Source organism: Xanthomonas rydalmerensis, assembly GCF_033170385.1.
GTDB lineage: Bacteria > Pseudomonadota > Gammaproteobacteria > Xanthomonadales > Xanthomonadaceae > Xanthomonas_A > Xanthomonas_A rydalmerensis.
Genome location: NZ_CP126170.1, coordinates 4,987,288 through 5,041,847 on the forward strand (window position 1 = coordinate 4,987,288; position 54,560 = coordinate 5,041,847).

Genomic DNA, 54,560 nt, shown 5'->3' on the forward strand with positions numbered 1-54,560 from the left:
CGCAGGTCGGCAGACAGGCGCGGAGCGACGGACACGGTATGGGTGCCCCGCAGCGCACGGGACGAACGCGCCGCCGGCCATTGCGCACGCGGCGGCAAGCGGCGGTCCTGCGCCTGCGCTGGGGCCGTCATCGCAAGTCCGCACCGGACTGCAGACAACACCCAACCGCAGCGGCGCGCGCCACCGTGACCGAGCACTCGGATGATCTCTGACGAATATCGCACTGGGTCCCCCGGCCAGCACCGCCTCAATCGAGGTGGGCGGACGTTAGCAGCAACTGCAAGCGGTTACATGATGCGTTGCAACATGTGCAATCCCCTGGCACATCGGGCGATCCGCCGACATGTCTGTCCCGGCAGTCCCAGGCCGGGTCATGAAATGTCCTGCCGCGACAGCCCCGCCCCCTGGATGCCTGCCGGGTCGCCTCCGCACTGCCGTACCGTCCGGCTTGCCGGAATCGCCCGCGCCCAGCAAGATGCGGGACGTTTTGGGGAACGAGCCCGTACCGTATGTCGTCCTGCCCGACCCGGGTCATCTCCTCGCGCGCGCTGTGCATCCTGCTGCTGGCGATGCTCGCCCTGGCCGTGGGCGGATGCAAGCGCACGCCCGCCGAACTGCCAGGCGCCAGCGCCGAGCCTGCCGCGGCGGTGCGCACGCTGGCGCACGCGCTGCAGCGCAACGACCTGCTCGGTTACGCCCAGGCCGCGGTGCCGCCGGCCCAGTACCAGCGCCTGCAGCAGGCCTGGAGCGAGGACCGCAGCCGCTGGCCGCTGACCGAACTGCCGCTGGCCGAACGCCTGCCCGAGGTGCTCGACACGCTCGCCGCGCCGGACGCCGAGCGCCAGCTGCAACGCGCCTTCGACGCGCAGTTCGGCGGCCAGGCGGCGAGCCTGAAGCAGGCGGCGCACTCGCTGGGCCTGTTCGGCGTGCAGTTTCTGCGCAACCAGGGCCACTACACGCCCGAGCAGCGCGGCCACTACGTGCAGTTGGTGCAGGCGCTGAGCGCGTGGGCAGCGCGCGCGCCGCTGTCCGAGCGCAAGCGCGCCCAGGCGGCGATCGCCCGGCTGTGCGCCGCCGCGCGCCGCACCGGCGTGCGCAGCGATGCCGACCTGCGCCAGCTGGGCATGGACGAGAGCCTGCGCCGGCTGGGGCCGTTCCTGGCCGACCTCAAGGCGGTGCTGGCCGACTACGGCCTGGATCTGGACGCCAGCGCCGGTGCGCTGCGCACCGGCCTGGTGAACCAGCAGGGCGACCAGGCCGTGGTGCGCATCCAGTACCCGCTGGACGGCGAACAGATCGACACCACCGCGGTGCTGGTGCGCCGCGACGGGCACTGGTACCTGCGCGACACCCTCAGCGAGGCGGATGCAGTGCTGGCGGCCAGCGCCGGCACCGCCGACACGGCCACGGCACCCGCCGCCGACCCCGCCCCGCCGGCTAAGCGATAATGGCCCCGATGCCAGAACAAAACCCCCTTCCGTTCCCCGACGACGCCGCGGCTGCACGCGCGGCCGACGCGGCACGTGCGCCCGCCGACGCCTCCCCGGCCGACCCCGGCGCGTCCCCCGCTTCGACTGCCGCTGCCCTGCCGGTGGCGGCGACCGCCCCACGCCAGGCCAAGGGGCCGCTGTGGGCGCGCCTGCTCGGCCGCCTGGCCGACCCCTGGCTGGGGCTGAAGATCGAACCGGCCGAGCCCGGCCAGTACAACGACGGCCGCCCGGTGGTGTACGTGCTGGAGGACTACGGCCTGTCCAACGCGCTGATCCTGGACAAGGCCTGCCGCGAATCCGGTCTGCCCTCGCCGCTGGTGCCGCTGCCCGGCGATCCGCTGGGGCGCAAGCGCGCCTACCTGGCGCTGTCCCGGCGCAGCAGCAACCACGCGCTGCTGCCGGAGCAGCGCGGCGCCAAGACCCACTCCGATTCGCTGGCCAAGCTGCTGCAGGCACACCGCCTGCGCCCGGACCTGGACATCCACCTGGTGCCGGTGTCGATCTTCGTCGGCCGCGCCCCGGACAAGCAGAGCGGCTGGTTCGCCGTGCTGTTCTCGGAAAACTGGGCGCTGGTGGGCAGCTTCCGGCGCCTGCTCGGCGTGCTGCTCAACGGCCGCAGCACCATCGTGCGCTTCGCCCCGCCGGTATCGATGCGGCAGACGGTGGAGGAAGGGCTGCCGCCCGAGCGCACCGTGCGCAAGCTGCAGCGCGTGTTGCGCACGCACTTCCGGCGCATCCGCGAGGCGGTGATCGGCCCGGACCTGTCGACCCGGCGCCTGCTGGTGGACCAGGTGCTGGCCGCCGAGCCGGTGCGCGAGGCGATCGCCTCGCAGGCCAAGCGCGACAACAGCAAGCCGGTGGACGCCTGGCGCAAGGCGCATGCCTATGCCTGGGAGATCGCCGCCGACTATTCCAGCCCGGTGGTGCGCTCGGCCAGCTTCCTGCTGACCCACGTGTGGAACCGCATCTACGCCGGCGTGCTGGTCCACCACCTGGACAAGCTCAAGGACGCCGCACCCGGGCACGAAGTGATCTACGTGCCCAGCCACCGCAGCCACATGGACTACCTGCTGCTGTCCTACCTGCTGTACGAACGCGGCATCGTGCCGCCGCACATCGTGGCCGGCATCAACCTCAACCTGCCGGTGGTCGGCACGCTGCTGCGCAAGGGCGGCGCGTTCTTCATCCGCCGCTCGATCAAGGGCAACGCGCTGTACTCGGCGGTGCTCAGCGAGTACGTGGCGCAGCTGGTGGCCGGCGGCTATTCGATCGAATACTTCGTCGAGGGCGGACGCTCGCGCACTGGCCGGCTGCTGCAGCCCAAGGGCGGCATGATCGCGATGACCCTGCGCGCGTTCCTGCGCCAGCCGCGCAAGCCGGTGCTGTTCCAGCCGATCTACGTCGGCTACGAGAAGCTGATGGAGGGCAACAGCTACCTCGACGAACTCAGCGGCCGGCCCAAGGAGAAGGAATCGATCTGGGCGCTGCTGTGGGGCATCCCCAAGGTGCTCAAGCAGAACTACGGCCAAGTGGTGGTGAACTTCGGCGAGCCGATCGCGCTGAGCCAGATGCTGGCGCAGCGCGCGCCGGAATGGGACGGCCACCCGCTGGGCGAGGACGAGAAGCCGGCCTGGTTGAACGGCACCGTCGATGCGCTGGCGCAGCAGATCCAGGTCCACATCAACGCCGCCGCCGACGTCAATCCGGTCAACCTGCTGGCGCTGGCGCTGCTGTCCACGCCCAAGCACGCCATGGGCGAGGCCGACCTGATCGCGCAGATCGAACTGTGCAAGAAGCTGCTGGCGGAACTGCCGTATTCGGACCGGGTCACGGTGACCCCGCACTCGCCCGAGCGCATCATCGCCCACGCCGAAGAGATCAACGTGCTCACCCGCACGCCGCATCCGCTCGGCGATGTGCTCAGCGTCAACGGCGACAACGCAGTGTTGCTGAGCTATTTCCGCAACAACGTGCTGCACCTGTTCACCGCCTCCTCGTGGGTGGCGTGCTGCTTCCAGAACAACCGCCGCATGAGCCGCGCCGGCCTGCTGCGGCTGGGCCGCACCGTGTACCCGTTCCTGCAGTCGGAACTGTTCCTGCCGTGGAGCGAGGACCAGTTCGCCGAGCGCATCGAACGCACCATCGAGGTGTTCGTGCGCGAAGGCCTGCTGCTGCAGCTCAACGAGGACGACGGCAGCGTGCTGGCGCGCAACACCGGCCAGACCGACGAGGTGTTCCGTCTGCGCGCCATCGGCCACTCGCTGCAACAGGCGTTCGAGCGCTATTACATCGCCATCTCGGTGCTGGTGAAGAACGGCCCGGGCAAGCTCGGCGCCGGCGAACTGGAGAGCCTGTGCCAGCAGGCCGCGCAACGCCTGAGCCTGCTGTACGCACCGGCCGCGCCGGAGTTCTTCGACAAGACCCTGTTCCGCGGCTTCATCCAGAAGCTGCGCGAACTGAAGCTGGTGTGGCCGGACGAGAACAGCAAGCTGGTGTTCGACGAGCGGCTGGACGCGTGGGCCAAGGATGCCAAGTTCATTCTTGGCCGCGAGCTGCGCCACACCATCGAGCGGGTCAGCCCGGAAGCGGCCAAGGTGGAGGAGCCGCCGGTGCCGCAGGACTGAGGCGGCGGTTGCCGCACGTCCAGTCGTGACGCGGTGGGATCCGGGCGCGTGGCGACGCGTCAAACACGAGGGCGCCCGTCTATCACTGCGGCGCGGCGCGTGGCGACGCGTCAAACACGAGGGCGCCCGTCTATCACTGCGGCGCGGCACAGTGACTTCCGACACGCGACCGCGGGCCGGTGCCGCCGCGAGCATGCTCCAGACTCCCTGCTGCGGATTCCGGCAATGCGCACAGCTCCCCTCTTCGTCCTGTTGCTGCTTGCCGTCTCCAGCGGACCCGCGTGGGCCGATCAGGGCGAACCCGATGGCAAGCACGACCATCGGCCGCAGGTGTCCTCACGCCAGTGCGGCCTGAGCACGCCGTTCAACGTGCTGGCCGACAGCGGCGGCATCTGGCTGACCCGCGACGGCGGCGAGGGGCCGCGCGAGGTCTTCTTCCACGCCGGCGAACTGAGCGTGGATCATCGGGTGCAGCAGATCGGCCAGGCCGATGCGCAACGGCTGCTGGAGATGGAGCGCGAGACCCGCGCGCTGATGCCGGAAGTGGCCGATCTCTCGCACGAAACGGTAGACCTCAGCTACGACGTGCTCGGCGTCATCGTCGACGTGCTGACCGGCAGCGCCGGCAACGCGCGCAAGATCGAGCGGTTACGCAAGCAGGCCAATGCGTACGTCGACGGAACGCTTGGCATGGGGCGTTGGGACCAGACCGCATTCGACAGCAATTTCGAACGCTATGTTCAGACCCAGGCCGAGAGTTTCTCCGGCAGCATCGCCCGCCACATGATGTGGCAGATCGTCACCGGTCGCGCCGAGGCCATCGACAAGCGCGCCGACGGCATGGACGCCACCGTCGACGCCCGCCTCGATGCGCGCAGCAAGCGCGTCGAAGCCAAGGCTGCGGCGCTGTGCACGCGGGTCGCGCACCTGGATCAGTTGCAGCAGGCGCTGGAGTACCGCTATCACGGCCAGCCGCTGCGCCTGCTCGTGGCGACTCAGGACGGCGTGACCGGGCCCGGCACCACCAGCGTCACCAGCATCGATGCGCCGCGCGGCAACGCGGTCGCGGTGCCGCCGGTCCCACAGAAGTGAGTCCGGCGCTGCAGCGCGTGTCGCGATCCGCGGTGGACTCCTGAAACGACGTGCCAAACACCCTGGTCCCTGCTACCGAGGCGCGGCTCAGGCCTCGAACAGATCCCCAGTGCGCGGCCCGGGATCGGCCGCATCGGGCGGGTACGTCAGTTGCCCCTGCGCACCGACGCGTGCGGCCGGGTTGGGGACCGCCGGCTCCTGGCGGCCGACATCGATCAGATGCACGACCGGGTGGCCATGGTGCAGCAGGTGGTCGCAGATGATCTGGCGGTGGCACTGGCGCCAGTAGGCCTCGGCGCACATGACCGCGCAGGCGCCGTCCCCGCCGAACGCCTGCAGTTCGGTCAGCGCCTCGGCGAATTCGCTCCCAGCGCGTAGTCGGCGTAGTTGTGGAAGCTGACGCTGCGCCAGTAGCCGTTGCGTTGCGGATCGACACCCGGCTGCTTGCCGCGGCGCCCACCCAGGGCGCGGAAATGCCGGTAGGCGATGCCCGCGGCAGCCAGCGCCGGCGCCAGCGCGCTGCCGTCGAACTGCGGGAACCGCCGCGAATACGGAAACGCACGCACGTCGGCCAGGCGGGTGACGCCGGCGCCCTGCAGGATCTGCAGGAAGGTCTCCAGGCTGCGCGTGGAATGGCCGACGCTGAAGAAGGTCGCCGCGCTCACGCCGGTTCGTCGGGGATCAGCAGATGCTCCAGGCGCAGGATGCAGTCCTTCAGTTGCAGCTTGCGCTTCTTCAGCCGCTTGGCCTCCAGCTCGTCGTCCAGATTGGCCGGGATGCGCTGCAGCTGTTCGTCGAGCGCACGGTGCTCGCGACGCAGGGCGTCGATGCGCAGGGAGATCTCGGCGGGCGTCAGGGTGTCCACGAGGTTCGAGCATACACAGGCCACCGGTCCGTCGTCACCGTGCAGCGCGCCGCTATCCCGGGCGCGGGCCAGCCTGCACAATGCGCACGGGCGCCGCGGCGGAGGCGGCACCCTCCCACCCTCGTGCCACCCGCGGCAGGATCGCCGCGCCGAAAGGAGTCAGCATGCGTTCGTTCCGTTCCCCGTTCGTTCTCGCCCTCGCCCTGGCGGCAGCCCTGCCGCAACTGGCCGCGGCGGCCGATCCCAAGTTCTCCGGCTTCCTGTGCTGCAACATGCGCAGCGACGGCAGCTGGATCAGCGACAGCAACTACGCCGAAGACGGCAAGCGGGTGATCCCGGCCGGCACCCCGGTGCAGGTGACCGGCTATGGCCGCTACCGCGTCAATGTGCTGATCGACGGCAAGAAGCAGTCCATCGGCAACGACTACAGCCGCGACCTGGGCAACGAGGCCTTCGCCCAGCGCTACGTGGTCGCGCAGGATCCCAAGCTGAAGCTGGCGGCCTACCCGCCGAAGATCCGCGAGGCGATCGCCGCCAACCGCGTGACCAAGGGCATGACCCGCGAGCAGGTGCTGATGGCGCTGGGCTATCCGATCAGCAGCGAGAACCCGAGCCTGGACGCGCCGCTGTGGCGCTACTGGCTCGACAGCTTCAACGAGTTCCAGGTGTCCTTCGACGGTGCCGGCAAGGTCGACAAGGTCACCGCCGATCCGAAGACCCAGAACCTGGTCTGGCAGCCGTAATCCCGGCGCGTCACTGCGCGCCATAGCGCCGCGCGCCCGATCCGGCGGAGGCGGCGCGAACCGCGCGCCATGGCCGCGGCCTGCCGCGACCATGGCGCACCGGGAATGCGGCGCGGCGCGCCGCCGCCCGCTGCAATCAGCGACTCAACACCTGCGGCGGATCGGTCCGCGTCGGGCCTTGTTGCGACGCCTGCAGCGCCTGTTCCTGCCCCTGCACCTGGCGCTGCGCCTGCCCCTGCTGCGCCCCCAGTTGCTGCAGCTGCTGGTAGGTCTCCTGCGCCGGCCGCGCGATCGCCTCGCTGGTCGGCATGTGCGCGCGATTGGCATAGGGATCCGGCGAGACATCGCCGCCGCTGCGGTACACGAACGCCAGTTCGCCGCCCTGGTGGGAGGCAGTGGGCCGGTTGAAGCCCACCGACAGCTGATCGCGCTCGCTGAAGCCGCTCTGCCTGGCCAGCAGGGTCAGGCTGGCGGTCATGCGCTCGCTGTTGTCGTCCCAGCCCTTGCCGATCGCCTGTTCGGCCTGGGCCACGCCGCTGCGGACCCGGTCATGCAGGGCGCGGTCGGCGGCGCCCGGAGCGCCGGCCGGCTCGCCGGCGCGCGGCGCGGGTGGTTGCGCCTGCGGCTCGGGCTGCTGTGCCGGCGCTGGCGCCGGTGCGGGACCGTCGCGGAATCCCGCCGGCAACAGGTCGCGCGGCACCTGCGCGGCATCGATGCCGACCGCCTTCAGGTCGGCATGCACCGCCGGCGGCGTGCGCTCGGGGTGCTGCGCCTGCGCCCGGTCCTCGGCGTTGGCGATCTGCGCCAGCGCGCGCTCGCCATAGTTCTGCGGATAACCGCGCGCGTCGTAGAACAGCCTGCCCATCGCCTCCACGTTGCGGGGGTTGTCGGCGTCGATCTTCAGATCCTTGCCGAAGCTCAGCCCGTCCCTGGCGGTGTAGGTGGCCTTGCTGCCCACGCCCTGCTTGTCGATGTAGCTCGCCATCTCGCTGCTGGCGTTGTACAGGTCCTTGAGCGTGGCCTTGGGGTTGTTGCGGGTGACGTAGTCGGCCAGGGTGTTGACCCCGGCGATCTCGTCCTTGGCCTCGCGGGTGCGCTGTTCCTGCCCGTAGGCCTGAAGCGTGGCGGTGTAGTCGTGCGGCGAGGGCGAGGCGGCGATGCCGTCGACCTTGGCGGCGAACGCGGCGTCGCTGCGGTCGATGGCGGCCTTGTTGATCGCATGGCCGATCTCGTGGCCCAGCACGATGCGGGCGGTGTTGGCCGAATCGTCGCGCGGTGCGTTCATCTTGGCCGTGGCCAGCACGTCCATCGGCAGCTCGATCTGCCCCGTGCGCGGGCTGTACGAGCCGGTGCCCGCCTCGGGGCTGGGCGCGAAGCCGGACAGCTGCTGTTGCCCGATCGCCTGTTCCACGCGCGAGCGCAGCTCCGGCGTGTTGTCCAGCATCTGCCGCAGCGCCTGGCCTTCCCTCGGATGCGCCTGCGCGAAGGTGTCGACCATGCCCTTCAGGCGTTCGTCGTCATGTGCCATCTCCGCTCTCCCTTATGCGTCGACCAGGATCTGCAGCATCTCCACGCACGCCTGCGCGTCGTGTTCGCCAGCGTCCTTGCCGAGGAAGGCGTACACGGCGACCGCGCCGCGTTCGAAATGCCAGCGGCCGGCGCTGCCCTGGCGCGGCGGCGCGATCCAGTGCGGCACGAAGCCCGCGGCGACCAGCGCCTGGCGATATCCGGCCAGCGACTGCGCGCACTGCGCCGGCGCCGCGCCCGGCGCGGGCGTGAAGCGCAGGTCCAGCCGCGACGGCGGGGCATCGTCGGCATCGGCGACCGATTCCAGGGTGTAGCCGCCATCGCCGGCGAGCGTGCCGGACGCGCTGAACGCATGACCGCCCTCGTCCTCGACCTGCACGCCGGTCTGCGCGGCGACCTGGGTGGCGACCAGATCCTGCTTGCCGCCGATCGCCAGGATCAGCCGTACTACGCCTTGTGTCAGTTGCTCTGGCGTCATCTCCGCCATGGCCCGCTCCTTGTCTGCAGGGGTGATCGAGGGGGAAGAGGAATGCGCGCCGGCACAGGCGGCCAGCAACGTGGTGGCCAGCATCAGGGCCGCGCGCAGCGCCGGGCGCGTGCCGGCTGCGTGCCGCGCGCTGCGGCGATTGCGATACAACATCCGCTCCATGAAACGCCTCTCCGTCAAACGCCTTCCGCGCATCGGGACGCGGTCGGGCATGAGCGTGCGATTGTAGCCAGGGCGTCGACGTCTGGCAGCCCAGGGCTGCGCCGCTGCGTCAATCCCAATCGGCGCGGCGCTGCCAGACGAAGCCGGGCAGGTCGATGCGCTTGCGCGGCGTGCCGTCCCAGTCCACGGTGAAGCCTGCCGCGCGCAACGCCGCGGCGACCTGCTGGCCGACCGCCAGGTCCGCGTCCTCGCGCCCGTCCAGATCGCCGAACGCCAGCATCAGCCCGTCGCCGTCGATCGCCCGCTCCATGTCCTGGCCGTGATAGAAGCAGTAGCCGTGGTAGCGCCGGTCCGGCGTGTCGGCCACCGCCTGGTTCACTTCGACGTGGCCGTCGGACATGGTGTAGCCGGCATTGGCCAGGGCGCAGATGCCGGCCTCGTGCAGCCGCTGGAACAACGCATCGAGCCGGTCGCAGTCGGTCTGCGCCGGCCAGGTCTGCTCGGCCTGCTGCTTGGCCTGCCACTGGCTGGCGACCGAGGCGCGCAGCATCGCCTCGTCGCAGTCCTCTTCGAGGATGTCCTCGATCATCTCCTGGATCTCGTCCTGGGAGTAGAACCCGGACCAGACCCATTTGCGGATCGCGTCGTACACGTAGGCGTCGGATTCGTTCATGGCAGAGCCTGCGGGCTTTCGGGACCATCCATGATTCCACACGTCAGCCGTCGCTGCAGCGCCTCGGGATGGGTCACAGAAGGTCTCTGCGTCGTGGCAGATCCCCGCATCGCCCGCGTGCTTTGCAGGCGCCGGCGGGAGCGGGAGCCGACGCACTGGCTGTCTGTTGACGCCGGCGCGTCCCTGCTGCGAGACGCCTGCCTAGCCTCGTCTTGCATGTACGCCTGACGCACGCGCAGCACTGCACCACGACGGAACAGCAGGCGGCCGAGCCGACGGAAACTGGCGGGGCCCATGAAACATCATCCGCGGCCATGGGCCACGCTCCTGCGAACGCACGCCGTGCACCATTCTCCCGGGAGAGCCGTGGCGAACGCGCTGCGGTCAGCAGCGCGCGCCATCTCGGCTTCCCTAGCAGGCTTGTTCGACCAGCAACGGTGCCACCTGACGCGGACTACGCCTGGAGGTCGAGGTACCGGCCGTGCCCAAGGGCTTGGCCTGGCGCCGCGCCGTCAGGTCCCCGTTGCTGCCGGACAGGACGAACACCTTCACCGCGTCGCTGAGCTGGATCGCCTGCTCCTCCATTGACTGGGCCGCCGCCGCCGCTTCTTCCACCAGGGCGGCGTTCTGCTGCGTGGCCTGATCCATGTGGGTGATGGTCTGGGTGACCTGCTCGATGCCGCTCGACTGCTCCTGCGAGGCGGCCGAGATCTCGGTCATGAAGTCGGTCACGCGCTGCACGCTGACGACGATCTCGTGCATGGTGCTGCCGGCGCTGTTGACCAGCAGGGAGCCGGCGTCCACCTTGCTCACCGAGTCGTCGATCAGCTGCTTGATCTCCTTGGCGGCCTCGGCCGAGCGTTGCGCCAGCACCCGCACTTCGCTGGCGACCACGGCAAAACCGCGGCCCTGCTCGCCGGCGCGCGCCGCCTCCACCGCGGCGTTGAGCGCCAGGATGTTGGTCTGGAAGGCGATGCCGTCGATCACGCTGATGATGTCGGCGATCCGCCGGGACGAGGTCTGGATGCCGTTCATCGTGTCGATGACCTGGGCCACCACCGCGCCGCCTTGCGAGGCCACCGCGGTCGCGCCGATGGCCAGCTGATTGGCCTGGCTGGCGCGTTCGGCATTTTGGCGCACGGTGGAGGTCAGTTCCTCCATCGAGGCGGCGGTTTCCTCCAGGCTGGCGGCCTGCTGCTCCGTGCGGCGCGACAGATCGGCGTTGCCGGCGGCGATCTCGCCGGCGGCGCCGGTGATCTGCCCGGACGCATGCTGGATGCGGCCGACGATCCCGGTCAGCTGGGCCACCGTGGCATCGGCATCCTCGCGCATCTGCGCGAACACGCCCTGGAACTGCCCCTCCATGCGCGTGGTCAGGTCGCCGCTCGCGATGTCCTGCAGCAGCTTGGACAGCGCCTGCAGGTTGCCGTCGGTAGTCGCCATCAACTGGTTCAACCCCTCGACCATGTCGCGGAAGTCGTACTGGAAGCGCGCGCTGTCGCCGCGCACGGCGAAGTCGCCGGCGGCCGCGGCGTCGACCAGTTGCCCGATCTCGGCATTCATCGCCGACAGATTGCGCTTGACCTGGTCCATGGTCTCGGTGAGCGCGGCCTGCTCGCCGGGCAGGCGATCCATGTCCTGCGACAGGTCGCCGATCGCATAGCGTCCCATGATCTCGAGCAAGCGCTGTTGGAGGCTCACGTGCATGTCGAGCAACGCATTGCTCTCCCGCACCATGCGCGCGTACTCGCCGGGAAACGCGTGCTCGTCCATGCGCTGGCTGACGTCGCCGCGCTCGTGGTGCCTGGCCATCTGCGACTGCGCCGCCATCACCGCCTGCAGCTGCGCCTGCATGCGGTCCATGCTGGTCAGTAGGCGGCCGGTCTCGTCCTTGGGCTGCGGCGGGATCCGATGGTCCAGCCGGCCCTGGGCGATGGATTCGGCGATTTCGGTCGCGCGCCCGAGCGGTCCGGCCAGGCTGCGGGTGATCAGCACGCTCAAGGTCGCGCCGAGCACCGCCGCCAGCAGGCCGAACCCGATCAGGGCACGATTGCTGAAGAGCAGGGCCGCCTGGATCTGCTCGGAGCTGAGCGCGTTCTGCCGGATCTGCAGATCGACCGCGTTCTGGATCACCTCCACGCGCCGCGCCAGCAACGGCGCGGCTTCACCGTACAGCAGTTGCCTGGCCGCCTCGATCTCGCCGGCACTGGCCAGCGCCAGTACCCGGCTGTTGACCGACCGCGCCGCCGCCTGCGCAGCATGGATCTCCTTACGCATGGCCAGACCTGCCGCCGTGCCTGGCAGGGCGTCGAGGGCCTGACGAAGGCGGTCGTTGTCGGCGCGGATCTCCTGAATCTTGGCGGCGATCGCCGGACGCTTGTCGGCCGGCGACAGCATCATGTCGCGCAGGTAGCGCTCCGCGCTCATATTGTTGCGCAGCATGGTGTACAGCAGTCCGGTCTTCTGATTGTTTTCGTGGACGATCTTGTCGACCGCCTGGCGCACGTTGTGGAACTGGTAGAGCGCCAAGGTAGAGGAAGCGCCAAGCAGCACGATCAGCAGGCCGAACGACAGCGCAAGGCGCTGACTCACCTTGAAGGAGTGAAAGAAATGCATCGGGGGGACTCGCGAGGGGGGTACCTTTATCGGTATCTGCATCGCGAACTTGACCCCGTGCGAGCGACCCAGGTCCCAAATCCGGAAAGTCGCAGGCACAGACGTCGCCGGCGCCGCGCCATCGCGCGGCACCGCCGATGCCCACGAAAGAAGATACGCCACCGTATTGCCCGCGGCGCGCGCGGCAGGCTCGAATGGCGTTGTTGGCGCGCACTGCAACGCGCGGTCATGCCTGCCGCGGTGGTAAGGTCTGCGCGGCGTCGGCCGCCGCCTGACGGACGTTGGCAGGCGCACCAGACAGGGTGCGGCGTATGTCGAGCGCACGGTCGCGGCGCGATCGCTCGGCGCGGGGGCCGCATGCAGCGGACTGGTCTGCGACCCGACACCATCGCAGTGCGTACGAAGGGGCCGCCGCGCCGCCTGGGTGCCGCATTACCGCATCGGCGCTGGAAGCGGCGTCGCCGCGCGCGCTTCTCATCCCGGCGACGGATGCGCGGTCGCGCCGGCCAAGCCGGCGCGACCGCGCATTGTCCTGCAGCTAACGACGGCCAACCGGCTTACTTGATCTCCACCGCACCCAGATCGCACACCGCGGTATTGCGCGGATTGCCGCGCTGGTCGATGGCGGTACAGCCGGCGCCGGCGTTCAGCGCGGGGCTGTTGGCCGCAGGCAGCTGGGTGAGCGTCGGTCCGCCATTGTTGGCGGGGGCGGACAGCAGTGGGTCGACCGCTTTCACGTTACCCGCGGCCAGGCAGGCGTTCGGCCAGACCGCGCCCTTGGCCGAGTACTCGATGAGGTTGTTGCCGGTATTGCTCTGGTTGTTGCAGAACACGCGCTCGGTCTTGGAGTACAGGATGCTGTTGCGGATGTCGAACTTGTCGCCGAACAGCGTTACCCACGGCGTGTTCTCGGCGAAGGTGACGTTGTTGAAGCGCACGCTGGGGCTGCCCTGGTCGCCGTTGGCCGGCTGCCAGCCGACATGCTGGATGGCCGCGCCCACGCCCTTGGCGGAGTTACCGTGGAAGGTGCTGTTGCTGACGTCGCAGGCGCCGTAGCAATCCAGGTACAGCGCGCCGGCGTTGCCCTGTTCGGCGGTGTTGGACAGGAAGCTGGTCTCGGCAATGTTGATGGTGCCCGGCGTGGTGATGGCGGTGCCGGCATGCGAGGTGTCGGTGAAGCCCATGCTGATGCGCGCACCGCCGCCCGGGCCACCGGTGGCGACGTTGTTGGCGAAGGTGGAGTACTTCACGTCGATGGTGTCCGGCGCATACGCCCACAGCGTGGCACCGCCGGACCCGTTGGCGGCGACGTTGTTGCGGACCACGGTGCCGCACATCGCCAGCGTGCCGCCGCTGCCGACGCCGCCCTTGAGATAGCCGGCCAGCGACGCACCGTCGGTGTCGATCGCCCCGCCGCCACCGAAGTTGCCGGCATCCGGGAATCCTTGCGGCGCATTGATCGCCTGGTTGTTGGCGAACTCCGAGCCGACGATGGTCAGCCGGCTGAGCTGGGTATACAGCGCGCCGCCGAGCCAGGAGGTGTTCTTGTAGAAGCCGCTGCGGACGATGGTCACCTCCGCGTCGCTGCCGGCGAAGATCGCGCCGCCGCCGATGCTGCTGCGGTTGGCCAGGAACTGGCTGTTGATGGCTTCCAGCTTGCCGCGGTAACCGACCTTGATCGCGCCGCCGCCCCAGGTGCCCGGGTCGTAGGCCTGGTTCGATGCCGGCTGCACCGAACTGCCGTTCTGCAGTTTCAGGTTGCGCACCGACAGCGCGCTGCCGGCGTTGACCAGCAGGATCCGGGTGGACTGGCGGCCATCCAGGGTGATCTTGCCCTGGCCATCGATCACGGTGGGCGTGGTCGCCGCGATGGTGATCGAGCGGTCGATCGCGATGCTGGTCGGCTTGGCGCCGCAGTTGAAGGTGATGTAGCCGCCTTGCGCAACGGCGGCGGCCAGCGCGCTGGCGGTGCAGCTGGCCTGCGTGCCGTTGCCGACCACCGTGGCCGCGGTCGGGAGCGCCCAAGCCTGCGGCACGCTGCATTGTGGCGCCGCGGGGACGGCGGCGATCGCCGTGGCGGCGGTCATCAGGGCGATAACGCCAGCAGCATGCGCGCTGGCTTTCAGGGAACGCGTCGTGGTCATGATCGTGCTCGATAGGGTTGCGGGGGAACAACGCGACACGCGACAGTCATTCGACTGTCATGCATGTCGCTGACACCTCGAGTGCAGGACGGCCGCCGGGCCGACCGGCGGCATAGGGTGCTTGAGCGCGTGTCGATCGACCAGAACGCAGGTAGCAGATCGCGCGATTGCGCACACACCACATGCGACAGCGCGCCGATGCGCGGCGCGTGGCACGGTTTGGGTGCGTTGCAGGGCACGTTCCGGCAGCGCATCCGGTTGCTGTACGTGCGCGCGAAGCGCCTGGCCCGCGCTACAGCGTGTCCAGGCGTCCGCGCAGGTGTTGCGCATGCGTGCGCAGGGCCTGCAGTTGCGCGGCCGGCAGCTTGCCGAGCTGGCGGTAGACCATGTCCAGGCGGCGATTGCGCCCCAGCGTGTTCTGGTGCCGCGCGAAGAAGTCCCAGTACAGCGCGTTGTATGGACATGCACGCGCGCCGGTCTTCTGCTTGCGGTCGTAGCGGCAGCCCTGGCAGTAGTCGCTCATGCGGTCGATGTAGGCGGCGCTGCTGACGTAGGGCTTGGTCGCGAGCAGGCCGCCGTCGGCGAACTGGCTCATGCCCACCGTGTTGGGCAGCTCGACCCATTCGAACGCATCGATGTAGACGCCCAGGTACCAGCGGTGCACCGCAGCCGGATCCAGGCCGGCGAGCAGTGCGAAGTTGCCGATGACCATCAGCCGCTGGATATGGTGGGCGTATGCATCCTGCAGGGACTGACCGATGGCGTGGTGCAGGCAGCGCATGTGCGTGTCGCCGGTCCAGAACCAGGCCGGCAGCGGCGTGTCGTGGCCGAGCGCGTTGCGTGCGGCGTAGTCGGGCATGTGCGCCCAGTAGATGCCGCGCACGTACTCGCGCCAGCCCAGGATCTGCCGAACGAAGCCCTCGACCGCCGCCAGTGGCGCGGTGCCGGCGGCGTAGGCCGCCAGCGCGCGCTGCACCACTTCCTGCGGCCGCAGCATCTTGGTGTTGAGGGCGAAGGAGAGCTGCGAATGGAACAGGCGCGGACTGCGCGTGCTCATCGCATCTTCGTAACGGCCGAAGTGCGGCAGGCCGTCGGCGATGAAGCGATCGAGGCAGGCCAGCGCCTCGGCGCGGTGCAACGGCCAGCGCAGCACGTTCGCCTGCGGCTGGCCGAAGCTATTCACGCCGGCGGCCTGGATGGTTGCCCACAGTGCGCTGTGATCGTGGACTGGGCGCGCATCCGGCGGCGGCGGCGGATCACCGGGCCAGGGCTGGCGATTATCGTGGTCGTAGTTCCACTGCCCGCCCTCGGGCGTGCCGTCGGCCACCAGCAGGATCCGGTGGCGCTTGCGCATGTGCCGGTAGAAGTGCTCCATCAGCCACTGCGGACGCCCACGGAAAAACTCCGCCAGTTCGCCGCGGCGAGTGTAGAAGTGCGCGCTGTCCACCGCTTCGGTGGCGAAGGCCTGCGTCGCGCCCCACTGCCGCAGTTGCTGGTCCAGGCGCCATTCGTCGGGGTCCTGGTACTGCAGGCGCTGCGCACCGTAGTGCGCCATCAGCGCAGCGAGATTGGCGGGGATGGACTGGCGATTGCTGGCGTCGTCGATCGCCACATAGCGCACGCGGTGGCCCGCCGCGCGCAGCTGGGCGGCGAATGCGCGCATGGCGGCGAAGATGGCGAGGATCTTCTGCGCATGGTGCAGGACGTAGTCGGTCTCCTGCCGCACTTCCATCAACACATAGACCACGCCGGGATCGCGCACGTCGAACCAGGGATGTTCGGGATCGAGTTGATCGCCCAGCACCAGGCGCAAGGTGTGGGCGGTGGGATGCATCGGACTCATGCAGCGTGGCCGGCGTGCGACCACGCACCGCGGCGGCGCGCCATGCTGCGGCTCATGGCGGCAGCGACGCAGGCACGCGCTTGCGCTCGCCACGGCAGCGGTCGGAACAGTACTTCACTTCGTCCCAGACCTTTTCCCACTTCTTGCGCCAGCGGAACGGCCGGCCGCAATGAAGGCAGGGCTTTTCCGGCAACTCGTGTTTCTTGCGCATGCCCATCCGCGTCTCGCTCAACGCGGCATCGCTTAAGGCTGCGCCGGCCACTCGCGGAACACGACACAGACCGTGGTGGGGTCCAGCATCGCGAATTCGCGCGCGCCCCAGGGCTTGAGCGCGACGGTGCGGGCGTTGGGATGCAGCCACTGCGGTGCGCGTGCGGACAACTCCGCATGGATCGCGTCGATGCGGTCGGTTTCGATGCCCAGTTCCGGCCGATCCTTCGCCGCCCATTCCGCGTTTTCCACCAGGTAGGCCTTGGCGCCGTCGCGCGCGATCACCGCCATCGTCTCGTCCTGATACAGCACATGGAAGCCCAGGCCATCGACGAAGAACGCCAGTCCGTCCTGCAGGCGCTCGTAAAAGATCTTGGGAATGAGGTTCTTGAACATGCGAGGACCCTGCTTGCTTGGCCAGCGGCGAGTGTAGCGGGCCGGTCCCGGTGCGGCATGACTGCGGAGGACGGACCGCGCCGGATGCGCGTCCTTCGCGGAAGACGGCACTGCCTCGGCGCCAGCGCGGCCGCTACGGTCCGCGGTGATGCAATGCACCGCGGACGGCCTGTCCTTCTGCGCGAACAACAGCGAGGGGCTGCGCTGCCCTGGCGCCGTCGTCGCCCGCCTGACCGGTACGTCCGGGACGGTCGCGGTGGCGGAATGGGAGTGACCCGCAACGCCGCCCGCGCGTGCCGCGCCAGCCACGCCGACTACACTACCGCCGATGACCTCGCCCCTGCCCCTGCCGCCGCTGCAACCGCTCGCCGATCCCGCACCGCCCAGCGCGCGCAATGCCGCGGCGCTGGGCAAGCGCCTGTGCCGGCAGGTCGGCCAGGCCATCGCCGATTTCGGCATGATCGGCGCCGGCGACAAGGTGATGGTGTGCCTGTCCGGCGGCAAGGACAGCTACACCCTGCTGGACATCCTGCTGCAGCTGCAGCGCAAGGCGCCGGTGCCGTTCGAGCTGGTGGCGGTGAACCTGGACCAGAAGCAGCCGGGCTTTCCCGCCGACGTGCTGCCGACCTATCTGCGCCAGCGCGGCGTGCCCTGGCACGTGATCGAACAGGACACCTACTCGGTGGTCACCCGGGTGGTACCGGAGGGCAAGACCCTGTGTTCGCTGTGCTCGCGGCTGCGCCGTGGCGCGCTGTACCGCTACGCCGCCGAGCACGGCATCACCAAGATCGCGCTGGGCCACCACCGCGACGACATCGTCGCCACCTTCTTCATGAATCTGTTCTTCCACGCCAAGCTGGCGGCGATGGCGCCGGTGCTGCGCAGCGACGACGGCCGCCATGTGGTGATCCGGCCGCTGGCCTACGTGCGCGAGGACGACATCGCCGCCTACGCGCAGGCGCAGGCCTTCCCGCTGATCCCCTGCACGCTGTGCGGCAGCCAGGAGACGCTGCAGCGGCGCCAGGTCGGGCAACTGCTGCAACAGTGGGACCGGGAGCATCCGGGGCGGGTGGAGCAGATCGCCCGCGCCCTGGGCAACGTGCATCCGGCGCAGTTGGCCGACCGCGCGCTGTTCGACTTCGCCGCGCTCGGCGGCGCAGCAAGCGCCCCGGCTGCCGCCTGGGCGGACGACGCGCCGGGCTGAGGCCCCTCGCTGAACCGCCCGATGCGGTGCCCGGGCGGGCGCGATGCGACAATGGCCGCCGCTCCCCGGCGCGTGCCGCCGGACCGTTCCGTTTCCTTCAGCTGGATGCTCGATGTTCTTTCGCAATCTGACCCTGTTCCGCTTCCCCACCACGCTCGATTTTTCCGAGGTCGAAAAGCTCCTGCCGGAGGCCCAGCTCAAATCGGTCGGCCCGCTGGAAATGAGTTCGCGCGGCTTCATCTCCCCATTCGGCCGCGACGAGCAGGAAGCGCTGTCGCACCGCATCGCCGAGTTCCTGTGGCTGACCGTCGGCGGCGAGGACAAGATCCTGCCCGGCTCGGTGGTCAACGACCTGCTCGCGCGCAAGGTCGCCGAGATCGAGGAGAAGGAAGGCCGGCGCCCCGGCGGCCGCGCGCGCAAGCGGCTGAAGGACGACCTGATCCACGAGCTGCTGCCGCGCGCCTTCGTCAAGTCCTCGCGCACCGACGCCATGCTCGACCTGCAGCACGGCTACGTCGCGGTGGACACCTCCAGCCGCAAGACCGGCGAGAACGTGATGTCGGAGATCCGCGGGCTGCTCGGCAGCTTCCCGGCGTTGCCGCTGAACGCCGAAGTGGCGCCGCGCTCGATCCTCACCGGCTGGATCGCCGGCGAGCCGTTGCCCGAAGGCCTGAGCCTGGGCGAAGAGTGCGAGATGAAGGACCCGATCGAAGGCGGCGCGGTGGTCAAGTGCCAGCACCAGGAACTGCGCTGCGACGAGATCGACAAGCACCTGGAGGCCGGCAAGCAGGTCACCAAGCTGGCGCTGGTGCTCGACGACCACGTGTCCTTCGTGCTCGGCGACGACCTGGTGATCCGCAAGCTGAAGTTCCTCGACGGTGCGCTGGACCAGCTCGAACACGCCGACCAGGACGGCGTGCGCGCCGAACTGGACGCGCGCTTCGCGCTGATGAGCGCGGAGGTGCGGCGCCTGTTCCTGCTGCTGGAAGAGGCGTTGAAGCTGAGCAAGGCCGACTGATGCCGCGGAGGCAGCCGCACGCCGCTGTCACCGTGCGCACCCGCGCCGGCGGTATGCTGTGCCCATGCCCGATCTGCTCCGTCGCCTGATCGCGCCGCCCTCGGCGGCCGTCGAACGCGACCTCGTCCGCTTCCGCCTGGACGAGCGCGAGGTCGAAGTGCTGCGCGTGCGCGACCCGCGCGCGCGGCGCATCAAGCTCAGCGTGGACGAACGCGGCGCGCGGCTGACCCTGCCGCTGCGGGCCAGCCTGGTCGCCGGCGAACGCTTCCTGCTGGAGAACCGGCAGTGGCTGGCGCAGCAGCTCTCGCGCTATGTCGCCGCCGAAACGCTGACGCCGCTGCGGCCGGGCGAGGCCGGCGAACTGCCGCTGCGCGGGCAATCGTTGCCGGTAGCCTGGCACGACGCCCGCTACGCGCGCATCGAGGTCGCCGACGGCGTGGCCCACCTGCATCTGCCGCCGCGCGGCGGCGACGCGACGCTGCGCCGCGCGCTGCGCGACTTCTACGAAGCCCAGGCCCGCGCCGACGTCGGCCGCTGGCTGCCGCAGTACCTGCCTTCGCTGCCGCGGGCCCCGCGCGCGGTGCGCTACAAGGTCATGTCCTCGCAATGGGGCTCGCTGGCGCCCGACGGCAGCATGGCGCTGGACCTGGCGCTGGTGCTGGGGCGGCCCTCGGCGTTCGAGTACGTGCTGGTGCACGAGCTCTGTCACCTGATCCAGGCCAATCACTCGCCGGCGTTCTGGCACGAAGTGGAAGCGCGCTTCCCCGACTGGCGCGCCGAGCGCACCTGGTTCCACCAGCACGGCCGCCAGCTCAAGGCGCATCTGCGCTGGCTGCTGCGTCCGGATCGCGACTGAGGCGCGCATCCACGAACGGTGACAAACGCGCCACAGGAGCGGCTTCAGCCGCGACGGGCGTTCTCGATGAAGCCCGTCGCGGCTGAAGCCGCTCCCACTGGCCAAGCTGCACACGATAGGCTTGGACGAAAGCACGTTCTTCGAAGGGCACCGAAGACGCTGCGGCGGTTGTGCGCCGGCCCGCGACTGAACGCCGAACAACGCGATGCGATCGGCGTGAGCGGCAAGGGTGTGTTGGAGAGCGAATCGGCCACGCATGCTGCGCTGCGGTACGACATGGCGCGCAAGCGGAGATGCGAACAAGGGGGGATGAGCGTGCGGGTGGGCGCCGATGCGGTCGCATCGCGATCTGTCACCCCAGCGCTGCGGAAGCAGAACTCCATGCAGCGCCCGGCAGGCCCCCTCTCCTCCCGCCTACCGCGAATCAGGCGCGTCCTCCGGCGCCAGCGAGGCGGTACGGTCCGTGCGGCACTACGCCGGCATGTCAGGACGCCGGGATCGAGCCGCGTACACAAGACGTATCGCGTCTACGCCTGTTGACGGCAGGCGTGGGCGCAACTTAAGCGAAAATTTTTCTACACACAAGCTTCACTTTGCGTGTGTAGGGAGCACACCTACACGACTGTCCGCAGGCCCCTGACAGCCACGCATTCGGCATGGCGGCGGAAGACACATCGGTCACCGCCGGCGCTGCGCGCATGCCGCCCGATCCGCCCGACAGCCGCTCTCGGTCAGGCGCTGCGCGCGTATTCGAAACCGACGGGCGCAGGCTGGATCGCCAGCACCGGCTCCTCCGCGTGCGGCACCTGCGTTGCCGCATCGGCCAGCCGGAACACCGCCACCGCCTCGCTCAGGCTGCCGGCCTGCCGCTCCAAGGCACGCGAGGCCGCGGTGGCCTGTTCCACCAGCGCCAGGTTCTGTTGGGTGCTGCGGTCCATCTGCGCCATCGCCTGGCCGACTTCGTCGATGCCGGCGGCCTGCTCCTGCGAGGCCGCCGCGATGCCCGCCATGAGCGCATTGACCTCGCTCACCGACGCGAGCACGCGGCCCATGGTGCTGCCGGCATCGTGCACCTGCGCCGACGCCACCGCGACCTGGTTCACCGATGCCTCGATCAGGCGCTTGATCTCCTTGGCCGCATCGGCCGAGCGCTGCGCCAGCGCGCGCACCTCGCTGGCGACCACGGCGAAGCCGCGGCCCTGCTCGCCGGCGCGTGCGGCTTCGACCGCGGCGTTGAGCGCCAGGATGTTGGTCTGGAAGGCGATGCCGTCGATCACCCCGATGATCTCGCCGATCTTGCGCGAGGCCGCTTCCACGCCCTGCATCGCACCGACCGCCGCGTCGATCGACGCACCGCCATGACCGGCGACCGTCGCCGCCGCGTCGGCCAGCTCGTTGGCGTGGTGCGCATGGGCGGCGTTCTGGCGGACGGTCTCGGTCAGGCGCGCCGCCGCACGAGCGGTGCGTTCCAGCGTGCCCGCCTGTTCGGCGCTGCGCTGCGACAGGTCCTGATGGCCGCCGGCGATGGCGCCGGCTTCGGCGTCGATCGCCGCGGCCGCGTGCTGGATGCCGGCCACGATCGCCGCCAGCTGGTCGGCGCTGGCATTGGCGTCGTCGCGCATGTCGGCGAACACGCCGCGGAAGTCGCCGCGCATGCGCACGCCGAGGTCGCCGCTGGCGATGGCGCGCAGCAACCCGGACAACTCGCCCAGGTTGCCGTCCACCGTCGCCATCAACTGATTGAGGCTCTCGAGCATGATGCGGAAATCGTGCTGGTGCGCGCCCACGTCGGCGCGTGCGCTGAAGTCGCCGGCCGCGGCGGCCTCGGCCAGGTGCCAGATGTCGCGGCTGAGCGTGCCGAGGTTGGCCTTGATCGCATCCATCGCCTCGGAGATCGCCGCCTGCTCGCCGGGCAGGCGCGGCATGTCCTCGCTGAGATCGCCGATGGCGTAGCGCCGCATCAGCGCCACCATCGACTGCGCGGTGCCCACGTGCAGGTCGACCAGCGCATTGGCGTCGCGCAGCAGCTGCCCGTAATCGCCGGGGAACGCCGCCGCGTCGCCGCGGCAGGCGATGGCGCCGTCGGCATGCTGTTGCGCCATCTGCCGCTGCTCGGCCAGCACCGCGCGCAGCTGCGTCTGCATGGTCTGCATGCTGCGCAGCAGGTCGGCGGCCTCGTCGTTGCCCTGTGCCGGCACCACCGCGTCGAGCTGGCCGGCGGCGATAGCCGCGGCGACGCGGGTGCCCTCGCGCAGCGGCCGCACCAGGCTCTGGGTGATGCACCAGCCCAGCCAGGCGCTGACCGCCAGCAACAGGCCGCCGCCGAGCAGCAGCAGCCAGCGCGCGTGGGCCATGGTGGTCACCGCCTGCGCATAGGAACCGTCGCTGAGCGTGCGCAGGTGCGCGGCATTGCGCTGGATCGCCTGCTGCCACTGCGCCAGCAGCGGCTGCAGGGTGTACAGGTGCAGGGTCTGCGCATCCAGGTTCTGGTTGTCGGCGGCCAGTGCCAGCACCTGCGACTGGAACGGCTGCACCTGCGCATAGGCCTTGTCGATCGCCGCGCGCAACTGCGCGCCGGTGCGGTCGGCCGGGTCCAGGCGCATCGCGAACAGCTTGCGCCGCGCCTGCGCGTAGTCCTGCTGCGCCGCGCCGATGGCGCGCACCACCGCCTGCTTCTCGTCGGGATTGGTCAGGATGACATCGTTGAGCAGGCCGATCTCCAGCCGCGCCTGCGCCGCGACCATCGCGTTGGACAGGCGGATCTTCTCCATCTTGTCCAGGGCGATGTCGTCGAGCTGATGCCGCGCCAGCGCCATCGACGCCAGGCTGGCCACGATCAGGGCGCCGCAGATCGACAGCAGGGCGGCGAAGGCGAAGGTCAGGCGCGGGCCGACCCGGTAGCGGCGAAGGAGGCGGATCATCGGAAGTGCGGCGTCAGGGCGAAGGGTGCCCGCTACGCTGTGCGCCGAAGTTTTCCGAAACGCGACGGCGCGGCGACAACATGTCGAACTGTGACGCCGGGAGGAGGACGACCGCGGCGTATTGCGCAGCGCTGGCTGTCACTGCGTCGCAGTATGCGTGCGCGCTGTCCGGCGGCATGGCCGCGCAGCGCGCGCTGCGCCCGCGCGTGCCGCCGCCGCGGCCGCCTCAGAGGAAGTCGTGCAGCAACGCGGCCACCGCCGCCGGCTGTTCCATGTGCAGATGATGGGTGCCGGGCAGCGTGTGCACACGGCCGTCGCGCAGGCACGCCGCGCGCTGCAGGCGCAGCGGCTCGGGCAGCATGTCCTGCGCCGGATCGGCGAACACCACCGCGGTCGGGCACTCGATGCCGGCCAGCAGCGCCTGCATCTGTGTCTCGGTCGAACGGATCGCCGTCGGCAAGGTCAGGCGGCGGTCGCTGCGCCACACGTAGCCGCCGTCCACCGCGCGCACGCCGCGTTCCACCAGCAGCCGCGCCGCCGGCTCGCTGAGTTGGTTGGCCAGCATCCGCGCGCGCACCGGCGCGGCGAGGTCCGGGAAGACGCGCAACGGTGCGGCGTTGACGCGGCGAGTGCTGGCGACGCTATTGCGCAGCCGTGCCACCGCGCCGTCCTCGCTCTCGGCCAGGCCGCCCAGCATCTCGATCGCCACCAGCTTCTCGATGCGCTGCGGCGCCGCGGCGGCCAGCAGGCTGGCGATGGCCGCGCCCATCGAATGGCCGATCAGCAAGAAGCGCTCCCAGCCCAGCGCATCGGCCGCGTCCAGCACCGGATGCAGGGCACTGGCCAGCAGGTACTCCGCGCCCTCGGGCAAGGCGCTGCTGTGGCCATGGCCGGGCAGGTCCAGCATCACCAGGTCCAACTGCGGCAGGTGCCGGCTCAGCGGCACGAAGCTGGCGGCGTTGTCGAGCCAGCCGTGCAAGGCCAGCGCCTTGGGTCCATCCGGATTGCCGCTGCGCAGCCCGGCCAGCGCGCCCACCCGCGACGGGCAGGCGAAGGGACGCAAACTCATGCGGCGCGGGCCGCCAGCTGCGCCAGTGCGCGCGCGTGCGCCGGGGCGTCGTTGAGACAGGGGATGTAGCGCACCTGCATGCCGCGTTCGGCGCAGGTCTCGACGAAGCCCATCGCCACTTCTTCCAGGGTTTCCAGGCAATCGGTGGCGAAGCCGGGACAGATCACGTCCACCTGCTTGACCCCCTGCGCGGCCAGGTCCCACAGCCGCGGTTCGGCATACGGGCGCAGCCAGCGCTCGGCGCCGAAGCGCGACTGGTAGCCGAGCTCCCATTCCCCGGCCTCCAGGCCCAGCGCGGTGGCGATCGCCTGCGCGCTGGCTTCGCAGCGCTGCGGGTAGGGATCACCGTTGTTGGCCACGCGCTGCGGCAGGCCATGGAACGAGAAGAACAGGCGCTCGCCGCGGCCGTGCTGCGCCCAGTGCGCGCGCACGCTGTCGGCGACCGCGGCGACCCAGGCCGGATCGGTCGGGTAGTCCTCGATCAGGTGCACCGGCAGCTGCGGATGGCGCGCCTGCCAGGCCTGCACCACGTCCTCGATCGAGGCGGTGGTGGTGGTCGAATACTGCGGGTACAGCGGCAGTACCACGATCCGGCGCACGCCGGCCTCGCGCAGCGCGTCCAGGGCCGGCGCCAGCGCCGGCGTGCCGTAGCGCATCGCCCAGGCCACGCGGTGCCCGGGCAGTTCGCGCTGCATGCCCTCGGCCAGGCGCCGGGTGTACACCGCCAGCGGCGAGCCGTCGGCCAGCCACACCTGCGCGTACTTCTCCGCCGACTTGGGCGAGCGCCGCGGCAGGATCACCCAGTGCAGCAGCGGCCACCAGAACAGCCGCGGGATCGCGACCACGCGCTTGTCGCCGAGGAACTCGGCCAGATAACGGGCGACCGCAGGCGCGGTCGGCGCCTCGGGCGTGCCTAGATTCACCACCAGGATGGCGGTCTCGGGTGCGTCGGACATGCGCGCATTGTGGCAGAGCGCGCGCGTCGCGGCGTGTCGATCCGCTCGATCGCGGCGATCGATGGCGCCTGTGCATGGCGCCGGCACCACTCATTGCCGATTCATTGCCCTGTGACTAAGTTCAATCACTTGCAGTATCTTGCTGCGGACCTACTTCGGAGCCCGCCATGCCCCTCCTGCCGCGCCTCGCCCTGTTGATGAGCACCGTGTTGTTCGCTGGCCACGCCGTGGCCGGTCCGGAAGAGGACGAGCGCGCCCGCAATGCGCTGCGCGTGCTGACCGACATCCAGAAGATTCCCGAACAGTCCATCCCCGACAAGCTGCTCGACGAGGGCCGCGCCATCGTGGTGATCCCGGACACGCTCAAGGCCGGCCTGGTGATCGGCGGGCGTCGCGGCCATGGCCTGATGTCGGTCAAGCGCCCCGATGGCACCTGGTCCAATCCGGTGTTCGTCAAGCTCACCGGCGGCAGCATCGGCTTCCAGGTCGGCGTGCAGTCCTCCGACGTGGTGCTGGTGTTCCGCAACGACCGCAGTCTGGACAACATCGTCAACGGCAAGTTCACCCTCGGCGCCGATGCCGGCGTCGCCGCCGGCCCGGTCGGGCGCAACGCCGCCGCCGCCACCGATGGCCAGCTCAAGGCCGAGATCTGGTCGTGGTCGCGCGCCCGCGGCCTGTTCGCCGGTGTCGCCCTCGACGGCGCCGCGCTGCAGATCGACGATGCCGCCGACCTCAATGCCTACGGCCCCAACACCACCCCGCGGATGATCTTCGAAGGCCGCACCACGAACCGGCCGTCCAACGATATCGTCGCCTTCCGCGACAAGCTCGAGGAAGCCACCTACGCCGCGCGGCAGAGCCGCGGCACCGACAGCAGCGGCGATTCGACCGCGGCCCCGGCACCGGCCATGCCGGCACCGCAGGCCGCGCCGGAACCGACCGCCGCGCCCGACGCCGCTGCCAGCACCGCCCCCCTGCAGGGCCAGGCACAACCGGCGCAGCAGGGCTTCCAGCCGGTGTCCGACGGCGAGATCCGTACCGAGAAGCTCGACGGCGATCGCTGAGCGTCGTTCCCAACGCCACCTGTCCATCCCGCCGTGCAGGCATGCCTGCACGGCCGGGAAAGGTAACGCGGCACGGCGCGGTGCGTTATCCTGCGGGTTCCTTACGACTTTTCTGCGAGCGGATCATGGGCAGTCTTAGCATCTGGCACTGGCTGGTCGTGCTGGTGATCGTGCTGCTGGTGTTCGGCACCAAGCGGCTGACGAGCGGCGCCAAGGATCTGGGCAACGCAGTCAAGGAATTCAAGAAAGGCATGCGCGACGAGGACAAGCCCGCCGGCCAGCTCGGCGACGAGACGCGCAGCAGCAGCGAGCCGTCCCGCCAGACCCAGGCCGAGCGCGACCGCGACGCGCACTGACGGGACACCGCCGGCGTGTTCGATATCGGATTCAGCGAACTGCTGGTGATCGCGGTGGTGGCCCTGGTGGTGCTCGGCCCCGAGCGCCTGCCCAAGGCCGCGCGCTTCGCCGGGTTGTGGGTGCGCCGTGCCCGCGCGCAGTGGGACTCGGTGAAGCAGGAACTGGAACGCGAACTGGAAGCCGAGGAACTCAAGCGCAGCCTGCACGACGTGCACAGTTCGTTGCGCCAGGCCGAGACCCAGTTTCGCGACGGCAGCGAGGAACTGCAGCGGCAGACCGAGGCGCTGCGCCGCGAGATCGACCCGCACCCGCCGGTGCCGCCTGCCGACAGCGCTTCGGCGACCGTGCCGCCAGCGGCCGCCGCCGCAACCGACACTTCGACGCCGCGCGTTGCCGATTCGGCCACGCCCCTGCCGACGCCGACGGCGCCAGCAGCGTCCGCCGTGCCGGCCGCCGCGCGCGGTGACGCCGCGCCACATCCGGCGCCCTCCGCCACGGCGACGGGCAGTGTCCAGCCGCCCTCCAGTGAGCCGGAGGCACCACGATGAACGTCGAAGCCGAAAGCAGCCTGATCGAACACCTGATCGAACTGCGCGCGCGGCTGATGCGCGCGCTGATCGGCCTGGGCGTGGTGGTGGTGGTGGTGCTGCCCTTCTCCAAGCGCCTGTACTCCTGGCTGGCCGAGCCGATGCTGGCGCAGTTGCCGGTGGGCCAGAGCGTGATCGCCACGCACCCGGCCGGCGCCGTCATCGCCCCGCTGAAGCTGGCGTTCTTCCTGGCCCTGTTCGTGTCCGCGCCGTGGCTGCTGTACCAGGCCTGGGCCTTTGTCGCGCCCGGCCTGTACCAGCGCGAGAAGCGCCTGGCGCTGCCGCTGCTGGCCTCGGCGGTGCTGCTGTTCTACCTCGGCTGCGGCTTCGCCTACTTCCTGGTGCTGCCGGCGGTGTTCCACTTCCTGACCACGTTCAAGCCGGACGTGATCCAGCTCACCCCCGATGCCGGCGCCTACCTGGACTTCGTCCTGGCGATCTTCTTCGCCTTCGGCGCCAGCTTCGAACTGCCGGTGGCGCTGGTGATCCTGGCCCTGCTCGGCTGGGTGACCCCGCAGCAACTGCGCGAGGGCCGCGGCTACGCGGTGGTCGGCATCTTCGTTCTGGCGGCGATCCTGACCCCGCCGGACGTGGTCTCGCAGCTGATGCTGGCGATCCCAATGTGCCTGCTGTACGAGCTGGGCATCATCGCCGCGGCGGCGGTGACGAAGAAGCCGGGAGTGGAGATTCGGGAATAGGGATTCGTAAGCGCGGTTCGCTGCGTCTGACGCATCCTAGGACCAGATAGCGCTCGCCTGCACACAGCAAAACGGCCCCAAGGGGCCGTTTTTGCTGTTGCTGTCGCTCTACGAATCCCGAATCCCCACTCCCGAATCCCAGCCCTCAAGCCACAAAGACGTTCGAAGGCGGCGGCGGCACCGCCGGCGCGGCATCGCCGGCGTGCACGAACATCTGCTTCCAGGCCGCGTACACGATCCCGGCCAGGACCGGCATCAGCAGCGCCATCAGCAGCAACTGCGCGACCAGGGCCGCCACCGCGGTGCCAACCAGGAACTGCAGCACCAGCATCACCACGGTCAGCGCGAAATAGAACGCGAACATGGCCAGGAAAGCGAGGACGAAGAACACCAGCATCGCCGGCAGGTTGTGCAGGCAGGCGCGCAGGCCGTGACCGATCGCGGCGATGCCGTTGCGGCCGTCGAACATCACCTGCGGCGCGAACAGGAACAGGGTCAGCGCCACCGCCACGAAGCCGACCGCCACCAGCATCAGCCACAGCAGGATGCGCAGCGCCGGCAGGGTCGCGACCAGTTGCTCCACCTGCAGCGGATCCGGCTGCGCGCCGGACTGGCCCAACTCGTTGAGCTTGTTCATCACCGTGGTCAGCTGTTCGAGCCCGCCCGGACCGATCACCACCACGGCCAGCAGCGCCAGCGCCAGCCCGACCACCACCTGCGGCAGCAGCGCCACCAGCAGGTTCGGCGTGCGGCCGCCCTGCAGGCCCTGCAGCAGGTGCGCCGGCTCGGCGCTGCGGCCCTGGTCGACCTCGCGTACGGCCCACACCAGCCCGCCGAACAGCAGCGGCCCGGCCAAGCCCATCAGCAGTTGCGCCAACATGCCCAGGGTGGGGTTGAGCACGCCCAGGAACAGCGCGATCAGCGCCGCCAGGCCCCAGACCAGTCCGAGCCGGCCCAACGCCCACGGCGCCCGTCGCAGCAGGGACATGCCGGCCAACAGCCATTCCGCGCCGGCCGAGGCCGGCAGCTTGCGAATCTCGATCATTGCCAATCCGAAGTGGGGGACGCCGTACAGCGCGGCGACTGCACAGATTATCGCGGTTTTGCCTGGCCGCTGCTGTGCTGCCCGCGTGCGTGCTGAACGAAGCGCCGCAACAGTTTGCGTGCCAGCGGTGCGGCGCTGACCTCGCGGGCGATGGTACGGGCGCAGCGTCCGGCGCTGCGTAGACAGTCGGCACGCGCCTGCACGTAGCCGCGCATGTGGTGGGTGGCGAACTCCGGATGGAACTGCAGGCCCCAGGTCGCCTCGCCCCAACGGAAGGCGTGGCACTGGTCCTGCGCCGAGCGCGCCAGCACCGTGGCGCCGGCCGGCGCGCGCAGCACCGTCTGCAGATGCGTGGCATGCGCAGGGAACCGCGCCGGCAGGCCGGCGAACAACGGATCCTCGGCGGCGGGCGGATGCAGTTCGATGTGCACCGTGCCCGATTCGCGCCCGGCCGGGTTGTAGGCGACCTCCCCGCCCAGCGCGTGCGCCAGCAGCTGGTGGCCGTAGCAGATGCCCAGCAGCGGCGTGCCGTCCTCGGCGGCCTCGCGCAGCCAGGCCGCCGAGCGCTCGCTCCAGTCGGCCCGGTCGGTGACGAACGCCGCCGAGCCGGTGACGATCACCCCGGCGAAGTCGCCCCGCGCCGGCAAGGCCTCCCCGGCGGCGACATTGGCCACCACCGTCTCGCGCTCGGCCAGGCCGGCGGCGACACGGATCCAGTGCGGAAAGCGGCCGTAGCGCCGCATCGTCGCCACCGGTTCGCCGGTTTCGAGGATCAGGAAGGGCGCAGCACGGCGACGGACGGGAGAAGCCAACGGCATGGTGGGATTCTAGACGGCAGCGCGCGGCTTTTTTCAAGCACCGATGCAGCCGATGGCATAAGCATATAACTGCGAGCAAGGGGAGGCGGCCGCGACGCGGCCGGGCCTGATCCCCGGCATGACGGAGCCGCGGTGGGATGGCAGCGCGGTGGCGCACAAGCGATCCGGCGCGGCATGCGGTCGGGTCGGTGCGCGGCCACGGCTTCCCATCCGCTTCAGCGCGGCGCGCGCAGGCTGTCGCTCTTCCTTCCTGGCAGGTTCGGTATGCGCAGTCCGCTGATTTCCTTGGTCCTGGCCACGCTGCTGAGCGTGTCCGCAGCGGTGGCGGCGGCGCCGGAGTCCGGCCGTCCCGCCCAGTCCACGACGCTGACGGTGCTCAGTTCCGGCGGCATCATGGGCGCGATCCGCGCCGTCGCGCCCGACTACGAACGCAGTACGGGAGTGAGGCTGCACATCGAGGCGGCGCCGTCGATGGGCGACACGCCGCAGGCCATTCCCAACCGCCTCGCCCGGCACGAGCCGGCGGATGTGCTGCTGATGGTCGGCGCGGCGCTCGACAAGTTGGTGGCCAACGGCCAGGCGCGCCCCGCCAGCCGCGTGGACCTGGGCGAGTCCTACATCGCCATGGCAGTCAAACAGGGCGCACCGAAACCGGACATCTCCACGATGGAGGCCTTCCGCAAGACCTTGCTCGACAGCCAATCGGTGGCCTATTCCGACAGCGCCAGCGGCGTCTATCTGTCGCGCACGCTGTTCCCGCGGATGCGGCTCGGCGCCGGCTTCGCCGCCAAGGCGCGGATGATTCCCGCCGAGCCGGTCGGCGCAGTGGTCGCACGCGGCGAGGCACAACTCGGTTTCCAGCAACTGAGCGAACTCAAGCCGGTTCCGGGCATCGCCATCGTCGGCCTGATCCCCAAGCAGGCACAGCAGATGACGCTGTACTCCGGCGCCGTCGCCACCGCCAGCACGAAGCCGCAGGCGGCGCAGGCGCTGCTGGATTACCTGGCGTCTCCTGCGGCGGCCAAGGCCATCGCGGAGAGCGGCCTCACGCCGATGGCCGGGAAGAAATAACGGCGGCGCGAATCACGGCGCTGCGGACGGCGTTCTCATCCGACGCGTGGGCGGTGCGCTCATTCTCTGTGGTCGCGGCTTGGCGATGCGCTCCCGCAAGCGCATCGTGTGCGGCAGACCAGCGCGCGAGGAGACCCATGCCGACCACGCCGCCCCCGCCCGCTCACTCCCGCGGCGGCAACACCGACAGCACTTCCTCGATGGTGGTCAGCCCGGCGGCCACCTTTTCCAGGCCGGCGCGGCGCAGCGTGCGCACGCCCTCGTCCTGGGCGGCGCGGCTGAAGCCGGCCAGGTCCATGTCGGCGCGGATCAGGGTGCGCAGGCGCGGGGTCACCGGCAGCAGTTCGTACAGGCCCACCCGGCCTAGGTAGCCGGTTCGGCGGCACTCCAGGCAGCCAACCGGGGCGTAGGGTTGCAGCGGCTCGGGCAAGGCCTCGCCCGGCTCGCGCAGCGCGTCCCACTCGTGCGGCTCCAGCGTGTGCGGGCGCTTGCAGTGGCCGCACAGGGTGCGCACCAGGCGCTGCGCCAGCACGCCGTTGAGGGTGGAGGCGACCAGGTAGTGCGGCACGCCCAGGTCGAGCAGGCGGGTGATTGCCGAGGGCGCATCGTTGGTGTGCAGGGTCGACAGCACCAGGTGTCCGGTCAGCGAGGCCTGCACCGCCATCTGTGCGGTTTCCAGGTCGCGGATCTCGCCGATCATGATGATGTCCGGGTCCTGCCGCAGCAGGGTGCGCACGCCGCTGGCGAAATCCAGGTCGATGTTGGTCTGCACCTGCATCTGGTTGAACTCGGTGGCGATCATCTCGATCGGGTCCTCCACACTGCACACGTTCACGTCCGGCGTGGCCAGGCGCTTGAGCGTGGAGTACAGCGTGGTGGTCTTGCCCGAGCCGGTGGGGCCGGTGACCAGCACGATGCCGTGCGGGCGTTCCACCAGCGCGTTCCAGCCGGCCGCTTCCTGCGGGCTGAAGCCGAGCTGGTCCACACTCTTGAACGCGGCATCAGGATCGAAGATGCGCATCACGCACTTCTCGCCGAAGGCGGTGGGCATGGTCGACAGGCGCATCTCGGTCTCGCGCCCGCCCGGCGAGCGGGTCTTGATGCGCCCGTCCTGCGGCCGCCGCCGCTCGGCCAGGTCCATGCGCCCGAGCACCTTGATGCGGCTGACGATGGCGGTCATCACCGCCGGCGGCACTTCCAGCACCTTGTGCAGCACGCCGTCGATGCGGAAGCGCATGCGCCCGGCTTCGCGCCGCGGCTCCAGGTGGATGTCGCTGGCCCGCTGCTCGTAGGCGTACTGCAGCAGCCAGTCGACGATGTGCACGATGTGATGGTCGTCGGCGTTGACGTCGCCGCCGCGGCCCAGTTCCACCAGTTGCTCGAAACTGGGCAGGCCGCTGCTCTGTTCGGTGCGCCCGTCCTTGGCGCCGCGCACCGAGCGGGTCACGCCGAAGAACTCCATCGTGTAGCGATGCAGGTCCAGCGGGTTGACCACCACCACTTCGATGCGGCGCCGCGCCAGGTGCTGCACATCGCCGAGCCAGTCCAGCGCCAGCGGTTCGCTGGTGGCCACCAGCAGGCGCTCGGGCTGCAGGGCAAGCGGCAGGATGCGGTGGCGGCGCGCGTAGGCGTGCGAGACCACGCCGGTGACTGCAGCCACGTCGACCCGGGTGGGATCGATGCGCAGGTAGCGCAGGCCGCAGCGCTGCGCCAGCCATTCGGTCAGCCGTTCCAGGCTCAGCTCGCTGCCCGGCGGACGGGTCGCGGCCAGTTTCAGATTGGACAGCAGCACCAGCGGATGCACGTCGCTGACGGTGCGCGCGGTCTGCGCCGAGAACTGCACGCGACCACGTTCGGCCGGCGCGACCAGGCCGTCGGCGAGCAGTGCGGCGGCCACGCGCTCGAAGCTCAACCGGCCCGGCGGCAATGCCACGGCGGGCTCGGCGGGCAACGACGCGGGGGGCGCGGCAGGGCGCGAATCCATGGTCCAGGTCCGGTGCGCGGAAGTCCCCGCGAGTCGGTCGCTATACTAGCGCACCCCTCAACCGGCCCCTGCTAGATGTCCGTCACCCGGTCCGTACCGATCACGTTCCAGGGTCTGATCCAGACCCTCAACCAGTTCTGGGCGCAGCACGGCTGCGTGCTGATCCAATCGCTGGACCTGGAAGTGGGCGCCGGCACCTTCCATCCGTCCACGTTCCTGCGTGCGCTCGGACCGGAGCCGTGGAATGCGGCCTACGTGCAGCCCAGTCGCCGCCCCACCGACGGCCGCTACGGCGAGAATCCGAACCGCCTGCAGCGCTACTACCAGTACCAGGTGGCGATGAAGCCGAACCCGGACAACATCCAGCAGTTGTACCTGGATTCGCTCAAGGCGCTGGGCATCGATCCGCTGGTGCACGACCTGCGCTTCGTCGAGGACAACTGGGAATCGCCGACGCTCGGTGCCTGGGGCCTGGGCTGGGAAGTGTGGCTCAACGGCATGGAAGTCACCCAGTTCACCTACTTCCAGCAGGCCGGCGGCCTGGAGTGCAAGCCGGTGCTGGGCGAGATCACCTACGGTCTCGAGCGCCTGTGCATGTATCTGCAGAACTGCGACAACGTCTACGACCTGGTGTGGACCTACGGCCCCGATGGCACGCCGGTCACCTACGGCGACGTCTACCATCAGAACGAGGTGGAGCAGAGCGCGTACAACTTCGAACACGCCAACGTGGCCGAACTGTTCCACCGCTTCGACGCGTGCGAGCAGGAAGCGCAGGCGCTGGTCGAGGTCGGGCTGCCGCTGCCGGCCTACGAACAGGTGACCAAGGCCAGCCACGCCTTCAACCTGCTCGACGCACGCCGCGCGATCTCGGTGACCGAGCGCCAGCGCTACATCCTGCGCGTGCGCGCGCTGGCACAAGCGGTGGCCAAGGCCTACTACGCGCAGCGCGAGAAGCTAGGCTTCCCCGGCGTCAAGAAGTGATGCAAGCCCCTCTCCCCCCGGGAGAGGGGTTGGGGTGAGGGTACGTCCGCGCGGATAACCCTCGCCGCACCCAAAGTCGCAACGCTCCGCCGCACCCTCATCCGCCCCTTCGGGGCACCTTCTCCCACAGGGAGAAGGAACCGCTAAGCAAGGTCTGACACATGAGCGAACACCTTCCCCTGCTGATCGAACTGGGCACCGAGGAACTGCCGGTCAAGGCATTGCCGGGCCTGGCCCAGGCGCTGTTCGACGGCGTGATCGCCGGGCTGGAGAAGCGCGGCATCGCGGTCGAGCGCGGCGACGCCAAGCCGCTGTCCACGCCGCGCCGGCTGGCGGTGCTGCTGCCGGGTGTGGCCGTCGAGCAACCGGAGCAGCGCGCGGAAGTGCTTGGCCCCTACGTCAACATCGCGCTGGACGCGGATGGCCAGCCGACCAGGGCGCTGCAGGGCTTCGCCGCCAAGGCCGGGATCGACTGGACCGCGCTGGAGCGCGCCAGCGACGCCAAGGGCGAGCGCTTCGTGCACCGTGCGGTGAACCCGGGCGCGCGCACCGCGACGCTGCTGCCGGAGATCCTGCGCGAGGCGATCGCGGCGATGCCGATCCCCAAGCCGATGCGCTGGGGCGATCACGACTACGGCTTCGCGCGGCCGGTGCAGTGGCTGGTGCTGGTGTTCGGCAGCGAGGTGGTGCCGATGCCGCTGTTCGGCGTGGAAGCCGGCCGCGACAGCCGCGGCCACCGCTTCCTGCACGACGCACCGGTGCCGCTGGCGCAGCCGGGCGACTACGTGGCCGCACTGCAGGCCGCGCAGGTGCTGGTGGACCCGGACGTGCGCCGCGCGCGCATCGTCGCCGAGGTCGAACAGGCAGCGCGCGAGGCCGGCGGCAGCGCGCGCATCGCCGAGGACAACCTGGAGCAGGTGGTGAACCTGGTCGAATGGCCGTCGGCGGTGCTGTGCAAGTTCGAGCCGGCGTTCCTGGCGGTGCCGCAGGAAGCACTGATCGAGACCATGGAGAGCAACCAGAAATTCTTCCCGGTGCTGGATGACGGCGGCAAACTCACCGAGCATTTCATCGGCATCGCCAACATCGTCTCGCGCGACGTCGCCGAAGTGGCCAAGGGCTACGAGCGGGTGATCCGTCCGCGCTTCGCCGACGCCAAGTTCTTCTTCGACGAAGACCTCAAGCAGGGCCTGGAAGCGATGGGCGCCGGCCTGGCCAGCGTCACCTACCAGGCCAAGCTCGGCAGCATCGCCGACAAGGTGCAGCGCGTGGCCGCGCTGGCCGAAGCGATCGCCGCGCAGGTCGGCGTGGACCCGGCGCAGGCGCGCCGCGCCGCCGAACTGAGCAAGAACGACCTGCAGTCGCGCATGGTCAACGAGTTCCCGGAACTGCAGGGTATCGCCGGCCGCCACTACGCCGTCGCCGCCGGCGAGCCCAGCGAGATCGCCCTGGCGATCGACGAGGCCTACCAGCCGCGCTTCGCCGGCGACGACATCGCCCTGTCGCCGCTGGGCAAGGTGCTGGCGATTGCCGAACGCCTGGACACGCTGGCCGGTGGGTTCGCCGCCGGCTTGAAGCCCACCGGCAACAAGGATCCGTTCGCACTCCGGCGCAATGCGCTGGGGTTGGCGCGGACGGTGATTGAGAGTGGGTTTGATCTAGATCTGCGGAAACTGCTCGATAAAGCGCAGGACGCAGTTGCTTTCGCAAAGACTGAGCAAAAGACCAAGCAAGCCGAAAGTGCCGCAGCGAAAGCGCGCGCCGTGGGTGCCGACGCTCACGCTGTTCCGCAGTCGGGTGGTACCTCGCTTGCGGAGATCGAGGAGGTCTTCGACTTCATCCTCGACCGCCTGCGTGGCTACTACGCCGACAAGGGCGTGCCGGCGACGCAGTTCAATGCAGTGGCCGCGTTGTTCTCGGTCGCGGCTGAAGCCGCTCCTACAGGTGGCACTGCGGGCGCTGCAGGAGCAACCGCAACCGCGGCGCTCGGTTCGCTCTACGACTTCGACCGCCGCATCGACGCGATCGGTACCTTCGCCGCCTTGCCGGAAGCCGAGGCGCTGGCCGCGGCCAACAAGCGCATCCGCAACATCCTGCGCAAGGCCGAGGGCGAGATTCCGGCGCAGATCGACCCGACCCTGCTGCGCGAGCCGGCCGAAAGCGCGCTGGCCGAGGCGGTGGAAGCGGCGATCGTGGAGACGGACGGCGCGCTGCGCCAGCACGACTACGTCACCGTGCTGAACTTCCTGGCGCGGCTGCGTCCGCAGGTGGACGCGTTCTTCGACGGCGTGATGGTCAACGCCGACGACCCGGCGCTGCGCCGCAACCGCCTGGCCCTGCTCAAGCGTCTGGGTGACCGCCTCGGCAGCGTCGCGGCGATCGAACACCTGTCGGCGTAAGCGTCAGCACCGCCGTAGCGAGAGGCGGGCCGCCTAGCGCGGCCCGTTCTCGTTTCATCGAGATGGCTGCCGCCGCGATGCGGCGCGACTGGCTTCGGCACACCGCACTGCGTCGGGACTGAAGTCCCTCCCACAAGTGGGTTGACCATGTGCTCCGCAAGCCTCGGCAGGAGCCGCGCGTGTTTCTGCCGCGACGAAAGAACCAAGCACTCACACGGCAGGAGAGAACGCGCCGGCCGGAGGCCTGCAACCCTGCACACCACGGACAGTGTGTGAGCGCCCGCAATCAAGCCCCTCTCCCCCCGGGAGAGGGGTTGGGGTGAGGGTACGGCGCGAAGCGACCCGCAGCGTGTGAGTGCACGAGGCTTCGCCCGTACCCTCATCCGCTCCTTCGGGGCACCTTCTCCCAAAAGGAGAAGGAACAGCCGACTAGCCCCTCTCCCCCCGGGAGAGGGGTTGGGGTGAGGGTACGGCGCGAAGCGACTCGCAGCGTGTGAGTGCACGAGGCTTCGCCCGTACCCTCATCCGCCCCTTCGGAGCACCTTCTCCCGAGGGGAGAAGGAAAAGCCGACTAGCTCCTCTGCGTGATCCCGAGGGGAGAAGGGAGCGGCGCGACGCGCCCCGCCGTTACGAATCCCCAATCCCGATTCCCCAATCCCGGCTCTCAATCGAACAACGCCTGGATCGCCGCCAGCCCCGCATTGGCGCGCTCCTTCTTGCGCGCCGCATCGGCCACCGGGTCGGCGCCGTCGCGCTGCATTTCCTCGGCCGGGATCTCGTCGAAAAAGCGGCTGGGCTTGAGCCGGATGTGCTCGCCGAACTTGCGGGTGAGCTTGCTGTAGCTCATCCACAGCTGCTCCTTGGCGCGGGTGATGCCCACGTACAGCAGGCGCCGCTCTTCCTGCAGGTTGCCCTCTTCCAGGCTGACCTCGTGCGGCAGCACCCCGTCCTCGCAGCCGACGATGAACACGTAGCGGAACTCCAGGCCCTTGGAGGCATGCATGGTCATCATCCGCACCTGGTTGCCGCCGTCGTCCTTGTCGTTGCGCGACAGCAGCGCCAGCTGCGCGGCCAGGTCGCCGACGGTGGCGCCGCGCGGGCCGCCCTCGAACCACTTGGCCAGTTCCTCCAGGTTGCCGCGGCGGCGCTGGAAACTCGCTTCGTCCTTGCACTGATGGCGCAGTTCGCGGATCAGCCCGGATTGCTCGGCGAGCTGACGCACCACGTCGGCCGAGGACAGCGTGGTCGAGGCCGCGCGCAATTCATGCAGGATGTCGACGAAGTCGCTCAGGCCGTTGGCCGCGCGCGGCGGCAACTGCTGCAGCGCGCCCACCGACTCGGCCGCGCGCGACATCGGCAGGTGCTTGGCCGAGGCCAGCTCGGCCAGCTTGGCCAGCGAGGTCGCGCCGACCTCGCGCTTGGGTGCCTGCACCGCACGCAGGAACGCCGCGTCGTCGTCGGGATTGACCAACAGGCGCAGCCAGGACAGCACGTCCTTGACCTCCTGCCGCTCCAGGAACGCGGTGCCGCCGGTGATGTGGTACGGCACGCCGGCGATCTGCAACGCCTTTTCCAGCGGCCGCGACTGGAAATTGCCGCGGAACAGGATGCAGAAGTCGCTCCACGGCACCTGCTTGGCGGTGCCCAGGTAGGCGATCTCGGCGGCCACCTTCTCCGCTTCGTGCTCGCTGTCGCGGCACTCCCACACGCGGATGCGCTCGCCGTCGGCCTGGTCGCTCCACAGCGTCTTCAGGTGCTCGTGCGGGTTGTGCGCGATCAACGCATTGGCCGCGCGCAGCACGCGGTTTGAGCAGCGGTAGTTCTGCTCCAGCTTGATGATCTGCAGGGCCGGATAGTCGCGGCCCATCTGCATCAGGTTTTCCGGGTTGGCCCCGCGCCAGGCGTAGATGCTCTGGTCGTCGTCGCCCACGCAGGTGAAGTTGCCGCGCGGGCCGGCCAGCATCTTCAGCAGCCGGTACTGCGCGTCGTTGGTGTCCTGGCTTTCGTCCACCAGCAGGTAGCCGATGCGTTCGCGCCAGGCCATCACGATGTCCTCGTTCTCCTCCAGCACCTGCACCGGCAGGCGGATCAGGTCGTCGAAGTCCACCGCGTTGAAGGTGCTCAACCGCGCCTGGTAGCGCTCGTACAGGCTGGCCGCTTCCTGCTCGCGGTTGCTGCGCGCCGCCGCCATTGCCTGCTCCGGCGACAGCCCGGCGTTCTTGGCGCGCGAGATCAGGTTCTTGGCGTCCTCGATGGCATCGGGCTTGGCCCCCGGCATCAGGTCCTTGATCTGCGCGGCGGCATCGTCGGCGTCGAAGATCGAGAAGCCGCGCTTCAACCCCACCGCGGCGTGTTCGATCTGCAGGAACTTCAGCCCCAGGGCGTGGAAGGTGCAGATGGTCAGGCCGTCGGCGGCCTCGCTGCGGATGCGCTTGGCCACGCGTTCGCGCATTTCCTTGGCCGACTTGTTGGTGAAGGTGATGGCGGCGATGCGCTTGGCCGGATAGCGGCCGCTGGCGATCAGATGCGCGATCTTTTCCACGATCACGCGGGTCTTGCCGCTGCCGGCGCCGGCCAGCACCAGCAACGGACCCTCGCAATGCAGGACCGCGGCGCGTTGGGGAGGATTGAGACCGTGCATGAAGACTTCCCTTGGCCGCGCATTGTAACGGGCGCCGGCCGGCGCCGACGCCCCACCGCCGCGCCGGCGCTGAACCGGTTCGCGATCCGCCTGGCGGCCGGGGTGCGCGGCCGCCGCGCTAGAATCTGTGGCATGGCGAAACTGTACTTCTACTATTCGGCGATGAACGCCGGCAAGACCACCACGCTGCTGCAGTCGGCGCACAACTACCGCGAGCGCGGCATGCGCACGGCGATCCTGACGCCGCGGCTGGACCACCGCGCCGGCACCGGCGTGGTCGCCTCGCGCATCGGCCTGCGCGCCGACGGCATGGGCTTCGGCGCCGAGACCGATCTGCTGGCCACCATCGAAGCCGACATCGCCAGCCACGGCCCGCTGCATTGCGTGCTGGTGGACGAGGCGCAGTTCCTCAGCCGCGCGCAGGTCTGGCAGCTCAGCGAAGTGGTCGACCGGCTGCGCATCCCGGTGCTGTGCTACGGCCTGCGCACCGATTTCCGCGGCGAGCTGTTCGAGGGCAGCCAGTACCTGCTGGCCTGGGCCGACGAATTGCAGGAGATCAAGACCATCTGCCACACCGGCAGCAAGGCGACGATGACCGTGCGCGTGGACGAGAACGGCCATGCGGTGCAGGACGGCCCGCAGGTGGAGATCGGCGGCAACGAGCGCTACGTGTCGGTCAGCCGCCCCGAGTTCAAGAAGATCATGCGTGGCGAAGGCCGCATCGATCCGCTGCAGATCGCCCTGCCGCTGTAACCCGAATGTCACCACTGACGCACCGCGCTGGTGCGTCGCGCCCGCATGCAATGAACCGTGGCTGACGCGTACCGTACCCGCTTCTGTTCCTATGCCATCAGTCTATGGAGCGCGCCCCGGCGGCATGCCTAGAATCGCGCCGATCGCACTCATGGGATGAGGAATATGCTTTCGTTGAAAGGATTTTTTGCCGGCAGCGCCACCGCATTGGCCTGTGCCCTGCTGCTCGCCCTGCCCGGCCAGGCCGCAGCGGCCCCGGGCGACCACACCTTCCAGGACATCCCGGCGCAGGTGCTGACCGACGGCTTCCTCGAGGCGCACCTGGATCTGTTCTATCGTCGCGCCGGCATCCGCGCCGACAAGAAGGGCGACTACGCCGAGGCCAGGAAGCAGTACCAGTTGGCCGCGCGCTATGCCGACAAGCCGTCGCAGGCACGGCTGGGCGAGATGTACTGGGAAGGCCAGGGCGGCGCCGCCGACCACACGATGGGCTTCCTGTGGATGGCGCTGGCCGCCGAGCGCGGCTACGACCAGTTCGGCGCGCGCAAGATGGAGTACTGGAATCAGCTGACCCCGGACGAGCGCAAGCGCGCGGCCAAGCTCGACAAGTCGATGCTGGCCGAGTACGGCGACCAGGTCGCCAAGCCGCGCCAGGAAGCGGTGCTGCGGCGCGAAGCGATGCGCAGCACCGGCGGCCTGCTCGGCCACTCCGGCGCGGCCGGCCCGCTGTCGATCAACGGCCCGCGCGGCGGCAGCATCGATCCGGAAGTGTTCTACGCCAAGCAGTTCTGGGAACCGAGCGCGTACTGGAAGCTGCAGGACCAGGTGTGGGACGGCCGCACACCGGGCCGGGTCGACATCGGCGATGTCGAGGACATCAGCACGCAAGGCGCGCCGCCGCCGCCGCAGGAACCGGCCAAGCACTGAGTGCGAGGCGGACAGCGTCGGGACCGAAGTCGCTCCCACAGGAGGCGTTCGGTGGATCGCCTGCTTGCAGGCGCGGCTGCGCGTTTCTCTCGACCGAGTGCAATCCCCCTTGTGGGAGGGACTTCAGTCCCGACGAGCGAAGCGCGACGACATCGCATCGCCGCGCCTCCCGGGATGAACGTCCACGCGCCGATGCCGAGCATCGGCACTGCGTACGCGCGCCTCCTCAGTACAACTTGCGCTCGGCCACCGGCGGCGGCGTCCACTGATACAGCCAGGTCTCGGTCAGCGGGCGCTCGCCGCTGCGCAGGTACAGGCGGATGTCGATCTGCTCGCTGCCGTCGTCCGGCGGCACCACGTCGAACATCGCGCGGTAGCCGGCAATCTCATGCAGCGGCCGGGCCGAGACGATTTCGGTGCGACCACGGTTGAGCTGCAGCACCACCTCGACCTTGGCGTCCTTCTCCTTGCCCAGCTTGGCCAGTTCGCCACCGGCGAAATCCACCGCGAAGCGCCAGGAGAAGTAGTGGCGCTTCTGCCCGACCACGCCGCCCAGGCCGGTGCGGGTGGCCACGCAATGCGCCAGCGGCGAGGACGCCGGCGCCTGCGCGCCCCAGTACAGGCGGTAGCCGAACAGCAGCTCCTGCCCCGGTTGCGGCTTGTCCTGCGGATTCCAGAACGCGACGATGTTGTCGAAGGTCTCGTCGACGGTGGGGATCTCCACCAGTTGCACCGAACCCTTGCCCCAACCCTGCTTCGGCTCCACCCACAGGCACGGGCGCTTCTCGTAGAACACGCCGTCGTCCTGGTAGTGATCGAAGTTGCGATCGCGCTGCAGCAGGCCGAAGCCGCGCGGGTTGTCGTCGACGAACATGTTGAAGCGCAGGTGCGGCGGATTGCACAGCGGCCGCCAGATCCACTCGCCGCCGCCGGTCCACATCGCCAGGCCATCGGTGTCGTGGATCTCCGGGCGCCAGTCCCAATCCATGCGGCGGTCGTTCTCGCCGACCTGGTACATGCTGGTGCACGGACCCAGGCCCAGGCGCTCGATGGTCTTGCGCGGATACAGCGCGCTGTCGATGTCCATCAGCAGCACGTCGCCGTTGGTGATGGCGAAGCGGTAGGCGCCGGCGACGCTGGGCGAATCCAGCAGCGCGTACACCACCACCGTGTCCGACCCGGCCTTGGGCTGCTCGAGCCAGTAGGCGATGAAATCCGGAAATTCCTCCGGGCCGCCGGTACCGGTATCGATCGCCAGCCCGCGCGCCGACTGCCCGTACTGGCCCTCCTTGCCCACCGCGCGGAAGTAGCTGGCGCCGAGGAACGCGGCGAAGTCGCGCTCGGTGTCCTGCTTGGTGTTGAGGCGGAAACCGGCGAAGCCCAGTTCCTTGGGCAGGTGCGCGCCCTTCAGCCCGCTGCTGCCGTAGTCGAACGCCGCGCTGTCGTAGGCCAGTTCCTGCGCCTGCCCGTCGACCAGGTCGAACATGTGCACCGGCGTCTTGAAGTACAGCCCCAGGTGGAAGAACTTGGCCTGGAACTTCGGGCCTTGGTCGGCCGCCCACAGCGCGTGGTCCTGGCGGTAGCGGATCGACTGGTACTGGTCCCAGGTCAACGCCTCCACCGGCGCCGGCAGCACCCGCTTGTGGCTCTGGTATGGCGCATCGGCCATGGCCCGCGCGTGGCCCTTGAGCCAGGCGTAGTCGAACGGCTGCGGCTTGCCCAGGCGGCGCAGGCCCACCGCAGGAGCGGCCTGGCCGAGCATCGGCATCGCCGGCAAGCCCATGGCGGCGAAGGCGGCGGCGGCGTTCTTGAGGAAATCGCGTCGTTGCATGGCCGGACCGAAACGAAAGAGGATGCCCATGATAGACAAGCGGCGCCGAAGGCGGCGGTGATGGGCTCACCGGATGCATCCCAGGCGCCGCCGCTCCGGCGGCGGCGCACTGCTGCTGGCGACATCGCTTTCCCACCCAACCGCATCGGCGGCGGCGACGCGGGGAGCGGGCAAGGCGTTTAGAGGAGCGTCTACTAACGCGAGAAAGCCACTGATAGAAGCGCTTGAGCCGACGCGTTAACGCGAATGTATGTCGCGGCCGAAGTCGCCCTCACGGTCGCGACGGCATGGCTCGCTGCGCCGCCACAAAACCGCGTTGTTGGAGGTGCCCCGCAGGCGCCGAACCGCCTGTGTCAGGCTCATCGCTCAGCGCTGGCAGTGGCCGCACCAGACACTGGCGCGCTGACCGATGCTGGCATGGCGCAGCGTGCGCCCGCAGCGCTTGCAGGCCTCGCCCTCGCGGCCGTAGACCGACAGTTCCTGCTCGAAGTAGCCCGGCGCCCCGTCCGGGCTGATGAAATCGCGCAGGGTCGTGCCGCCGCGCTGGATCGCATAGCCCAGGATCGCCTTGGCGGCCTCGGCAAGACGCGCGTAGCGGGCACGCGAGACCTCGCCGGCTTCGCGCAGCGGACTGATGCCGGCCTGGAACAGACTCTCGGCGGCGTAGATGTTGCCCACCCCGACCACGATGCGCTGATCCATCAGGAAGGTCTTCACCGGCGCGGTGCGGCCGCGGCTGAGCCGGAACAAATGATCGCCGTCGAACGCATCCGACAGCGGCTCCGGCCCCAGCTCGGCGAGCAAGGGATGGGTTTCGCCCGGCGCCTGCCACAGCAGGCAACCGAACCGGCGCGGATCGTTGAAGCGCAGCACGCGGCCGTCTTCCAGGCTGATGTCGACATGGTCGTGCGCCCGCGGCAGCGTGTCGCCGGGCAGCACGCGCAGGCTGCCGGACATGCCCAGATGCAGCAATGCACTGCCGACCGCAGTGTCCAGCAGCAAGTACTTCGCGCGCCGGCGGATGCCGTCGATACGCTGCCCCGGCAATTGCTCGGCCACTTCCCGCGGAATCGGCCAGCGCAGATCCGGCCGCCGCAGGATCACCCCATGGATGCGCCGCCCCGACAGATGCGGCTCCAGGCCGCGCCGGGTGGTTTCGACTTCGGGGAGTTCGGGCATGGGTTCGTCGAATGTCGCAGGTAGATGGACAAGCTTAGCGGGCGCGAGGTGCGCTTCTGCTGAAGCTGGGGATTGTTGAGCAGACACTCCGCGCGCTGCGCGACGGAACGCACAGCGCGTGTGGCGACACGGCCGTGCTCACTGCGGCGGCGCCGCCAGCTCCCGCGCGCTGAGGTAGCCATCGCCGTTGGTGTCCTGCTTGCGGAAGCGGGCGGTCAGGGTGGCGATGTGTTGTGCGCGGGTGATCGGTGGGCCGCGGCCGCCGGGCAGTTCGGCGGGGCTGAGCACGCCGTCGTGGTCGAGGTCGCGCGCGTCGAAGGCGTAGCTCATCCAGACCAGGTATTCGTCCAGGCTGACGCGGCCGTCGCCGTCGCGGTCCATGCGCTGCAGGTAGCTGGCGGTACTGTCGATGGCCTGCGCCTCGGCGTTGGCGACGCTGCCCGCGAAGAGGACGCAGGCGATGCCCAGCGTCAGCCCGGCCCTCAACGACGAACGCCGCGCGAGGCGGCGTTCGTGCAACGGGGTGCGCGGTACGCCGCGGCTCATGCCAGGGCGTAGCCCTTCAGTCGCGCCGCGTACGCCTGCAGCGCGGCGATGCCGCTGGCTTCGGCATCGTGGCACCACGCCTGCAGGTGCTTGAGGCGTTCACTGGCGTCGTGGCTACGCGCTTCCAGCAGGGCCGCCAGGCGCGCACGGTGCTCGACCAGCGTGCGCATGCGCGGGCGCTGCGCCACCCAGTGCTGCAGTTGTTCGCGGGCGTCGGGCTTGAGCCAGCGGCCGTCGTCGACCAGGCCCTTGCGCAGGCGCCGCGGCAGCAGCTTGCGCAACTTGGCGCCGGCCTGCGCGGCTTCTTCCTTCAGCGCGGGGGTGAACACGTTGCGCTGGTAATCGGTCATCGCCTGGAAGCGGTGCGACAGCAGCGCGCGCAGGGTGTCGGCGTCCGGCACGGCGATGTTCGGGCGCACGTCCAGGGTCGGCGCCACGCGCAGGATCTTGGCCAGGCGCAAGGCGGCCAGTGCGCGGATCGCGATCCAGCCGATGTCCAGTTCCCAGCGACGCATCGAGAAGCGCGCCGAGCTCGGGAAGGCATGGTGGTTGTTGTGCAGCTCTTCGCCGCCGATCCACAGCGCCCACGGGGTCAGATTGGTCGAGGTGTCGGCGGACTCGAAGTTGCGGTAGCCCCACCAGTGGGCCAGGCCGTTGATCACGCCAGCGGCCCAGAACGGAATCCAGGCCATCTGCAGCGCCCACAGCGCGATGCCGGGCAGGCCGAACAGCGCGAAGTTGAACGCGAACAGCGCCACCGGCCCCAGGTTGGCGTACGGGGTGTAAAGGTGGCGCTCGATCCAGTCGTCCGGCGCGCCCTTGCCGTACTGCTCGATGTCGCCGCGCTGGGTGCGCGCTTCGCGGTACAGCTCCACGCCGCGCCAGAACACGCGGGCGATGCCCTTGGTCTGCGGGCTGTGCGGGTCTTCCTCGGTCTCGACCTTGGCGTGGTGCTTGCGATGGATCGCCACCCACTCCTTGGTGATCATCGAGGTGGTGAACCAGGTCCAGAAGCGGAAGAAATGCGACAGCAGCGGATGGAAATCCACACCGCGATGCGCCTGGCTGCGGTGCAGGTACAAGGTCACCGCGAAGATGGTGAGCTGGGTGAACAGCAGCAGCACGGCGAGCATGCCCCACCAGCCGACGCCGAGCAGGCCGTTGCCAAGGAAGTCGAGGATCGCGTCGAACATTGCCAGAAGCTCCAGAGCGTAAGACGGCGTGAGGGGATGACGACATGATGGGGGTTGTGCGGGCAAACTTCACCCGGCGCTCGCGTATGGTATTCAGCCGCCAAGCGCTTCCGATCACAGAACGGTGTCGGTTCCATGTCAGCCGCCTCTTCCCAAGCAACCCCCATGCCAGCGGCCGCGCCGTTGATCGAACTGGAGCGCGCCAGCGTGATCCGCGGCCAGGTTCGCGTGCTGCACGCGCTGAGCCTGCGCATCGCGCTCGGCCAACACACCGCCATCCTCGGCCCGAACGGCTGCGGCAAATCCTCGTTCATCAAACTGATCACCCGCGAGCTGTATCCGCTGGCGCGCGCCGGCGAGGAACCGGCGGTGCGGGTGCTCGGCCAGAGCCGCTGGCAGGTGGATCGGCTGCGCAGCCAGTTGGGCATCGTCAGCGGCGACCTCAGCGTCAATCTCGCCGACATGCCGGGGTTGGACGTAGAAAGTGCGGTGCTGTCCGGATTCTTCGCCAGCTATGTGGTGCCGCCGCACCGTGAGGTGACCGACGCGATGCGGGCACGGGCGCGCGAGGCGCTGCAGGCCTCGCACGCGCTGCCGCTGTTGCGACGCGCCTACGCCGAGCTGTCGGCCGGCGAGACCCGACGCGTGATGATCGCGCGCGCCCTGGTCAACCGGCCGCAGGCACTGCTGCTGGACGAACCCAGCACCGGCCTGGATCTGATCGCACGCGAGCACCTGCTGGCGACGATGCGCGACCTCGCCCGCCAAGGCATCACCCTGGTGCTGGTCACCCACCACATCGAGGAGATCGTGCCGGAGATCGCGCGGGTGATCCTGCTGCGCGAGGGTCAGGTGTACGCCGACGGCACGCGCGAGGAACTGCTGGCCGATGCGCCGCTGTCGGCAGTGTTCGGCGGACCGGTGCGGGTGCAGCGCGATGGCGACAGCTATAGCGCGCGAGTGGTCGCGGAGGGCTGAGCCGCGCAAGCCCACGAACCCTCGGGGCCGCGGGCTTGTGGTCTGCGCAATGTCGCAGGTGATGCGGGAATGTCTGTAGGAGCGGCTTCAGCCGCGACGGGCATTCCCGGTAACGCCTGTCGCGGCTGAAGCCGCTCCTGCAGATGGCCTTTCGTCGTTGGTTAGAGCCGCCCCGAAGCCGCTTCCACACGCGGGACGTCCACCGTCATCGGGAGTTCCGGTAACCGTGCCGAATGCGCTCAGGCAAACGCCGCGCTCGATCCTCGCGCCGGTGCGTTTGCTTCGAACGCGGCGCGCGCGCCGCGGATCTGCGCATGGTGATCGGCGGCCCAACGCACCAGCGGCGCCAGCACCACGCTCAGCGACTGCCCTAGCGGGGTAAGCCGATACTCCACCCCAGGCGGCACCGTCGGCAGCACCTCGCGAGCGACCAGCCCTTCGCGCTGCAGGTCGCGCAGGGTCTGAGTGAGCATGCGCTGGGAGATGTCCGGCACCGCGCGGCGCAGTTCGCCGAAGCGGTGCGGGCGTTCGGCCAGCAGCATCACGAACAGGGTGCTCCACTTGTCGCCGATCTGCGCCAGCACGTCGCGCACCGGGCACTGGTCGATGGCCATGCCGGCGCGCTGGTGGTCCTGCAGTTGCTGGCTCATCAATCCGTCGACGGCGGCGACCGACGGCAAGACGCGATCCATGGTGGTTACCTCGAGGTAATCAGGGGCGGAAAAAGTGCCGTCTTTACAGCCCGGCCAAGGTCTCTAGGATAGACCAGGTTCCTTTTCCAGACCATGGCGTCCTGCGACGCCTCCCTTTCTTCAGGAGACCTGTCATGTCCGTATCTTCCGATTCCCTGCTCGTCACCGGCGCTGGCGGCCAGTTCGGCCAGCGCGTGCTCACGCACCTGCTCGACACCCTCCAAGTGGCGCCGTCGCGGGTCGTGGCGATGACCCGCCAGCCCGACCGCCTGGCCGCCTGGGCCGCGCGCGGCGTGGACGTGCGCCACGGCGATTTCGACGACGCCACCTCGCTCGACACCGCGTTCCGTGGCGCCGGCCGCGTGTTGTTGATCAGCACCGACGCGCTCGACCGCCCCGGCCACCGCCTGCAGCAGCACCAGGCCGCGATCGCCGCCGCCGAACGCGCCGGCGTCGGCCACCTGGTCTACACGTCGTGCCCGGAACCGCGCGACTCGCCGCTGCTGCTGGCTGCCGATCACGCCGGCACCGAGGACAGCCTGGCCGCCAGCGCCCTGCCCGCCTGGACCGTGCTGCGCAACCACTGGTACTTCGAAAACCTGTTCATGAGCCTGCCGCCGGTGCTGGCCTCGGGCCACTGGTACAGCGCGGCCGGCGACGGCGGCATCGCCCACATCGCCCGCGACGACCTGGCCCGCGCCGCCGCGGTCGCCCTGGCCAGCGGCGACGGCAAGCGCACGCTCACCCTCAGTGGTGCGCGCGCCTACACCACCGCCGACATCGCCGCGCTGGTCGCGCAGGTGCTGGACGTGCAGATCCAGGTGGTGCCGGTACCGGTCGAGGGCCTGGTGCAGGGCATGGTCGGCGCCGGCCTGCCCGAGCCGGTCGCACGCATCTATGCCTCGTTCGACACCAACACCGCCGCCGGCCGCGTCGCTACCGTCACCGGCGACTACCAGGCGCTGACCGGGCAGGCGCCGCTGCCGTTCGAACAGTGGCTGCAGGACCAGCGCGCGCAGTTGACGGCGTTGAAGCCGTAAGCGAATTCGGCGGCGCGCGCACGCAGGTGCGTGCTACTTGCCGATGCAGAAGCTGGAGAAGATCCGCCCGAGCAGGTCGTCGGCGCTGAGCGTGCCGACGATCTCGCCGAGCGCGGCATGGGCCAGGCGCAGTTCCTCGGCGGCCAGTTCCAGGCGTTCGTGCTGCAGTTCGGCCGTCGCCGCATCGGCATGAGTCGCGGCACGCTGCAGCGCATCGACGTGGCGGGCGCGCGCGGAGAACTCGCCGTCGCTGCCCTCGCCGGCCGCGGCGCCGGCGATCGCACGCAGCTGCGCATGCAGTTGCTCCAGGCCGCTCCCGGTCGCGGCGGAGACATAGACGCGCTCGGCGCTGGCCACGGGCACGGTGGCGAGCAGGTCGCTCTTGTTGTGGATCCACAGGCGCTGCGGCACGTCGGCGATGGCGTCGGCGATCGCCGCATGGCCGGCCTCGGCCTCGCGCGCATCGAGCACGATCAGCGCCAGGTCGGCGCGCTGCAGTTCCTGGCGCGCGCGCCGCATGCCCTCGCGCTCGATCGCATCGCCACCCTCGCGCAGGCCGGCGGTGTCGACCAGGGTCAGTTCCACGCCGTCCAGGCGCACGGTCTCGTGCAAGGTGTCGCGGGTCGTGCCAGCGATGTCGGTGACGATGGCGCGATCGCTGCCGGCCAGCGCGTTGAGCAGGGAACTCTTGCCTGCGTTCGGCGGGCCGACCAGCACCGCATGCAGGCCATCGCGCAGGCGCCGCCCGCGTTCGGCGTCGGCACGCAGTTGCGCCAGGTCCGCGCGCGCCTGCGCCAGGCCGGCGCGGACCTGCTCGCCGCCCAGCGTGTCCAGCGCCTCGTCGGCGAAATCGATCGCCGCCTCGATGTGGATACGCAGGCGGATCAGCTGTTCGGCCAGCTCGTCGACGCGACGCGAGAACACCCCGTCCAGCGAGCGTCGTGCCGCGCGTGCGGCGCGCAGGTCGCCGGCGGCGATCAGGTCGGCGATCGCCTCGGCCTGGGCCAGGTCGAGCTTGCGGTTGAGGAAGGCGCGCTCGCTGAACTCGCCTGGGCGCGCTGGCCGCGCGCCGAGTTCGCAGCAGCGCGCCACCAGGTGCCGAAGCAGCACCGGGCTGCCGTGCGCCTGCAGTTCCAGCACGTCCTCGCCGGTGAAGCTGCGCGGCGCCGGAAACCACAGCGCGATGCCGTCGTCCACGATCTCGCCGTGCGCGTCGCGAAAGCGCGCGTAGCGCGCGCTGCGTGGCATCAAGGGGCCCAGGCCCAGTCCATCGGCGATGGCCGCGGCCGCCGGACCGGACACGCGGACCACGCCGACACCGCCCGCACCAGGAGCGGTGGCGATGGCGGCGATGGTGTCGATGGCGGAAGACGGCATGGCGGAGGCAGCAGGTCGATAGCGCGGTGGATTACAGCGTCTGCAATTGCCCGCGCACGTAAGCCGCCGACGCGCCGTTGGGTTGCAGTTCCAGGTAGGTCTCGAAGGCGCGCTTGGCCTTGGCCGCATCGCCCAACTGGCGGTAGGCGTCGCCCAGGTTGACGTAGGCCACCGCGCGCGAGGGATCGATCTTCAGCGTGTTCTCCAGCCAGCGCACGGCCTGCGCGAACTTGCCCTGGCGATAGTAGATGAAGCCGAGATTGTTGGCCGCCAGCGCGAAGTCCGGGCGCAGCTTCAGCGCCTCGGTGAACTGCGCTTCGGCCTCGTCGTAGCGCTTCTCCTTGTACAGCTGCAGGCCGCGGTCGTTGGCGCGCTGCGCACGCTGCCGATCGGACACTGGACCGGCCGCCACCGGCACCGCCAGCGGCCGTTCGCCGCCCTGCAGGTCCTTGACCACCACTGCCGGCTTGGACGGAGCGGCCGGCGCGGCGGCGCTGCTGGTGCTGGCGTTCGGCGTCGCGGTCGACGCCGGCGCGGCCGCATCGACGCGATCGTTCATCGCGATCGCGGCCGAGGACAGTTGCTGCGTGCTGGCGGTGAGGAACTCTTCGCCCTCCGGCACCTGCAGCACGAACTCGCCGCCCTGCGAACCGGGCAGGCTGCCGAACGCAGGCGTCTGCTGCGAGATGCTCGACACCGCCGGCGCCACGTACGCGGCCAGTTCGGTGCCGGTGATCAGGCCATCGCCGTTGAGGTCGGCCTTGCCCGACAGCGCCTGCAGCAACACCCAGGTGAACACCGAGTGGCCGTTGGGGCCGCTGTCGGCGACCTGCTGGTCGGCGCCGCCGGCGGTGAGCATCTGCCGGGCGATGCGCCGCGCGTTCTCGCGCAGGTAGGCGCTGGTGCCACCGCCGCGGGTCAGGCCCAGGCCGCTGTAGCACGCGTCCATCACGAACAGCACGTGCTTGGCTTCCAGGCTCTCGGCGATGTCCTGGATCTCGGTCATCGGAATCGCGTCGGTGGCGAACTGCGCCGGATCCGAGTCGGCGGGCACGATGTAGCCGAGGTCGCGTCCGGAGGCCAGCTTGCGCGTTGCGCCATGGCCGGCGAAGAACACGAACACGCGGTCATTCTTGCCGACGCCGCCATGCGCCAGGCGGTCATGGAAGGCGGCCAGGATGTTGTTGCGGGTGGCCTCCTGGTTCTTCAGCACGATCACCTGCGACGACGGGAAACCGAAGCTGCCGGTCAGCGTCTGCGCGATGGCCTGCGCGTCGTTGGCCGCGTATTGCAGCTTGGGCCAGTGTGCGTAGTCGTCGATGCCGATCACGATGGCCCAGGACTTGTCGTAGCCGCTGGTCACCGCCGGTGCGGCGGCGTTGCTGGCCGCGCGCGCCACGCTGAAGTCGCGCCCGTTCCAGGCGGCGAACTGGTAGCCGTCGGCGCTGAGCCGGTCCAGGATCTGCGGCAGCGCCTTGACCGTGCGTTCGTGGATGTCGTGGAACAGCAGGATGCCGCGCTGCTCGCGGCCGACCTGCTCGAGCACGCGCTGCACGATGGATTCGGGCACCGGATCGGCCCAGTCCAGCGAATCCACGTTCCACATCACCGACTTCAGGCCGGCCTCGCCGAGGATCTGCATGCCCTCGGCGTTGCGCGCGCCGTAGGGGAAGCGGAACAGCGGCGCACGCTTGGCGTCGACCGCGCGCAGCATGCGGTCGGTGTCGAGGATCTGGCTGCGCAGCGCGGCGCCGGTTTCCTTGGACAGCTGCGCGTGGGTCAGGCTGTGGTTGCCGACGGTGTAGCCCTGCTCCATCAGGCTGCGGCTGACGCTGGCCAGCGGCGACAGATCGACCTTGCCGTCCGCTTCGAGCTTGCCCAGGTTGCGGCCGACTTCGAAGAACGTCGCCGGCACGTCGTAGCGCTTGAGGATGGCCACGATCTCGTCGGTGTACTCGCGATGCGGGCCGTCGTCGAAACTCAGCACCACGGTCTTGGGCGGCAGGTCGCGGCCGAACACCTCGCGGTCGCTGTCCTTCATCGACATCGGGTACGGGGTGATCACGCCGTAGTCGCGCAGGATCGCCTCGCGCGTGTACAGCGTGCCGAGGTGGGCGACGTAGTCCTCCCACTTCTCGCGCTTCTGCACGATCGCGCGGGTGCGGTCGAAGCGGCTGAAGATCGCGGTGATCTCGCGGTTGTAGGTGCGCTCGATCTCGTCGAGCGCTTCCAGGTCCTCGCCGATGCGCTGGTGCAGCTTGATCGCCGGCAGCGAGGAGTCCTTGCCGATGCGCAGCTGCCAGTCGGCGAGGACCTCGCGGAACGCCAGGCGGTCGGCGTCGTACAGGTCCGGCGCCGATTCGACGTAGTCCAGCAAGCTGCCGACCGCGGCGAAGCGCTGCGGGTCCGGCAGCGCCAGCAGCGCATCGAACTGCTTGGCCAGCGCCTCGCGGCGCTCCAGGCCCTCGTGGAACAGCTGCTGGCCGACGCCGCTGGAGGTTTGCCGGTCGGCCGGCGACTGCTTGGCCTCGTCGGCCAGCAACACGATGATCTTGCGCTGCGCCGCCAGCTGCGCCTGCAGGCCCTGCAGCAGCGCCGTCGCCTGGGACTGCAACGCCGGCGAGCCGGGGATGGCGATCGTCGGGGCGGGCGCCGCGGGCTTGGCGGCAGTGGCCTCGCTGCTCGCAGGCTGGCGCTGGCAGGCGGCCAGGGCCAACGCGAGCAGGCCGATCACGGCCAAGGACGGCGACAACGGACGACGGCGCTTGCGCATGACCACGGACTCGCGAGCAAGGCGATGCGGAAAACGCATGCAGCCGGCGCCTTCCCCGGCCGCATGCGCAACGCCCGCCGGAGGGCGGGCGTTGTCGGGTTTACTTCTTGGCCTTGGCTGGCGGCTTGCCGCTGCCGCCACCAGCGGCAGTGGCCGGTTCGCCGTGGCGCTTGGTCATCCACCACTGCTGCAGCAGACCCAGCGAACCGTTGGTGACCCAGTACAGCACCAGGCCGGATGGCACGAAGGCCATCATCACGCCGAACACCAGCGGCATGAACTGCATCATCTTGGCCTGCACCGGATCCATGCCCGGCGACGGCGTCAGCTTCTGCGTCAGCCACATCACCGCCACGTTGATCACCGGCAGGATGAAGTACGGATCGCGCGCGGTCAGGTCCTGGATCCAGGCGAACCACGGCGCCTGACGCAGTTCCACCGACTCCACCAGCACCCAGTACAGCGCGAAGAAGATCGGCATCTGGATCAGCACCGGCAGGCAGCCGCCCATCGGGTTGATCTTCTCCTTCTTGTACAGCTCCATCATCGCCGTCTGGAACTTCTGCTTGTCGTCGCCGTAGCGCTCCTTGAGCTGCTGGATGCGCGGCTGGAACTTGCGCATCTTGGCCATGCTCTTGTACTGCGCGGCCGACAGCGGGTACAGCATCAGCTTCAGCAGCACCACCAGACCGACGATCGACCAGCCCCAGTTGCCGATCAGGCTGTGCAAATGACTCAGGATCCAGAACAGTCCTTGGCCCAGCATCGCAGGCAAGGTGAAACGGCTGTAATCGACCACGCGATCCAGCCCCTTCACCTGCTCCTTGGCGATCTGATTGACCAGCTTCGGGCCCACCCACAGCCGCGCTTCGGTGCTGGCGCTGGCCCCCGGTGCCACGGTGAAACCCGGGCCGCGCGCTTCGACCACATGCCGCGGACCGTCGTTGGACAGCACGAACAGGGAATCCTGGTCGTCCTGCGGAATCCAGCTGGTGAAGAAATGGTGCTGCAGCAGCGCGATCCAGCCACCCTTCACGGTCTGGTTCAGCGGGCCATCTTCCAAGTAGTCCTTGAACGCACGACGCTGGTAGCCATCAGCCAGGCTGAACCAGGTGGCGCCGTTGAAGCTGAAGGAATCCGGGTTGGTCATGCCGCGGCTGACGATGGTCGGCACCCGGCTCAGCTTGCGGAACACATAACCCTGCCACGGCTTGCTGCCGTGGTTGACGACCTCGTCGCGCACCTGCACGGCGTAGTGGCCGCGCTGCAGAGTGTAGATGCGACGGATCGTGACGCCGTCCGGGCCGTTCCACACGAACGGCACCTGCAGGCTGTCCTGGCCCTTGGCCAGCACGTAGTCCTTGCCCGGCTGCTCGGGGCGGAAACCGCCCGGGCCCGGCGACGGCGAATTGCGCTCGCCGACCCAGCCGCTGGTGGCGGTGTACGGATGCGCCGCATCCTCGGTCAGCAGCTGCACCGGCGGGCTGCCGGGCTGCTTGGTCTGCGGGAACAGCAGCAGGTCGGCGTCGAACACGCTGCGGCCGTCCAGGGTCAGGCGCAGCACGTCGGTGGTGACGGTGACCCGCGGCGCGGCGCTGGCGGCGGCGGTCTCGGGCGTGGTGCTGGCCGGCGCGGTGCCGGGCACCGTGGCCTGCGGAACGGCCGGCGCATGCGTGGCGCCGGCATCGGCGTCCTGCGCCGGCGGCACCGTGGTCGCCGCCGCGACCGTCGCCGCGTTGGCGTTCGGCGCGTGTTCCTTGTTCCATTCCATCCACAACAGCGCCGCGACCATCAGCCAGGCGAAAATCAGGAAAAGGCGGGTCTGGTTCATCGGACAGGCAAGCTCGGCTCAGCCAGAAGCAGGTTCTGACGTGGATGTGGGGGAAGAAGGACGATCGGGCGGCGGCATTGTGCCGTCCGCGGCCGGGGCCGGCAATGCGCCGGCGCGACGCAGCAGGCGCAGATAGGCCTGGCGCAGTTGATCGCCGCTGGCCTGGGCGGCGGCGCTGCGCGCCACCACCACGTAATCGCCGGGCGCCAGCCACGGCAACAGCTGCCGCGTGGCCTCGCGCAGCACGCGCTTGATGCGATTGCGCACGACTGCGCGCTTGTCGACCTTGCGCGACACCGCCAGGCCCAGCCGCGCCGGGTGCGGCGCACTGCGGCAGTGCAGGCTCATCAGCGGCTCGGAACAGCGGCGCGCGGCATCGAACACGACACGGTATTCCGCAGACGTGCGAACCCGCGCAGAGCGAGGAAATCGCCTACGCGGGTCGGGATGATTCACGGTCCGGATTGCAGGCGCCGCCTGGGGCGGCGAAGCAATCAAGCGCTCAGGCGCTTGCGGCCCTTGGCGCGGCGACGGGCCAGGATCTTGCGGCCGTCGGCGGTAGCCATACGGGCACGGAAGCCGTGGTCGCGCTTGCGCTTGAGGTTGCTGGGCTGGAAGGTGCGCTTGGTGGCCATCGGGGCGCTCTGATCTGAATGGGGCGGAAAGAACCGGAAATTCTATAGGAGCACTCACGCCGCGGTCAACTCCCTGTATTGACCGCGGGAGAGGACGGCAGCACCCGGCCTGTGGATGAATCTGTGAATAGCCGTGGGAAAACCATTCCCGACCCTGCGCGCCGGTGGTAGTCTGATCCATCCGCTTTCCTCTCCCACCGGCCGAATGCGCCGCGCCCGAGCGCGCCCTTCATGCCCGGTCTATCGACGAATTTAGATCTG

At 69.6% G+C, this 54,560-nt stretch carries 45 protein-coding genes and 1 pseudogene; 18 read left to right on the forward strand and 28 right to left on the reverse strand.

What is annotated here, in order from left to right; all coding sequences use genetic code 11:
• Positions 1–509: 509 nt before the first annotated feature.
• From QN245_RS21230 to QN245_RS21240, 3 genes are all read left to right on the forward strand, one after another.
• Complete coding sequence (locus QN245_RS21230) at positions 510–1,448, forward strand: hypothetical protein (RefSeq protein WP_160969188.1); 939 nt, start codon at positions 510–512, stop codon at positions 1,446–1,448.
• Positions 1,448–4,114, forward strand: a complete 2,667-nt coding sequence (plsB, locus tag QN245_RS21235) for a glycerol-3-phosphate 1-O-acyltransferase PlsB (RefSeq protein WP_317844181.1) — start codon at positions 1,448–1,450, stop codon at positions 4,112–4,114. The genes QN245_RS21230 and plsB overlap by 1 nt, the downstream gene beginning before the upstream one ends.
• Positions 4,115–4,339: 225 nt before the next feature.
• Positions 4,340–5,206, forward strand: coding sequence for a DUF2884 family protein (locus tag QN245_RS21240; protein WP_425612892.1), 867 nt, complete (start codon positions 4,340–4,342; stop codon positions 5,204–5,206).
• A gap of 87 nt (positions 5,207–5,293) precedes the next feature.
• Here the strand turns inward: QN245_RS21240 and QN245_RS21245 are convergent, their stop codons facing one another.
• The 3 genes and pseudogenes from QN245_RS21245 to QN245_RS21260 all read right to left on the reverse strand — a co-directional run bounded on the left by QN245_RS21245 (position 5,294) and on the right by QN245_RS21260 (position 6,071).
• Positions 5,294–5,509 carry a hypothetical protein gene (locus QN245_RS21245; RefSeq protein WP_317844182.1) on the reverse strand — a complete coding sequence of 72 codons (216 nt, stop codon included), beginning with the start codon at positions 5,507–5,509 and terminating at the stop codon, positions 5,294–5,296.
• Positions 5,510–5,512: 3 nt separating this feature from the next.
• Positions 5,513–5,871: pseudogene (locus tag QN245_RS21255) on the reverse strand (DUF488 domain-containing protein); the annotation flags it as partial.
• Positions 5,868–6,071: a YdcH family protein gene (locus QN245_RS21260; protein WP_017908896.1), complete on the reverse strand. Its 204-nt coding sequence runs from the start codon at positions 6,069–6,071 to the stop codon at positions 5,868–5,870. The gene QN245_RS21260 and the pseudogene QN245_RS21255, both read right to left, overlap by 4 nt.
• A 164-nt stretch (positions 6,072–6,235) precedes the next feature.
• On the opposite strand from QN245_RS21260, the gene bamE reads away from it, so the two are divergent.
• Entirely contained in the window at positions 6,236–6,814 is a 579-nt protein-coding gene (gene bamE, locus QN245_RS21265; protein WP_184646832.1) for an outer membrane protein assembly factor BamE domain-containing protein, read from the forward strand.
• Between the two features lie 136 nt (positions 6,815–6,950).
• Here the strand turns inward: bamE and QN245_RS21270 are convergent, their stop codons facing one another.
• The 8 genes from QN245_RS21270 to QN245_RS21305 form a co-directional block, all read right to left on the reverse strand.
• Complete coding sequence (locus QN245_RS21270) at positions 6,951–8,342, reverse strand: XVIPCD domain-containing protein (protein ID WP_317844184.1); 1,392 nt, start codon at positions 8,340–8,342, stop codon at positions 6,951–6,953.
• 12 nt (positions 8,343–8,354) lie between these two features.
• Positions 8,355–8,990, reverse strand: coding sequence for a hypothetical protein (locus QN245_RS21275; protein WP_317844185.1), 636 nt, complete (start codon positions 8,988–8,990; stop codon positions 8,355–8,357).
• Positions 8,991–9,099: 109 nt separating this feature from the next.
• On the reverse strand, positions 9,100–9,663 hold the full coding sequence (locus QN245_RS21280; RefSeq protein ID WP_317844186.1) for a DUF6891 domain-containing protein: 564 nt from the start codon (positions 9,661–9,663) through the stop codon (positions 9,100–9,102).
• 411 nt (positions 9,664–10,074) lie between these two features.
• Positions 10,075–12,279, reverse strand: a complete 2,205-nt coding sequence (locus tag QN245_RS21285) for a methyl-accepting chemotaxis protein (RefSeq protein WP_317844187.1) — start codon at positions 12,277–12,279, stop codon at positions 10,075–10,077.
• A gap of 557 nt (positions 12,280–12,836) precedes the next feature.
• The gene (locus QN245_RS21290; protein WP_317844188.1) at positions 12,837–14,423 is read right to left on the reverse strand and encodes a choice-of-anchor Q domain-containing protein; all 1,587 of its coding nucleotides are present in this window, start codon (positions 14,421–14,423) and stop codon (positions 12,837–12,839) included.
• Positions 14,424–14,715: 292 nt separating this feature from the next.
• Positions 14,716–16,266: a cryptochrome/photolyase family protein gene (locus QN245_RS21295; protein WP_317844189.1), complete on the reverse strand. Its 1,551-nt coding sequence runs from the start codon at positions 16,264–16,266 to the stop codon at positions 14,716–14,718.
• A 52-nt stretch (positions 16,267–16,318) separates the two neighbouring features.
• Positions 16,319–16,483 (reverse strand): DUF2256 domain-containing protein, encoded by a 165-nt coding sequence (locus QN245_RS21300; protein WP_317845415.1) that lies wholly within the window; start codon positions 16,481–16,483, stop codon positions 16,319–16,321.
• 26 nt (positions 16,484–16,509) lie between these two features.
• The gene (locus tag QN245_RS21305; protein ID WP_317844190.1) at positions 16,510–16,872 is read right to left on the reverse strand and encodes a VOC family protein; all 363 of its coding nucleotides are present in this window, start codon (positions 16,870–16,872) and stop codon (positions 16,510–16,512) included.
• A 328-nt stretch (positions 16,873–17,200) separates the two neighbouring features.
• On the opposite strand from QN245_RS21305, the gene ttcA reads away from it, so the two are divergent.
• From ttcA to QN245_RS21320, 3 genes are all read left to right on the forward strand, one after another.
• The gene (ttcA, locus tag QN245_RS21310) at positions 17,201–18,076 is read left to right on the forward strand and encodes a tRNA 2-thiocytidine(32) synthetase TtcA (protein WP_317844191.1); all 876 of its coding nucleotides are present in this window, start codon (positions 17,201–17,203) and stop codon (positions 18,074–18,076) included.
• A gap of 112 nt (positions 18,077–18,188) precedes the next feature.
• Positions 18,189–19,094: a recombination-associated protein RdgC gene (locus tag QN245_RS21315; RefSeq protein WP_048491703.1), complete on the forward strand. Its 906-nt coding sequence runs from the start codon at positions 18,189–18,191 to the stop codon at positions 19,092–19,094.
• A 64-nt stretch (positions 19,095–19,158) separates the two neighbouring features.
• Complete coding sequence (locus tag QN245_RS21320) at positions 19,159–19,950, forward strand: YgjP family zinc-dependent metalloprotease (protein ID WP_317844192.1); 792 nt, start codon at positions 19,159–19,161, stop codon at positions 19,948–19,950.
• A 731-nt stretch (positions 19,951–20,681) separates the two neighbouring features.
• On the opposite strand, the gene QN245_RS21325 is transcribed toward QN245_RS21320, so the two are convergent.
• The 3 genes from QN245_RS21325 to hemH all read right to left on the reverse strand — a co-directional run bounded on the left by QN245_RS21325 (position 20,682) and on the right by hemH (position 24,896).
• Complete coding sequence (locus QN245_RS21325; RefSeq protein WP_317844193.1) at positions 20,682–22,871, reverse strand: methyl-accepting chemotaxis protein; 2,190 nt, start codon at positions 22,869–22,871, stop codon at positions 20,682–20,684.
• 226 nt (positions 22,872–23,097) lie between these two features.
• Positions 23,098–23,940 (reverse strand): alpha/beta fold hydrolase, encoded by an 843-nt coding sequence (locus QN245_RS21330; protein WP_317844194.1) that lies wholly within the window; start codon positions 23,938–23,940, stop codon positions 23,098–23,100.
• Positions 23,937–24,896 carry a ferrochelatase gene (gene hemH, locus QN245_RS21335; protein ID WP_184448853.1) on the reverse strand — a complete coding sequence of 320 codons (960 nt, stop codon included), beginning with the start codon at positions 24,894–24,896 and terminating at the stop codon, positions 23,937–23,939. Before hemH ends, QN245_RS21330 begins: the two co-directional genes overlap by 4 nt.
• A gap of 167 nt (positions 24,897–25,063) precedes the next feature.
• Between hemH and QN245_RS21340 the strand changes: the two genes are divergently transcribed.
• The 4 genes from QN245_RS21340 to tatC all read left to right on the forward strand — a co-directional run bounded on the left by QN245_RS21340 (position 25,064) and on the right by tatC (position 27,602).
• Positions 25,064–25,960: a lipid-binding SYLF domain-containing protein gene (locus tag QN245_RS21340; RefSeq protein ID WP_184448852.1), complete on the forward strand. Its 897-nt coding sequence runs from the start codon at positions 25,064–25,066 to the stop codon at positions 25,958–25,960.
• Between the two features lie 125 nt (positions 25,961–26,085).
• Positions 26,086–26,316, forward strand: coding sequence for a Sec-independent protein translocase subunit TatA (tatA, locus tag QN245_RS21345; RefSeq protein ID WP_019798768.1), 231 nt, complete (start codon positions 26,086–26,088; stop codon positions 26,314–26,316).
• A gap of 15 nt (positions 26,317–26,331) precedes the next feature.
• Positions 26,332–26,865, forward strand: coding sequence for a Sec-independent protein translocase protein TatB (gene tatB, locus QN245_RS21350; RefSeq protein ID WP_317844195.1), 534 nt, complete (start codon positions 26,332–26,334; stop codon positions 26,863–26,865).
• Entirely contained in the window at positions 26,862–27,602 is a 741-nt protein-coding gene (gene tatC / locus QN245_RS21355) for a twin-arginine translocase subunit TatC (RefSeq protein WP_160967126.1), read from the forward strand. Before tatB ends, tatC begins: the two co-directional genes overlap by 4 nt.
• A 145-nt stretch (positions 27,603–27,747) precedes the next feature.
• Here tatC and QN245_RS21360 read toward each other — a convergent pair whose 3' ends face one another.
• Both QN245_RS21360 and QN245_RS21365 read right to left on the reverse strand, forming a co-directional pair.
• Entirely contained in the window at positions 27,748–28,647 is a 900-nt protein-coding gene (locus tag QN245_RS21360; RefSeq protein WP_160967128.1) for a BPSS1780 family membrane protein, read from the reverse strand.
• A 47-nt stretch (positions 28,648–28,694) separates the two neighbouring features.
• On the reverse strand, positions 28,695–29,465 hold the full coding sequence (locus QN245_RS21365) for a glutamine amidotransferase (RefSeq protein ID WP_184646868.1): 771 nt from the start codon (positions 29,463–29,465) through the stop codon (positions 28,695–28,697).
• A 264-nt stretch (positions 29,466–29,729) separates the two neighbouring features.
• Between QN245_RS21365 and QN245_RS21370 the strand changes: the two genes are divergently transcribed.
• Positions 29,730–30,536: a substrate-binding domain-containing protein gene (locus QN245_RS21370; protein ID WP_317844196.1), complete on the forward strand. Its 807-nt coding sequence runs from the start codon at positions 29,730–29,732 to the stop codon at positions 30,534–30,536.
• A 163-nt stretch (positions 30,537–30,699) separates the two neighbouring features.
• Here QN245_RS21370 and QN245_RS21375 read toward each other — a convergent pair whose 3' ends face one another.
• Entirely contained in the window at positions 30,700–32,520 is a 1,821-nt protein-coding gene (locus QN245_RS21375; RefSeq protein ID WP_160967132.1) for a GspE/PulE family protein, read from the reverse strand.
• A 75-nt stretch (positions 32,521–32,595) separates the two neighbouring features.
• On the opposite strand from QN245_RS21375, the gene glyQ reads away from it, so the two are divergent.
• The gene (glyQ, locus tag QN245_RS21380; RefSeq protein WP_184448847.1) at positions 32,596–33,504 is read left to right on the forward strand and encodes a glycine--tRNA ligase subunit alpha; all 909 of its coding nucleotides are present in this window, start codon (positions 32,596–32,598) and stop codon (positions 33,502–33,504) included.
• A 161-nt stretch (positions 33,505–33,665) separates the two neighbouring features.
• Positions 33,666–35,903, forward strand: a complete 2,238-nt coding sequence (gene glyS / locus QN245_RS21385; RefSeq protein WP_317844197.1) for a glycine--tRNA ligase subunit beta — start codon at positions 33,666–33,668, stop codon at positions 35,901–35,903.
• 664 nt (positions 35,904–36,567) lie between these two features.
• Here the strand turns inward: glyS and rep are convergent.
• Complete coding sequence (gene rep, locus QN245_RS21390) at positions 36,568–38,544, reverse strand: DNA helicase Rep (RefSeq protein WP_160967138.1); 1,977 nt, start codon at positions 38,542–38,544, stop codon at positions 36,568–36,570.
• A 132-nt stretch (positions 38,545–38,676) separates the two neighbouring features.
• Between rep and QN245_RS21395 the strand changes: the two genes are divergently transcribed.
• Together QN245_RS21395 and QN245_RS21400 are read left to right on the forward strand one after the other, a co-directional pair.
• On the forward strand, positions 38,677–39,297 hold the full coding sequence (locus QN245_RS21395; protein ID WP_160967140.1) for a thymidine kinase: 621 nt from the start codon (positions 38,677–38,679) through the stop codon (positions 39,295–39,297).
• Between the two features lie 165 nt (positions 39,298–39,462).
• Entirely contained in the window at positions 39,463–40,224 is a 762-nt protein-coding gene (locus QN245_RS21400) for an SEL1-like repeat protein (RefSeq protein WP_317844198.1), read from the forward strand.
• 226 nt (positions 40,225–40,450) lie between these two features.
• On the opposite strand, the gene QN245_RS21405 is transcribed toward QN245_RS21400, so the two are convergent.
• The 4 genes from QN245_RS21405 to QN245_RS21420 all read right to left on the reverse strand — a co-directional run bounded on the left by QN245_RS21405 (position 40,451) and on the right by QN245_RS21420 (position 44,973).
• Positions 40,451–42,055, reverse strand: coding sequence for an OpgD/OpgG family glucan biosynthesis protein (locus tag QN245_RS21405; protein ID WP_317844199.1), 1,605 nt, complete (start codon positions 42,053–42,055; stop codon positions 40,451–40,453).
• A gap of 366 nt (positions 42,056–42,421) precedes the next feature.
• On the reverse strand, positions 42,422–43,234 hold the full coding sequence (mutM, locus tag QN245_RS21410) for a bifunctional DNA-formamidopyrimidine glycosylase/DNA-(apurinic or apyrimidinic site) lyase (protein WP_184448843.1): 813 nt from the start codon (positions 43,232–43,234) through the stop codon (positions 42,422–42,424).
• 138 nt (positions 43,235–43,372) lie between these two features.
• Positions 43,373–43,780: an EF-hand domain-containing protein gene (locus QN245_RS21415; RefSeq protein WP_184448842.1), complete on the reverse strand. Its 408-nt coding sequence runs from the start codon at positions 43,778–43,780 to the stop codon at positions 43,373–43,375.
• The gene (locus tag QN245_RS21420) at positions 43,777–44,973 is read right to left on the reverse strand and encodes a DesA family fatty acid desaturase (protein ID WP_184448841.1); all 1,197 of its coding nucleotides are present in this window, start codon (positions 44,971–44,973) and stop codon (positions 43,777–43,779) included. Before QN245_RS21420 ends, QN245_RS21415 begins: the two co-directional genes overlap by 4 nt.
• Before the next feature lie 135 nt (positions 44,974–45,108).
• Between QN245_RS21420 and QN245_RS21425 the strand changes: the two genes are divergently transcribed.
• Positions 45,109–45,951, forward strand: coding sequence for an ABC transporter ATP-binding protein (locus QN245_RS21425; RefSeq protein WP_184448840.1), 843 nt, complete (start codon positions 45,109–45,111; stop codon positions 45,949–45,951).
• A gap of 239 nt (positions 45,952–46,190) precedes the next feature.
• Here the strand turns inward: QN245_RS21425 and QN245_RS21430 are convergent, their stop codons facing one another.
• Positions 46,191–46,601 (reverse strand): winged helix-turn-helix transcriptional regulator, encoded by a 411-nt coding sequence (locus QN245_RS21430; protein WP_425612973.1) that lies wholly within the window; start codon positions 46,599–46,601, stop codon positions 46,191–46,193.
• Between the two features lie 176 nt (positions 46,602–46,777).
• Here QN245_RS21430 and QN245_RS21435 point away from each other — a divergent pair, with 176 nt between their 5' ends.
• Positions 46,778–47,683 carry an NAD(P)H-binding protein gene (locus QN245_RS21435; protein WP_184448838.1) on the forward strand — a complete coding sequence of 302 codons (906 nt, stop codon included), beginning with the start codon at positions 46,778–46,780 and terminating at the stop codon, positions 47,681–47,683.
• 33 nt (positions 47,684–47,716) lie between these two features.
• Here QN245_RS21435 and mnmE read toward each other — a convergent pair whose 3' ends face one another.
• From mnmE to rpmH, 5 genes are all read right to left on the reverse strand, one after another.
• Entirely contained in the window at positions 47,717–49,060 is a 1,344-nt protein-coding gene (mnmE, locus tag QN245_RS21440) for a tRNA uridine-5-carboxymethylaminomethyl(34) synthesis GTPase MnmE (RefSeq protein ID WP_184448837.1), read from the reverse strand.
• A 31-nt stretch (positions 49,061–49,091) separates the two neighbouring features.
• Positions 49,092–51,833 (reverse strand): polysaccharide deacetylase family protein, encoded by a 2,742-nt coding sequence (locus QN245_RS21445; RefSeq protein ID WP_317844200.1) that lies wholly within the window; start codon positions 51,831–51,833, stop codon positions 49,092–49,094.
• Positions 51,834–51,933: 100 nt separating this feature from the next.
• Positions 51,934–53,664 (reverse strand): membrane protein insertase YidC, encoded by a 1,731-nt coding sequence (yidC, locus tag QN245_RS21450; protein WP_317844201.1) that lies wholly within the window; start codon positions 53,662–53,664, stop codon positions 51,934–51,936.
• Between the two features lie 18 nt (positions 53,665–53,682).
• Positions 53,683–54,120, reverse strand: coding sequence for a ribonuclease P protein component (gene rnpA / locus QN245_RS21455; protein ID WP_317844202.1), 438 nt, complete (start codon positions 54,118–54,120; stop codon positions 53,683–53,685).
• A gap of 38 nt (positions 54,121–54,158) precedes the next feature.
• Entirely contained in the window at positions 54,159–54,299 is a 141-nt protein-coding gene (rpmH, locus tag QN245_RS21460; RefSeq protein ID WP_003469983.1) for a 50S ribosomal protein L34, read from the reverse strand.
• Positions 54,300–54,560 lie beyond the last annotated feature (261 nt).

Bases quoted from the DNA above. Each gene is read 5' to 3' on its own strand.
- ttcA (WP_317844191.1), top strand. From the start codon at position 17,201: ATGACCTCGCCCCTGCCCCTGCCGCCGCTGCAACCGCTCGCCGATCCC.
- QN245_RS21240 (WP_425612892.1), top strand. From the start codon at position 4,340: ATGCGCACAGCTCCCCTCTTCGTCCTGTTGCTGCTTGCCGTCTCCAGC.
- yidC (WP_317844201.1), bottom strand. From the start codon at position 53,664: ATGAACCAGACCCGCCTTTTCCTGATTTTCGCCTGGCTGATGGTCGCG.
- QN245_RS21425 (WP_184448840.1), top strand. From the start codon at position 45,109: ATGTCAGCCGCCTCTTCCCAAGCAACCCCCATGCCAGCGGCCGCGCCG.
- QN245_RS21365 (WP_184646868.1), bottom strand. From the start codon at position 29,465: ATGCCGTTGGCTTCTCCCGTCCGTCGCCGTGCTGCGCCCTTCCTGATC.
- QN245_RS21420 (WP_184448841.1), bottom strand. From the start codon at position 44,973: ATGTTCGACGCGATCCTCGACTTCCTTGGCAACGGCCTGCTCGGCGTC.
- QN245_RS21290 (WP_317844188.1), bottom strand. From the start codon at position 14,423: ATGACCACGACGCGTTCCCTGAAAGCCAGCGCGCATGCTGCTGGCGTT.
- QN245_RS21395 (WP_160967140.1), top strand. From the start codon at position 38,677: ATGGCGAAACTGTACTTCTACTATTCGGCGATGAACGCCGGCAAGACC.
- QN245_RS21430 (WP_425612973.1), bottom strand. From the start codon at position 46,601: ATGAGCCAGCAACTGCAGGACCACCAGCGCGCCGGCATGGCCATCGAC.
- plsB (WP_317844181.1), top strand. From the start codon at position 1,448: ATGGCCCCGATGCCAGAACAAAACCCCCTTCCGTTCCCCGACGACGCC.
- tatC (WP_160967126.1), top strand. From the start codon at position 26,862: ATGAACGTCGAAGCCGAAAGCAGCCTGATCGAACACCTGATCGAACTG.
- QN245_RS21330 (WP_317844194.1), bottom strand. From the start codon at position 23,940: ATGAGTTTGCGTCCCTTCGCCTGCCCGTCGCGGGTGGGCGCGCTGGCC.
- QN245_RS21405 (WP_317844199.1), bottom strand. From the start codon at position 42,055: ATGCAACGACGCGATTTCCTCAAGAACGCCGCCGCCGCCTTCGCCGCC.
- hemH (WP_184448853.1), bottom strand. From the start codon at position 24,896: ATGTCCGACGCACCCGAGACCGCCATCCTGGTGGTGAATCTAGGCACG.
- mutM (WP_184448843.1), bottom strand. From the start codon at position 43,234: ATGCCCGAACTCCCCGAAGTCGAAACCACCCGGCGCGGCCTGGAGCCG.
- QN245_RS21375 (WP_160967132.1), bottom strand. From the start codon at position 32,520: ATGGATTCGCGCCCTGCCGCGCCCCCCGCGTCGTTGCCCGCCGAGCCC.
- bamE (WP_184646832.1), top strand. From the start codon at position 6,236: ATGCGTTCGTTCCGTTCCCCGTTCGTTCTCGCCCTCGCCCTGGCGGCA.
- QN245_RS21230 (WP_160969188.1), top strand. From the start codon at position 510: ATGTCGTCCTGCCCGACCCGGGTCATCTCCTCGCGCGCGCTGTGCATC.
- QN245_RS21300 (WP_317845415.1), bottom strand. From the start codon at position 16,483: ATGGGCATGCGCAAGAAACACGAGTTGCCGGAAAAGCCCTGCCTTCAT.
- QN245_RS21370 (WP_317844196.1), top strand. From the start codon at position 29,730: ATGCGCAGTCCGCTGATTTCCTTGGTCCTGGCCACGCTGCTGAGCGTG.
- QN245_RS21305 (WP_317844190.1), bottom strand. From the start codon at position 16,872: ATGTTCAAGAACCTCATTCCCAAGATCTTTTACGAGCGCCTGCAGGAC.
- QN245_RS21315 (WP_048491703.1), top strand. From the start codon at position 18,189: ATGTTCTTTCGCAATCTGACCCTGTTCCGCTTCCCCACCACGCTCGAT.
- QN245_RS21275 (WP_317844185.1), bottom strand. From the start codon at position 8,990: ATGGAGCGGATGTTGTATCGCAATCGCCGCAGCGCGCGGCACGCAGCC.
- QN245_RS21360 (WP_160967128.1), bottom strand. From the start codon at position 28,647: ATGATCGAGATTCGCAAGCTGCCGGCCTCGGCCGGCGCGGAATGGCTG.
- QN245_RS21325 (WP_317844193.1), bottom strand. From the start codon at position 22,871: ATGATCCGCCTCCTTCGCCGCTACCGGGTCGGCCCGCGCCTGACCTTC.
- mnmE (WP_184448837.1), bottom strand. From the start codon at position 49,060: ATGCCGTCTTCCGCCATCGACACCATCGCCGCCATCGCCACCGCTCCT.
- QN245_RS21415 (WP_184448842.1), bottom strand. From the start codon at position 43,780: ATGAGCCGCGGCGTACCGCGCACCCCGTTGCACGAACGCCGCCTCGCG.
- glyQ (WP_184448847.1), top strand. From the start codon at position 32,596: ATGTCCGTCACCCGGTCCGTACCGATCACGTTCCAGGGTCTGATCCAG.
- glyS (WP_317844197.1), top strand. From the start codon at position 33,666: ATGAGCGAACACCTTCCCCTGCTGATCGAACTGGGCACCGAGGAACTG.
- QN245_RS21340 (WP_184448852.1), top strand. From the start codon at position 25,064: ATGCCCCTCCTGCCGCGCCTCGCCCTGTTGATGAGCACCGTGTTGTTC.
- QN245_RS21400 (WP_317844198.1), top strand. From the start codon at position 39,463: ATGCTTTCGTTGAAAGGATTTTTTGCCGGCAGCGCCACCGCATTGGCC.
- QN245_RS21295 (WP_317844189.1), bottom strand. From the start codon at position 16,266: ATGAGTCCGATGCATCCCACCGCCCACACCTTGCGCCTGGTGCTGGGC.
- QN245_RS21245 (WP_317844182.1), bottom strand. From the start codon at position 5,509: ATGTGCGCCGAGGCCTACTGGCGCCAGTGCCACCGCCAGATCATCTGC.
- QN245_RS21435 (WP_184448838.1), top strand. From the start codon at position 46,778: ATGTCCGTATCTTCCGATTCCCTGCTCGTCACCGGCGCTGGCGGCCAG.
- QN245_RS21285 (WP_317844187.1), bottom strand. From the start codon at position 12,279: ATGCATTTCTTTCACTCCTTCAAGGTGAGTCAGCGCCTTGCGCTGTCG.
- rpmH (WP_003469983.1), bottom strand. From the start codon at position 54,299: ATGGCCACCAAGCGCACCTTCCAGCCCAGCAACCTCAAGCGCAAGCGC.
- QN245_RS21320 (WP_317844192.1), top strand. From the start codon at position 19,159: ATGCCCGATCTGCTCCGTCGCCTGATCGCGCCGCCCTCGGCGGCCGTC.
- QN245_RS21270 (WP_317844184.1), bottom strand. From the start codon at position 8,342: ATGGCACATGACGACGAACGCCTGAAGGGCATGGTCGACACCTTCGCG.
- QN245_RS21445 (WP_317844200.1), bottom strand. From the start codon at position 51,833: ATGCGCAAGCGCCGTCGTCCGTTGTCGCCGTCCTTGGCCGTGATCGGC.
- QN245_RS21280 (WP_317844186.1), bottom strand. From the start codon at position 9,663: ATGAACGAATCCGACGCCTACGTGTACGACGCGATCCGCAAATGGGTC.
- tatA (WP_019798768.1), top strand. From the start codon at position 26,086: ATGGGCAGTCTTAGCATCTGGCACTGGCTGGTCGTGCTGGTGATCGTG.
- rep (WP_160967138.1), bottom strand. From the start codon at position 38,544: ATGCACGGTCTCAATCCTCCCCAACGCGCCGCGGTCCTGCATTGCGAG.